This is a genomic window from Actinoplanes sp. NPDC051343 (assembly GCF_044455125.1).
In the GTDB taxonomy this organism is placed as follows: domain Bacteria; phylum Actinomycetota; class Actinomycetes; order Mycobacteriales; family Micromonosporaceae; genus Actinoplanes.
Genome location: NZ_JBITEL010000009.1, coordinates 353699 through 409356 on the forward strand (window position 1 = coordinate 353699; position 55658 = coordinate 409356).

At 71.4% G+C, this 55658-nt stretch carries 56 protein-coding genes, 4 pseudogenes and 1 riboswitch (2 of these 61 running past the window's edge); of the genes and pseudogenes, 30 read left to right on the forward strand and 30 right to left on the reverse strand.

Translation table 11 applies throughout. The features are described 5' to 3' along the window. The 7 genes in view from ACIA5C_RS29655 to ACIA5C_RS29685 are tightly spaced (at most 47 nt apart) and all read left to right on the forward strand, a layout consistent with a single transcriptional unit that may run on beyond the window. Positions 1-241, forward strand: partial view of a DUF6703 family protein gene (locus ACIA5C_RS29655; RefSeq protein WP_396060372.1) — the 3' portion only. It extends 14 nt beyond the left edge of the window; only the last 241 of its 255 coding nucleotides appear in the window; its start codon lies off the left edge, out of view; the stop codon is at positions 239-241. 47 nt (positions 242-288) lie between these two features. Continuing rightward, positions 289-1206 carry a metal ABC transporter substrate-binding protein gene (locus ACIA5C_RS29660; RefSeq protein WP_396060375.1) on the forward strand — a complete coding sequence of 306 codons (918 nt, stop codon included), beginning with the start codon at positions 289-291 and terminating at the stop codon, positions 1204-1206. After that, positions 1203-1985 carry a metal ABC transporter ATP-binding protein gene (locus ACIA5C_RS29665; protein ID WP_396060378.1) on the forward strand — a complete coding sequence of 261 codons (783 nt, stop codon included), beginning with the start codon at positions 1203-1205 and terminating at the stop codon, positions 1983-1985. Before ACIA5C_RS29660 ends, ACIA5C_RS29665 begins: the two co-directional genes overlap by 4 nt. Next, a complete protein-coding gene (locus ACIA5C_RS29670; protein ID WP_396060381.1) occupies positions 1985-2854 on the forward strand; it encodes a metal ABC transporter permease in 870 nt (289 codons plus the stop codon). Before ACIA5C_RS29665 ends, ACIA5C_RS29670 begins: the two co-directional genes overlap by 1 nt. 3 nt (positions 2855-2857) lie before the next feature. Next, a complete protein-coding gene (locus ACIA5C_RS29675) occupies positions 2858-3160 on the forward strand; it encodes an ArsR/SmtB family transcription factor (protein ID WP_396060384.1) in 303 nt (100 codons plus the stop codon). Beyond that, positions 3157-3549, forward strand: coding sequence for a Fur family transcriptional regulator (locus ACIA5C_RS29680; RefSeq protein ID WP_396060386.1), 393 nt, complete (start codon positions 3157-3159; stop codon positions 3547-3549). The genes ACIA5C_RS29675 and ACIA5C_RS29680 overlap by 4 nt, the downstream gene beginning before the upstream one ends. Positions 3550-3575: 26 nt before the next feature. Then, positions 3576-4190 (forward strand): hypothetical protein, encoded by a 615-nt coding sequence (locus ACIA5C_RS29685; RefSeq protein ID WP_396060388.1) that lies wholly within the window; start codon positions 3576-3578, stop codon positions 4188-4190. Here ACIA5C_RS29685 and ACIA5C_RS29690 read toward each other — a convergent pair. After that, on the reverse strand, positions 4165-5004 hold the full coding sequence (locus tag ACIA5C_RS29690; protein WP_396060391.1) for an alpha/beta fold hydrolase: 840 nt from the start codon (positions 5002-5004) through the stop codon (positions 4165-4167). The two genes, ACIA5C_RS29685 and ACIA5C_RS29690, sit on opposite strands and share 26 nt — an antisense overlap. Positions 5005-5060: 56 nt before the next feature. Then, a riboswitch (TPP riboswitch) is annotated at positions 5061-5170 on the forward strand. A gap of 36 nt (positions 5171-5206) precedes the next feature. Here ACIA5C_RS29690 and ACIA5C_RS29695 point away from each other — a divergent pair. The 4 genes from ACIA5C_RS29695 to ACIA5C_RS29710 all read left to right on the forward strand — a co-directional run bounded on the left by ACIA5C_RS29695 (position 5207) and on the right by ACIA5C_RS29710 (position 9460). Further along, the gene (locus ACIA5C_RS29695) at positions 5207-5779 is read left to right on the forward strand and encodes an ECF transporter S component (protein ID WP_396060394.1); all 573 of its coding nucleotides are present in this window, start codon (positions 5207-5209) and stop codon (positions 5777-5779) included. An 18-nt stretch (positions 5780-5797) separates the two neighbouring features. Next, on the forward strand, positions 5798-7237 hold the full coding sequence (locus tag ACIA5C_RS29700) for an ABC transporter ATP-binding protein (RefSeq protein ID WP_396060397.1): 1440 nt from the start codon (positions 5798-5800) through the stop codon (positions 7235-7237). A 316-nt stretch (positions 7238-7553) separates the two neighbouring features. Then, the gene (locus ACIA5C_RS29705; RefSeq protein ID WP_396060399.1) at positions 7554-8357 is read left to right on the forward strand and encodes an energy-coupling factor transporter transmembrane component T family protein; all 804 of its coding nucleotides are present in this window, start codon (positions 7554-7556) and stop codon (positions 8355-8357) included. A gap of 173 nt (positions 8358-8530) precedes the next feature. Then, entirely contained in the window at positions 8531-9460 is a 930-nt protein-coding gene (locus ACIA5C_RS29710) for a methylenetetrahydrofolate reductase (RefSeq protein ID WP_396060402.1), read from the forward strand. Here the strand turns inward: ACIA5C_RS29710 and ACIA5C_RS29715 are convergent. The 4 genes from ACIA5C_RS29715 to ACIA5C_RS29730 all read right to left on the reverse strand — a co-directional run bounded on the left by ACIA5C_RS29715 (position 9443) and on the right by ACIA5C_RS29730 (position 12179). Beyond that, positions 9443-10348 carry an aldo/keto reductase gene (locus tag ACIA5C_RS29715; protein ID WP_396060405.1) on the reverse strand — a complete coding sequence of 302 codons (906 nt, stop codon included), beginning with the start codon at positions 10346-10348 and terminating at the stop codon, positions 9443-9445. The genes ACIA5C_RS29710 and ACIA5C_RS29715 overlap by 18 nt on opposite strands. A 111-nt stretch (positions 10349-10459) precedes the next feature. Then, a complete protein-coding gene (locus ACIA5C_RS29720) occupies positions 10460-11215 on the reverse strand; it encodes a hypothetical protein (RefSeq protein ID WP_396060408.1) in 756 nt (251 codons plus the stop codon). Positions 11216-11224: 9 nt separating this feature from the next. Next, the gene (locus ACIA5C_RS29725; RefSeq protein ID WP_396060412.1) at positions 11225-11803 is read right to left on the reverse strand and encodes a hypothetical protein; all 579 of its coding nucleotides are present in this window, start codon (positions 11801-11803) and stop codon (positions 11225-11227) included. A 16-nt stretch (positions 11804-11819) separates the two neighbouring features. After that, positions 11820-12179, reverse strand: a complete 360-nt coding sequence (locus ACIA5C_RS29730; protein WP_396060414.1) for an RDD family protein — start codon at positions 12177-12179, stop codon at positions 11820-11822. A gap of 361 nt (positions 12180-12540) precedes the next feature. On the opposite strand from ACIA5C_RS29730, the gene ACIA5C_RS29735 reads away from it, so the two are divergent. Both ACIA5C_RS29735 and ACIA5C_RS29740 read left to right on the forward strand, forming a co-directional pair. Then, positions 12541-12834: an MTH1187 family thiamine-binding protein gene (locus tag ACIA5C_RS29735; protein WP_396060417.1), complete on the forward strand. Its 294-nt coding sequence runs from the start codon at positions 12541-12543 to the stop codon at positions 12832-12834. Then, the gene (locus tag ACIA5C_RS29740) at positions 12831-13505 is read left to right on the forward strand and encodes an HAD family hydrolase (RefSeq protein ID WP_396060420.1); all 675 of its coding nucleotides are present in this window, start codon (positions 12831-12833) and stop codon (positions 13503-13505) included. Before ACIA5C_RS29735 ends, ACIA5C_RS29740 begins: the two co-directional genes overlap by 4 nt. Here the strand turns inward: ACIA5C_RS29740 and ACIA5C_RS29745 are convergent. Both ACIA5C_RS29745 and recO read right to left on the reverse strand, forming a co-directional pair. Further along, a complete protein-coding gene (locus ACIA5C_RS29745) occupies positions 13495-14277 on the reverse strand; it encodes an isoprenyl transferase (protein WP_396060424.1) in 783 nt (260 codons plus the stop codon). The genes ACIA5C_RS29740 and ACIA5C_RS29745 overlap by 11 nt on opposite strands. Further along, entirely contained in the window at positions 14274-15053 is a 780-nt protein-coding gene (gene recO / locus ACIA5C_RS29750; RefSeq protein ID WP_396060427.1) for a DNA repair protein RecO, read from the reverse strand. Before recO ends, ACIA5C_RS29745 begins: the two co-directional genes overlap by 4 nt. 119 nt (positions 15054-15172) lie before the next feature. Here recO and ACIA5C_RS29755 point away from each other — a divergent pair, with 119 nt between their 5' ends. Beyond that, positions 15173-15961, forward strand: a complete 789-nt coding sequence (locus ACIA5C_RS29755; RefSeq protein ID WP_396060429.1) for a DUF4097 family beta strand repeat-containing protein — start codon at positions 15173-15175, stop codon at positions 15959-15961. A gap of 7 nt (positions 15962-15968) precedes the next feature. After that, entirely contained in the window at positions 15969-16724 is a 756-nt protein-coding gene (locus ACIA5C_RS29760; protein WP_396060432.1) for a thioesterase family protein, read from the forward strand. On the opposite strand, the gene era is transcribed toward ACIA5C_RS29760, so the two are convergent. The 9 genes and pseudogenes from era to ACIA5C_RS29805 all read right to left on the reverse strand — a co-directional run bounded on the left by era (position 16721) and on the right by ACIA5C_RS29805 (position 25339). Further along, complete coding sequence (gene era / locus ACIA5C_RS29765) at positions 16721-17617, reverse strand: GTPase Era (RefSeq protein ID WP_396060435.1); 897 nt, start codon at positions 17615-17617, stop codon at positions 16721-16723. The two genes, ACIA5C_RS29760 and era, sit on opposite strands and share 4 nt — an antisense overlap. 1486 nt (positions 17618-19103) lie before the next feature. Beyond that, the gene (locus tag ACIA5C_RS29770; protein WP_396060438.1) at positions 19104-19472 is read right to left on the reverse strand and encodes a cytidine deaminase; all 369 of its coding nucleotides are present in this window, start codon (positions 19470-19472) and stop codon (positions 19104-19106) included. Next, the gene (locus ACIA5C_RS29775) at positions 19465-20838 is read right to left on the reverse strand and encodes a hemolysin family protein (protein WP_396060440.1); all 1374 of its coding nucleotides are present in this window, start codon (positions 20836-20838) and stop codon (positions 19465-19467) included. The genes ACIA5C_RS29770 and ACIA5C_RS29775 overlap by 8 nt, the downstream gene beginning before the upstream one ends. A 5-nt stretch (positions 20839-20843) precedes the next feature. Further along, positions 20844-21314: an rRNA maturation RNase YbeY gene (gene ybeY / locus ACIA5C_RS29780; protein WP_396060443.1), complete on the reverse strand. Its 471-nt coding sequence runs from the start codon at positions 21312-21314 to the stop codon at positions 20844-20846. A 23-nt stretch (positions 21315-21337) separates the two neighbouring features. Beyond that, positions 21338-21700 (reverse strand): annotated as a pseudogene (locus ACIA5C_RS29785) (PhoH family protein); the annotation flags it as partial. A 279-nt stretch (positions 21701-21979) separates the two neighbouring features. Then, positions 21980-22789 (reverse strand): annotated as a pseudogene (locus ACIA5C_RS29790) (LAGLIDADG family homing endonuclease); the annotation flags it as partial. After that, positions 22778-23491: pseudogene (locus ACIA5C_RS29795) on the reverse strand (PhoH family protein); the annotation flags it as partial. The pseudogenes ACIA5C_RS29795 and ACIA5C_RS29790, both read right to left, overlap by 12 nt. Positions 23492-23600: 109 nt before the next feature. Further along, positions 23601-24977: a serine hydrolase domain-containing protein gene (locus ACIA5C_RS29800; RefSeq protein WP_396060446.1), complete on the reverse strand. Its 1377-nt coding sequence runs from the start codon at positions 24975-24977 to the stop codon at positions 23601-23603. 11 nt (positions 24978-24988) lie between these two features. After that, positions 24989-25339: a histidine triad nucleotide-binding protein gene (locus tag ACIA5C_RS29805; protein ID WP_396060449.1), complete on the reverse strand. Its 351-nt coding sequence runs from the start codon at positions 25337-25339 to the stop codon at positions 24989-24991. A gap of 23 nt (positions 25340-25362) precedes the next feature. Between ACIA5C_RS29805 and ACIA5C_RS29810 the strand changes: the two genes are divergently transcribed. From ACIA5C_RS29810 to ACIA5C_RS29830, 5 genes are read left to right on the forward strand one after another with little or no spacing between them, the layout of a single operon-like run. Then, complete coding sequence (locus ACIA5C_RS29810) at positions 25363-26124, forward strand: SDR family NAD(P)-dependent oxidoreductase (protein WP_396060452.1); 762 nt, start codon at positions 25363-25365, stop codon at positions 26122-26124. Positions 26125-26143: 19 nt separating this feature from the next. Further along, a complete protein-coding gene (locus tag ACIA5C_RS29815) occupies positions 26144-28519 on the forward strand; it encodes a glycoside hydrolase family 3 protein (protein ID WP_396060455.1) in 2376 nt (791 codons plus the stop codon). Positions 28520-28528: 9 nt separating this feature from the next. Further along, positions 28529-29305: a class I SAM-dependent methyltransferase gene (locus ACIA5C_RS29820; RefSeq protein ID WP_396060457.1), complete on the forward strand. Its 777-nt coding sequence runs from the start codon at positions 28529-28531 to the stop codon at positions 29303-29305. Next, entirely contained in the window at positions 29298-29513 is a 216-nt protein-coding gene (locus ACIA5C_RS29825; RefSeq protein ID WP_396060460.1) for a hypothetical protein, read from the forward strand. Before ACIA5C_RS29820 ends, ACIA5C_RS29825 begins: the two co-directional genes overlap by 8 nt. A gap of 44 nt (positions 29514-29557) precedes the next feature. Beyond that, positions 29558-30418 carry a hypothetical protein gene (locus tag ACIA5C_RS29830; RefSeq protein WP_396060463.1) on the forward strand — a complete coding sequence of 287 codons (861 nt, stop codon included), beginning with the start codon at positions 29558-29560 and terminating at the stop codon, positions 30416-30418. 6 nt (positions 30419-30424) lie between these two features. Here the strand turns inward: ACIA5C_RS29830 and ACIA5C_RS29835 are convergent, their stop codons facing one another. Together ACIA5C_RS29835 and ACIA5C_RS29840 are read right to left on the reverse strand one after the other, a co-directional pair. Beyond that, positions 30425-31159, reverse strand: coding sequence for a 16S rRNA (uracil(1498)-N(3))-methyltransferase (locus ACIA5C_RS29835; protein WP_396060465.1), 735 nt, complete (start codon positions 31157-31159; stop codon positions 30425-30427). Positions 31160-31207: 48 nt separating this feature from the next. Then, positions 31208-31870, reverse strand: coding sequence for a hypothetical protein (locus tag ACIA5C_RS29840; protein ID WP_396060468.1), 663 nt, complete (start codon positions 31868-31870; stop codon positions 31208-31210). 58 nt (positions 31871-31928) lie between these two features. Between ACIA5C_RS29840 and ACIA5C_RS29845 the strand changes: the two genes are divergently transcribed. Then, positions 31929-32852: a GlxA family transcriptional regulator gene (locus tag ACIA5C_RS29845; RefSeq protein WP_396060471.1), complete on the forward strand. Its 924-nt coding sequence runs from the start codon at positions 31929-31931 to the stop codon at positions 32850-32852. Positions 32853-32915: 63 nt separating this feature from the next. Continuing rightward, entirely contained in the window at positions 32916-33911 is a 996-nt protein-coding gene (gap, locus tag ACIA5C_RS29850; RefSeq protein ID WP_396060473.1) for a type I glyceraldehyde-3-phosphate dehydrogenase, read from the forward strand. A 56-nt stretch (positions 33912-33967) separates the two neighbouring features. On the opposite strand, the gene dnaJ is transcribed toward gap, so the two are convergent. Both dnaJ and hrcA read right to left on the reverse strand, forming a co-directional pair. After that, positions 33968-35110 carry a molecular chaperone DnaJ gene (gene dnaJ, locus ACIA5C_RS29855; protein WP_396060476.1) on the reverse strand — a complete coding sequence of 381 codons (1143 nt, stop codon included), beginning with the start codon at positions 35108-35110 and terminating at the stop codon, positions 33968-33970. A 50-nt stretch (positions 35111-35160) separates the two neighbouring features. Next, positions 35161-36183: a heat-inducible transcriptional repressor HrcA gene (gene hrcA / locus ACIA5C_RS29860; RefSeq protein WP_396060479.1), complete on the reverse strand. Its 1023-nt coding sequence runs from the start codon at positions 36181-36183 to the stop codon at positions 35161-35163. Positions 36184-36351: 168 nt separating this feature from the next. On the opposite strand from hrcA, the gene ACIA5C_RS29865 reads away from it, so the two are divergent. After that, a complete protein-coding gene (locus tag ACIA5C_RS29865; RefSeq protein ID WP_396060481.1) occupies positions 36352-36927 on the forward strand; it encodes a DUF4870 domain-containing protein in 576 nt (191 codons plus the stop codon). Positions 36928-36931: 4 nt separating this feature from the next. Here the strand turns inward: ACIA5C_RS29865 and hemW are convergent, their stop codons facing one another. Next, positions 36932-38134, reverse strand: coding sequence for a radical SAM family heme chaperone HemW (hemW, locus tag ACIA5C_RS29870; RefSeq protein ID WP_396060483.1), 1203 nt, complete (start codon positions 38132-38134; stop codon positions 36932-36934). A gap of 37 nt (positions 38135-38171) precedes the next feature. Here hemW and ACIA5C_RS29875 point away from each other — a divergent pair, with 37 nt between their 5' ends. The 3 genes from ACIA5C_RS29875 to ACIA5C_RS29885 all read left to right on the forward strand — a co-directional run bounded on the left by ACIA5C_RS29875 (position 38172) and on the right by ACIA5C_RS29885 (position 41643). Further along, the gene (locus ACIA5C_RS29875) at positions 38172-38954 is read left to right on the forward strand and encodes an enoyl-CoA hydratase-related protein (RefSeq protein WP_396060486.1); all 783 of its coding nucleotides are present in this window, start codon (positions 38172-38174) and stop codon (positions 38952-38954) included. A gap of 41 nt (positions 38955-38995) precedes the next feature. Beyond that, on the forward strand, positions 38996-39856 hold the full coding sequence (locus tag ACIA5C_RS29880; RefSeq protein ID WP_396060489.1) for a hypothetical protein: 861 nt from the start codon (positions 38996-38998) through the stop codon (positions 39854-39856). A gap of 140 nt (positions 39857-39996) precedes the next feature. After that, a complete protein-coding gene (locus tag ACIA5C_RS29885; protein WP_396060492.1) occupies positions 39997-41643 on the forward strand; it encodes a PAS domain-containing protein in 1647 nt (548 codons plus the stop codon). Positions 41644-41854: 211 nt separating this feature from the next. On the opposite strand, the gene ACIA5C_RS29890 is transcribed toward ACIA5C_RS29885, so the two are convergent. The 3 genes from ACIA5C_RS29890 to ACIA5C_RS29900 all read right to left on the reverse strand — a co-directional run bounded on the left by ACIA5C_RS29890 (position 41855) and on the right by ACIA5C_RS29900 (position 44913). Beyond that, a complete protein-coding gene (locus tag ACIA5C_RS29890) occupies positions 41855-42130 on the reverse strand; it encodes a GlsB/YeaQ/YmgE family stress response membrane protein (RefSeq protein ID WP_396060495.1) in 276 nt (91 codons plus the stop codon). A gap of 80 nt (positions 42131-42210) precedes the next feature. Continuing rightward, complete coding sequence (lepA, locus tag ACIA5C_RS29895) at positions 42211-44091, reverse strand: translation elongation factor 4 (RefSeq protein ID WP_396060498.1); 1881 nt, start codon at positions 44089-44091, stop codon at positions 42211-42213. A 288-nt stretch (positions 44092-44379) separates the two neighbouring features. Next, positions 44380-44913: a DUF4240 domain-containing protein gene (locus ACIA5C_RS29900; protein WP_396060501.1), complete on the reverse strand. Its 534-nt coding sequence runs from the start codon at positions 44911-44913 to the stop codon at positions 44380-44382. A 34-nt stretch (positions 44914-44947) separates the two neighbouring features. Between ACIA5C_RS29900 and ACIA5C_RS29905 the strand changes: the two genes are divergently transcribed. Beyond that, the gene (locus ACIA5C_RS29905) at positions 44948-46156 is read left to right on the forward strand and encodes an aminoglycoside phosphotransferase (RefSeq protein WP_396060504.1); all 1209 of its coding nucleotides are present in this window, start codon (positions 44948-44950) and stop codon (positions 46154-46156) included. Positions 46157-46301: 145 nt separating this feature from the next. Beyond that, a complete protein-coding gene (gene rpsT, locus ACIA5C_RS29910; protein WP_396060507.1) occupies positions 46302-46568 on the forward strand; it encodes a 30S ribosomal protein S20 in 267 nt (88 codons plus the stop codon). A gap of 819 nt (positions 46569-47387) precedes the next feature. Here rpsT and ACIA5C_RS29915 read toward each other — a convergent pair. The 5 genes and pseudogenes from ACIA5C_RS29915 to ACIA5C_RS29935 form a co-directional block, all read right to left on the reverse strand. Beyond that, positions 47388-47774, reverse strand: coding sequence for a hypothetical protein (locus ACIA5C_RS29915; protein WP_396060509.1), 387 nt, complete (start codon positions 47772-47774; stop codon positions 47388-47390). Beyond that, positions 47771-48754 (reverse strand): DNA polymerase III subunit delta, encoded by a 984-nt coding sequence (holA, locus tag ACIA5C_RS29920; RefSeq protein WP_396060512.1) that lies wholly within the window; start codon positions 48752-48754, stop codon positions 47771-47773. Before holA ends, ACIA5C_RS29915 begins: the two co-directional genes overlap by 4 nt. Before the next feature lie 526 nt (positions 48755-49280). Further along, positions 49281-49868 (reverse strand): GNAT family N-acetyltransferase, encoded by a 588-nt coding sequence (locus ACIA5C_RS29925; RefSeq protein ID WP_396060514.1) that lies wholly within the window; start codon positions 49866-49868, stop codon positions 49281-49283. Positions 49869-49890: 22 nt separating this feature from the next. Further along, a pseudogene (locus tag ACIA5C_RS29930) lies at positions 49891-52202 on the reverse strand (ComEC/Rec2 family competence protein). A 17-nt stretch (positions 52203-52219) separates the two neighbouring features. Further along, entirely contained in the window at positions 52220-53212 is a 993-nt protein-coding gene (locus ACIA5C_RS29935) for a helix-hairpin-helix domain-containing protein (protein WP_396060517.1), read from the reverse strand. Positions 53213-53794: 582 nt separating this feature from the next. Between ACIA5C_RS29935 and ACIA5C_RS29940 the strand changes: the two genes are divergently transcribed. Continuing rightward, positions 53795-54556 (forward strand): putative protein N(5)-glutamine methyltransferase, encoded by a 762-nt coding sequence (locus ACIA5C_RS29940; protein ID WP_396060519.1) that lies wholly within the window; start codon positions 53795-53797, stop codon positions 54554-54556. A gap of 9 nt (positions 54557-54565) precedes the next feature. Then, the gene (locus ACIA5C_RS29945) at positions 54566-55609 is read left to right on the forward strand and encodes a hypothetical protein (RefSeq protein WP_396060521.1); all 1044 of its coding nucleotides are present in this window, start codon (positions 54566-54568) and stop codon (positions 55607-55609) included. A 36-nt stretch (positions 55610-55645) separates the two neighbouring features. Here ACIA5C_RS29945 and ACIA5C_RS29950 read toward each other — a convergent pair whose 3' ends face one another. After that, on the reverse strand, positions 55646-55658 hold the end of the coding sequence (locus ACIA5C_RS29950; RefSeq protein WP_396060523.1) for a DegV family protein. Its footprint extends 836 nt past the window's final position; the window shows 13 of its 849 coding nt (coding positions 837-849); its start codon lies beyond the right edge, outside the window; the stop codon is at positions 55646-55648.

The following is a 55658-nucleotide window of genomic DNA, read 5'->3' on the forward strand; positions in this document are numbered from 1 at the left end:
CGACCTCCTGCACCGGCTGGCCCGGATGAACCCGGCCCGCGCGTTTCTGGCCACTCTCCTGCTCATGCTGGTCGGGCTGTTCCTGCCCGGCATCGTCGGCGCGGCCGTGCTCTGCGTGCTCGCGGTGGCGCTGGCCGCGCTGACCGTCACCACGTGGTCGGTTCAGCCGGCGCGTACGCGAGCGGTGCGGATGATCCTGCTCGCCGTGCTGATTCTGCTGATCCTCAGCAAGGTTCTGTGACCCATGCGGTTTTGACAATCATTGTCATTATCGGCAACAGTAGTGATATGCCGTTCCGTCTGCTCGCCGCCGCCCTGGCCGTCCTGGCCCTGGCCGGCTGCGGCGTGCGGGCCGAGGCATCGTCGACGTTCGACGTCGTCACCGCCTTCTACCCGCTCGAGTTCCTCAGCGAGCGCATCGGCGGCCCCGAGGTGCACGTCACCGACCTCACCAAACCGGGCGCCGAGCCGCACGACGTCGAGCTCAACCCGCGCCAGGTCGGCACCATCGCCGACGCCCGCGTGGTGGCCTACCTGCGCGGCTTCCAGCCCGCGGTCGACGACGCGGTCGCCCAGGAGGCGAAGGGCCGGGCGTTCGACGCCGCCCAGGTGGTGCCGTTGCTCCCGCTGGCCGACGGCACCGACGGCAAGCCCGAACCGGGCGCCGACCACCCCGAGACCGCCGGCGGCGGCATGGACCCGCACGTCTGGCTCGACCCGGTGCGGTTCGCGACCATCGCCGACCGGCTCGGCGCCCGCTTCGCCCGGGCCGACCCGGCCCACGCCGCCGGCTACACGGCCCGGGCCGCCCAGGTGCACGCCGAACTCGACGCGCTCAACACCGAGATGGCGAACGGCCTGCGCCAATGCACCCGGCACGAGATCGTCACCAGCCACAGCGCGTTCAACTACCTGGCCACCCGCTACGGCCTCACCCAGATCGGCATCACCGGCATCTCCCCCGAGGCCGAGCCGTCCCCGGGCCGGATGGGCCGGATCGCCGCACAGGCGAAGGCCACCGGCACCACCACGATCTTCTTCGAGACCCTGGTCAGCCCCAAGGTCGCCGAGACGGTCGCCCGCGAGGTGGGCGCCCGCACCGCCGTACTCGATCCGCTCGAAGGCCTCACGGACAAAAAAGCCGACTACTTCTCCGTCATGCGCAACAACCTGGCAACACTGCGTACCGCCCTGGGGTGTTCATGAGCGTCGTCAACGTCAGCCATCTCGCCGTCGGCTACGAGGGCCGGGAGGTTCTGCACGACGTCACCCTGCGGGTGGACGCCGGCGAGGTGGTCGCGATCCTCGGGGCCAACGGCTCCGGCAAGTCCACCCTGATCCGCACGGTGCTCGGTCTGGTGCCGATCGGCCGCGGCGACGTCGAGTTGTTCGGCACCGGCCTGCGGCGGTTCAAGCAGTGGGCCCGGGTTGGTTACGTGCCGCAACGCCTCGGCGCCGGCGGAGGCGTACCGGCCACCGTCGGCGAGGTCGTGGCCTCCGGCCGATTGGCCCGCAGGGGCATCTTCCGGCCGCCGGCGGCGGCGGACAAGGCAGCCGTACGCGACGCCCTGACCGATGTCGGCCTGCTCGATCGCATCAACGACCCCGTCTCCACACTCTCCGGCGGGCAGCAGCAGCGCACACTCATCGCGCGCGCCCTGGCCGGCCGGCCCGACCTGCTGGTGCTCGACGAGCCGACGGCCGGGGTCGACGCGTCCAGCCAGGAGGCGTTCGCGGCCGCGCTGGGCCGGTTCGGGGAGAGCGGCGGCACGATCCTGCTGGTCGCCCACGAGCTGGGCCCGCTCCAGCCGTTGATCGGCCGCGCGGTCGTGGTGCACGACGGGCGCATCGCATACGAGGGACCCGTCCCCGAGCCGGTCGGCCACCACGCCGCGCCCGGCCACGACCATGTGCACCCGCACGCCGACGCGGTCAAGGCCGGCATCTGCGAGTGGGCGCCCACCGACCGGATGCCGGCCAACTGATGGACCTGTTCGAGTACGACTTCATGCTGCGGGCCCTGACCGGTGCGCTGATCATCGGGCTGGCCGCGCCCTCGCTCGGCGTCTATCTGGTGCAGCGCCGGCTCTCGCTGATCGGCGACGGCATCGGCCACGTGGCGCTCACCGGCGTCGGCGTCGGCCTGCTGCTGCACCGCTCCCCGGTGATCGCGGCGGTGATCGTCTCGGTGATCGGGGCGGTCGGCGTCGAGCTGATCCGGCAGCGCGGCCGCACCTCGGGCGACCTCGCGCTGGCGCTGCTCTTCTACGGCGGCATCGCGGGCGGCGTCGTGCTGGTCGGGCTCTCCAACGACTCCAGCAACGCCAACCTGATGCAATATCTCTTCGGTTCGCTGGTCACCACGTCGCCGCAGGACATCGTGGTCATCGGCGTTCTCGGGGTGCTGGTGCTGGCCGCGATGCTGGCCTTCCGGCCGGCGCTGTTCGCGGTCTGCAACGACGAGGAGTACGCGAGAGTGAGCGGCCTCCCCGTGCGTACGCTCAATCTGCTGATGGCTGTGACCGCCGCGGTGACCGTGACCATCGCGATGCGGACCGTAGGTCTGCTGCTGGTCTCCGCCCTCATGGTGGTGCCGGTGGCCGCCGCGCAGCAGGTCACCCGCGGTTTCCGCACCACCATGGCGGCGGCGATGGTGATCGGCGTCGGGGCGGCTGGTTCCGGCGTGGTGGTGTCCGCCGAGATCGACACCGCGCCCGGGGCGACCACCGTGATCCTGGCCCTGGCCGTCTTCGTGGCGATCTCGGTCGGCACGGCGACCTGGCGGGTGCTGCGGCGGCGCGGCACCCCGGCGCACGAAGTGGAACCGCCCGATGTGGTCCTGCAGAAGGTCTGAGCGATGACGACGACGGGTTACGAGGCGTACGAGTCGGCCGGCGAGCTGCTGCGCGCCCTGTCGGCACCGATCCGGGTCGCGATCGTCGCCGAGCTGGGTCTCGGCGAACGCTGCGTACACGAGCTGGTCGAGAAGCTGGGCGCACCCCAGCCCCTGGTGTCGCAGCATCTGCGGGTGCTGCGCGGCGCCGGGGTGGTGCGGGGTGCACGCCGTGGACGGGAAATCGCATACTCGCTGGTGGACGACCACGTCGCCCACATCGTCGCCGACGCGGTCAGCCATGCCAGGGAGGTAGTACGCCAATGAGCGGGGAACGCAACACCAAACAGCGCAGTGCCGTGAGCGCCGCCCTGGCCGACGCCGAGGGGTTCAACAGCGCTCAGGAGCTGCACGCCAAGCTCCGCGAACGCGGCGAGCGGGTCGGATTGACCACCGTCTACCGCACCCTGCAGGGCCTGGCCGACGCGGGCGAGATCGACGTGATGCGCCCGCCCGGCGGCGAGCACCTCTACCGCCGCTGCAGCCAGGGCCACCATCACCACCTGGTGTGCCGGGCCTGCGGCAACGCGGTCGAGGTGGAGGGCCCGGCGGTCGAGTCATGGGCCGATCGGGTCGCCGCCCAGCACGGTTTCGCCGACGTCTCCCACACCATGGAGATCTTCGGAACCTGCCCGGACTGCGCCGGGAAGCGCTGACATCGTCCACGTGGGAATCTGATGCGGTGAAGCTCTACGCCGACCGAGTCCCCACCGCCACCCGTCAGCTGATCACCGACCTCGTGGTGGTGATCTGGGTCTACCTCTGGATCCGCGCCGGCCTCTGGGTCCACGACATGGTGCAGAAGCTCGGCGTGCCGGGCGAGAAGCTGCAGAGCGCCGGCACCGGCATGGCCGACAACCTCAACGACGCCGGCGGCAAGGTCGGCCGGGTGCCGCTGGTCGGCGACCAGCTGGTCAAGCCGTTCACCGGCGCGGCCGGCGCGGCCCGGTCACTGGCCGACGCCGGCCGCGAGCAGCAGGCCGTCGTCGGCAAGATGTCGGTCATCATGGCGCTTGCCGCGGTCGCGGTGCCGCTGGCCCTGGTGCTGTTCCTCTGGCTGCCGCGGCGCCTCCGCTGGATCCGCCGGGCCGGGGTGGCGAAGAGTGTGCGTGACGCCCCGGCCGGGCGTGACCTGCTCGCCCTGCGCGCGCTGGCCGGCCAGCCGCTCAACCAGCTGGCCAAGCTCGGCCCGGACATCGCGCAGAGCTGGCGCAACGGCGACCCGGAGGCGGTCGACGCGCTGGCCGCCCTGGAGCTGCGGCGGCTGGGGCTCAAGCCTGAGTTACGCGCCGGATGATCGCCTCGGCGGTCGCCTTCGGCGCCTCCTCGGGCACCCAGTGACCGATGTCGCGCATCGCGACGAGCTGATAGTCGGCCTGCACCCAGTCGGCGGTCCGGAGCGCGGCGGTGATCCGGAAGACCGGGTCGCGGTCGCTCCAGATGTACGTCGTCGGCACGGTGACCACGCCCATGCTCCGCAGGGCTTTGGGGCTGAGCGCGCGGTACCAGTTCAGGCCGCCGGTCAGCCGGCCCGGCTCACGCATCGCGTCGGCGTAGAGCGCCGCCCGCTCGCCGATCGCGCGCATCATGCTCTTGAGCAGGGCACCGTTGCCGGCCAGCAGCGCCCGCTCGGAGCCTGGCGAACGGAAAAAGGCCTGATAGACGAAGCGGGCGCGCTGGGTCGGGCGTACCCGGAGGGCGAGGCCGAGCGCACGCGGGTGCGGCACCGAGATCGCGGTCAGCGAGCGCACCCGCTCCGGGTGCTGACCGGCCACCAGCCACGCCACCTGCGCACCCCAGTCGTGGCCGACCACGTGGGCCGACTCGAGGCCGAGGGCCTCGATCACGGCGACCGCATCCGCGGTCGGCTCGGCCAGGCGGTAGTCGGCGACCGCCGCCGGGCGCGCGCCGGGCGAATAGCCGCGCTGATCGAGGGCGTACGTGCGCAGGCCGGCCGCGTGCAGCCGGGGCAGGATCAGGTCGAACTCGCGGTGGTCCTGCGGGAAGCCGTGCAGCAGCAGGATCGGCTGCCCGTCGGCGGGTCCACCCTCGAAGACGTCGAAGGTCAGCCCGCGCGCCTTGATCTCCCGGCGCGTCGTCGCCACCCGCATGTGATCACTCCCTCGCTGTCACAACCCGTCAACCGGTGTTAGCGTCATCGAAACTAGCAATCCGACAGGGGAGCGCACAGCGCTGAGAGTGCGAGCCGACCAGGCCCGCAGACCCTCGAACCTGATCTGGGTAATGCCAGCGCAGGAAGTTCGGTCTTGATCGAGCGTGCGTCTTCTCCCGGTACCCGCTGGGAGGCAAATTATGAACAACCGTTGGCGAACCATCGACATCGTGATCGCATCCATCATCGCGGTCGCGTTCGGCGTCATCTTCTGGGCCTGGAACTTTCTCTGGAACGGCCCGGCCGACGCCATCCCCCTGCCCGGACGGGCCGTCATCTACGGCATGTGGCTCGTCCCGGCCGTACTCGGCGCGCTGATCGTCCGCAAGCCGGGCGCGGCGTTCTACACCCTGACCCTGGCCGCGCTGGTGTCGGTCGCGATCGGCACCAGCTGGGGCTGGACCCTGGTCGTACAGGGCCCGCTGGAAGCGCTCGGCGGCGAACTGGCCTTCGCACTGTTCCTCTACAAGGTGTGGCGGCTCCCGGTGGCGCTGCTCTCGGGCGCACTGGCCGGGCTCGTCGCCTCGATCTACGACGTGTTCGTCTGGTACCCGGGCACTTCGTGGGCGAGCATGCGGATCCCGTACATCCTGATCACCGCGGCGTCCTCGCTGGTGATCGCCGGCCTGGGCAGTGCCCTCCTGGTCAAGGCGCTCGCACAGACCGGGGTCCTGGACCGCTTCGCCGCGGGCCGGGAACGGGCGCTGGTCTGAACCGGGCCTGTTCAAACCATGAGTGAGGTCGTGCTTCGCGGGTTCGGGTGGCGGCATGCCGGCCGCCGCGCCTGGGCGATCCGCGACGTCGACCTGCAGATCGCGCACGGCGAGCGGGTGCTGCTGCTCGGGCCCTCCGGGGCCGGCAAGAGCACCCTGCTCGCCGCGCTGGCCGGCCTGCTGCCCGACGACTCCGGCGAATCGGAGGGGACGGTCGAGGTCGACGGCCTCGACCCGCGCAAGGCCCGGGAACGCGTCGGCATCCTGTTCCAGGACCCGCAGACCCAGCTGGTGATGGCCCGCAGCGGCGACGACGTCGCGTTCGGACTGGAAAACCGGGGGGTGCGGGAGGCCGACATCTGGCCCCGGGTCAGCGACGCCCTCGACCGGGTCGGCTTCCCCTACCCGATCACCCGCCCGACCGCCGCGCTTTCCGGCGGCGAGGCGCAGCGCCTGGCGCTGGCCGGGGTCCTGGCGATGCGTCCCGGGCTGGTGCTGCTCGACGAGCCGACAGCCAACCTCGACCCGGCGGGCGCCTCGCTGGTGCGGGAGGCGATCGTCCGGTCCGGTGTCTCCGACGCCACCCTGATCATCGTCGAGCACCGGGTCGCCGAGGCCCTCCCGCTGGTCGACCGGGTGGTGGCGCTCGAGCCGGGCGGCGGGGTGCGCGCCGACGGCGCACCCGAGGTGGTCTTCGCCGCCTACGGCGACCAGTTGGCCGAGGCGGGCGTCTGGGTCCCGGGTTTCACTTTCCCGCCGGTCAAGGCCGCCGCGGCGGCGGGCGCTTCCCTCGTACGCGCGGAGCACCTCACAGTCGCACAACGGCTGACGCCGGTGTCGCTGTCGGCCTGCGCGGGAGAGGTCCTGGCGGTGACCGGCCCGAACGGCGCCGGCAAGTCGACGCTGGCCCTCGCCCTGGGCGGCCTGCTGGCCCCGTCCTCGGGCAGGGTCGTCGCTTTCGACGACCCGCGGCCCCCGCACCGGTGGCGGGCGACGATGCTGGCCGGCCGCATCGGCTCGGTCTTCCAGAACCCGGAACACCAGTTCGTCACGACACGCGTCTCCGACGAGCTGGCGCTGGGCCCGCGCCGGCTGGGCCGCTCGGACGCCGAGGTCAAAGCCGTCGTCGACGCGCTGCTCGACCGCCTGCGCCTGACCCGCCTGGCCGCCGCCAACCCGTACACCCTCTCGGGCGGCGAGGCCCGCCGCCTGAGCGTCGCGACGGCGCTGGCCACCGCCCCGCGCCTGCTGATTCTCGACGAGCCGACCTTCGGCCAGGACCGCCGCACCTGGACCGAGCTGGTCACCCTGCTGGCCGGCCTCCGCGACGAGGGCCACGCCGTGGTCGCGGTAACCCACGACGACGCCTTCGTCACCGCCCTCGCCGACCGCACCCACTCCCTGGCCCTCACACCCGAACCCGACCCCCTCCCACTCCCCCGCCGGCGACGCCCATGACAGCGCCGTCCGCGCCCCGGATCGCGCCATCCACACCGCGCAGGCCGACGAGCGCGTCGAGGCCGCGTCGAGGACCGGGCCCACAAGCGTCCGGGCCATGTCGCGCGGCGTCCGCGCGTAGGTCCGAGCCGCATCGGGCGGCCTCCGCGCGTACGTCCGAGCCGCATCAGGCGCCGTCCGCGCGTACGTCCGAGCCGCATCGGGCGGCCTCCGCGCGTACGTCCGAGCCGCATCAGGCGGCCTCCGCGCGTACGTCCGAGCCGCGTCGGGCGCCGTCCGCGCGTACGTCTGTGGCCGGCGCCGGAAAGGCGCGGCCGTGAGTTTCGTCGTGCAGCAGATCGCCGACCCGGCGGCGCCGCTGGCGCGCCGCAACCCGGTCGCCAAGCTGGGCGCCGCGCTGCTCTTCTCGCTGCCGCTGATCGCCACGCTCGACCCGCTGACGCCCACGCTCGGCCTGCTGGTCGAACTGGCAATCCTGCCGTTCTTCGGCCTGCGCTACGGCGCCCTGCTGCGCCGGGCCTGGCCGTTGACCCTGGCCGCGGCGGGCATTCTGGTGACGATGGTGCTGTTCTCGGCCGACCGCAGCGGCCGCCTGCTGCTCGGCCTCGGCCCCTTCGACGTCACCACCGGCGTGCTGGTCGACACCCTCGGCCTGATTCTGCGCATCTTTGCCGTCGCCCTGCCCGGCGTGATCGTCTTCGCGACCACCGACCCGACCGACCTGGCCGACGCCCTGGTGCAGAACGCCAGGGCCCCGGCCCGCTTCGCCATCGGCGCGCTGGCCGCCTTCCGCCTGCTCCCCCTGCTGGGCGACGAGTGGCAGATGCTCACGCTGGCCCGCCGGGCCCGCGGCGTCGACGCCGGACGCAACCCGCTCGCCCGGCTGAGACTCTTCGTCTCGACCGCCTTCGCCCTGCTGGTCGGCGCGCTGCGCCGCGGCACCCGCCTCGCCGTCGCGATGGACGCCCGCGGCTTCGACTCGGGCGCCCCGCGCACGTTCGCCCGGCGCCAGCGCTTCACCGCCGCCGACAGCGCCCTGCTGATCGGCGCGGTGATCCTGGCCGCGGCCGCCCTCACGACCACGGTCGTCCTCGGCCTGTTCCGCCCGATCATCGGCTGACCACCATGCCGGAGATTCAACCTTCCGGGTATGACAGGAACCGTTGATCTGAGCTCTGCTGATCTTGTGCACCGCCCTGACCTCGCCTTTTATCCTTGACCGGGCGGCTCCTTCGTTCCCGGCAAAGGAGAACTCGACCTGAGATCTCCGCCCCCTCACCGTAGGGTGTGGCCGTGGAACGCCCCCCGCTGCAAAAGATGCTCGCCGATGCCCAGGGCGGGATGCTGCTGTTCGGCATCACGCCACCGCGCCGCAGTGCGACCCCCGACCGGGTCAAGGAGATCGCCGAGGTGACTCTCGGCCGGTTGGCCCCGCTCGACCTCGACGGCCTGATCCTGTACGACATCGACGACGAGTCCGACCGCAACCCGGAGGAACGCCCGTTCCCCTACCTGCCGACCATGGATCCGGCCGCGTTCCACACCGACTACCTCGGCGGGTGGGACCGCCCGGTGGTGCTCTACCGCTGCGTCGGCAAGTACGCCGAGGATGACCTGCGGGCCTGGCTCGACGAGACCGACACCTCCCGCGTGCTCAGCGTCTTCGTCGGCGCCTCCTCGGGCGGCAAGCCGGTCCGCACCGATCTGCGCCGGGCCCAGGCCCTGCGCGACGAGGTGCGGCCCGACCTGCCCCTCGGCGCCGTCGTGATCGGCGAGCGGCACGCCCGCAGCGGCGACGAGCACCTGCGCATGCTGGCCAAGCAGGAGCGCGGCTGCTCGTTCTTCATCTCCCAGGTCATCTACGACCTCAACGAGACGAAGAACCTGGCCTCCGACTACTTCTACGCCTGCCAGGAGCGCGGCGTGGCCCCCCGGCCGATCGTCTTCACGTTGTCGCTGTGCGGGTCACCCAGGACGCTCGAGTTCCTCCAGTGGCTCGGCGTCGACGTGCCGGGCTGGCTGGAGAACGAGTTGCGCCACTCCGCCGACCCGCTGGCCGACTCCTACCGGGAGTGCCTGCGCATCGCCCGCGACCTGCAGTCGTTCTGCGAGAGGCTGGAGCTTCCGCACGGCTTCCACGTGGAGAGCGTCTCGATCCGCAAGGCCGAGATCGAGGCGGCGACCCGGCTGGCCGGCGAGCTCGCCTCACTGCTGCGGGGATAGGCGGGCCAGGTCGGCCCGGCCGAGCCGGAGCGCTCCGGCGGCGATGTTGTCCTGAAGGTGCTCCACGCTGCCCGTGCCCGGGATCGCGAGGACGTTGCGTCCCTGGTGGAGCGTCCAGGCCAGGCGTACCTGATGGGGGGTGACCCCATGATCGGCCGCCACCTTCCGCACCGCCTCGTCGTGGTTTTCGCCCGCACCGTCCTCCCGGCCGGGGCCGGCGATCGCGAAGAACGGCACGAACGCGATGCCGCGGTCGGCGCACGCCTGCACCAGGTCGTCGTCGCGGCGGATGTCGATCGCGTAGCTGTTCTGCACGCAGACGACCGGCGCGATCGCGGTGGCCTCGAGCACGTGGTCGAGCCGCACGTTGGACAGTCCGAGATGCCGGATCAGCCCTTCGTCGCGCATGGCGGCGAGCGCGGCGAACCGCTCGGCGACCGAGTCGTGTCCCGGCCTTTTCACGATGCGCAGATTGACCAGGTCGAGCCGGTCGACCTGGAGCCGGCGCAGATTTTCCTCCACCTGCCGGCGCAGCTGCGCCGGCGTCACCGCCGATTCCCATTCGCCGGTCGGGCTCACTCCCGGTCCGACTTTGGTCGCGATCAGCAAACCCTTCGGGTACGGCCAGAGCGCCGCACGGATCAGCTCGGTCGCATAGCGTGCCTGATCACCGGCGTGACCGGCCAGGATGCCGCCCGGCGAACGGTAGAAGGCGGCGGTGTCGATGTGATCGACTCCGAGCTCGACGGCCCGCCGCAGGACCCGGACGGCGACGGCCGGGTCGGGGTTGACGGTGAGCCGCATCGAGCCGAAGCCCATGCGATGGATGGTCTGGCCGCCGAGCTTCCAGGTCCCGGCGGCCGCGGCAGTGATCCCCTCGTTAATCACCCGCGCCAAGCTAGTAGCGGGCCGCGCCCGGCGCACTCCCCCAGGCACCCGATTCCGATTTGGCCGGATCGCTGTTAAGTTATGTAGCGTCGGGATGATTTCGAAAGCCCTCTAGTTCGGGACCGTCCAGGCCTTCGCCGTCACGTTGAGCACTCCGATCCTGTTGTCGACCGTAACGGAGTCGACCGTGACGAAGACCAACTTCTGGCTGATGCCCTGATCCGCGGCCGCTTCCTGCGAGGTCAGGAAGCAGAGCGTCATCTTCGCGGCCGGGGCGATCGGGGAGCGCCCCGGGTCGGTGCGGATCGTCTCCAGGCAATCGGCCGGCGTCGCGGTCGGTCCCGAGACTTGAGCGAACGGCAAAGCCGACTCCACCTGACCCGGATCACAGTTGTTGTAGCCGAACTCCGCTCCCTTGTCCTGGGTGCCGAGGATGCGCGGCTCGTCCAGATCCACATTGGTGGAGTTGGAGTATCCGCAGCCCACCGAGCGGATCCGCAGGTGTTGCCCCTGATAGGCGACCGAGAACTGCGCGCTCGGATCGATCTCGGTCGGTGTCGCGGACGGATCGGCCCCGCCGGTGCTACCGGTCGTCGGTTTGCTCGGGGCGGCGCTGGTCGGGGCCGGGCCGGTCGGGTCCAAACCGGTCGGAGCCGGGGGCGGCGGCGCGCTGTGCACCGATCCGGCCAGGCTCACCGCGCGGTCGCTGCGCCCGAGGGCCATCGACGCGAGCGCCACTCCGGCAACCCCGACGACCAGCCCGAGAACCGCGACGACCAGGGTCACGCCCAGCAGAAGACCACTGTTCTTCCGTGACTTGGGTACGCCCGGCGCGCCGGGCGGGAGGGGATTCTGCTGATGGGTCACCGCAACCACCTAGGCATGTGTCAGTAACGGGTCGCCGAACCGGACCTCGCCGTCCGGGAATTGGCAGGTCAGTTGAATACGCAGGCGGCCGACGCCGGCCAGGGGCACGTCGAGCCGGCGCGTGGTGCCGTCCTTCTTCAAGGTGTACGTGCCGACGCCGCGGTCGTCGGCGAAGACCGCGACCTGCAGAGCGGTGTCACCGTCGCGGGCCTTCGAGACGGTCAGGTCCGCACCGAGGGCCGCGTAGTGGCCGAGCAGGTCGTACTCGACCGAGCGCTGCCGGTCGATGGACTGCCCGCTCGCGCACGCCATGTCGAGGCCGGATCCGTCGGGCCGGAAGTTGCCGCCGCCGGTGGAGGCCGTCAGGCTCGCGAGCGCCACCCGTTGGGAAGCGGGCGGCCCGGTTGTGCGGGCGGCCGTGGTACCGGCCGGCCCCGGCGGGGGATTGTCGTCATTCGACGAGTGCGGCTGCACCCACGCGAAATAGGCGATGACCGCACCGACGATGGCCACGCTGAGGCCGAGGCCGCCGAATACCACCTGCATCCAGGTGGACGCCGTCCCGGCCACCGCCGAATCCTTGGCCATCGCTTTCGACGAACCGTCAGACGAAGCGGACAACGGAATTGGCCATCCGGTCGTGAAGCGTGCGCTGCCCCTCGCCGAAAATCATGAGCGAATCGACCCAGAAATAGATGCCGAGCGTGAGCGGGCTGAGCAGTCCGCCGAGCAGACCCTGGATGACGAACTGGCGCAGCGCCATCCGTCCCCAGTCGAACGGCACGCCGGTGGTCGCGTCGACAACCACGTGCCCGAGCAGCCGTTTGGCCGGGGTCTGCCCGTCCGCCCAGGTGATCAGGGCCCAGACCAGGTAACCGATGCCGAGCGTGACCATGCACAGCAGAAGGTCAAGCAGGAATGCCCCGAACCGGCCCCCGGCCGACACCGTCCGGCCGGTTGGCACCGGGGCCGGCGGAGAATACGCCGGCGCCGGAAATGGCTGGCCGGAATACGGTTGGACAGCGCCGTACTGCGCACCCCACTGCGCTTGCGGCGCCGAATATGTTTCGCCTTGCCGATCGGCCGAGGGCTGACCCATTTCGCACTCCTCGTTCAATGTGGATTCGACGCGAAATCAGCCTGATCGAAATCTTGGTAATCGACAATCAGGCACGCGGGCGCCCACTCGAGCCGGTCCGGAGGCGGCCGCCGTCGAACGACCCGGCCATTCCGGGTTTCCGCCTTTTACCAAGGTGCAGACCGGCGGGCGACTGGCATGATGCTGTGAGAGCGCTCTCACGGCAATCTGATGGGACGATGGATCGATGCTGGTTGCATTCTCGGTGACGCCGCTCGGCGTCGGTGATTCAGTGGGTGACCTGGTGGCCGAGGCGGTCCGGGTGGTGCGGGCGTCCGGCCTGCCGAACCGGACCGACGCGATGTTCACCACGATCGAGGGCGAGTGGGATGAGGTGATGGCGGTCGTCAAGCAGGCGGTCGACGCGGTCGCCCCGCACGCCCCCCGGGTCAGCGTGAGCCTCAAGGCCGACGTCCGGCCCGGCGTCACCGGCGCCCTGACCTCCAAGGTGGAGCACATCGAACGGGCGTTGCAGGAGTGAGACGCCTGGTCATGTGGGACATCGACTACACACTGCTGCGCGGCGGCGGGGTCGCCGCTCGGGCCTGGCAGGCGGCGTTCACCGAGCTCACCGGCGTCGCCTGGCGGGGCAACCCGATCTTCGGCGGGCGCACCGACATGGACATCTGCATCGAGGTCTTCGCCACCCACGGCGTCACCGACTGCACGCCGGAACGGTTCTTCGTCCGCTACGTCGAGAAGGTCCGGGCCTGCCGGCACGAATTCGGCGAGCAAGGCTCACTCATGCCGGGCGTACGGGATGTGCTGGCGCGCCTGCGCGCCGACCCCGACGTCGTCCAGACCCTGGTCACCGGCAACGTGCCCGAGGTCGCCGAGGCCAAGGTGGCCGCCTTCGACCTGGCCGCCGCCTTCGACACCGAGATCGGCGGCTACGGCACCGACGACAGCGTGCGCGCCACCCTGGTCCGCCGCAGCCTCGAGCGGGCCGAGGCCAAGTACGGCGAAGCATTCCACCCGGTCGTCATCGGCGACACCGTGCACGACATCACCGCCGCCCTCGCCAACGACGCCCTGGCGGTCGGCGTCGCCACCGGCAGCACGAGCATGGCGCAACTAGTGCTGGCCGGGGCGCACGCCGTCCTGCCCGACCTCGCCGACGTCGACGCGGCGGTGCGCATTCTCAGGGATTGACCGACACCGGGTTGGGCACGGCGCCCCCGAAACGGCGGTCACGGCTCGCGTAAAGCTCACACGCGTACCACAGGTGGCGGCGGTCGAAGTCGGGCCAGAGCGTGTCGAGGAAGACCATCTCGGCGTACGCCGACTGCCAGAGCATGAAGTTGGAGGTGCGCTGCTCGCCCGACGGCCGCAGGAAGAGATCGACCTCAGGCACCTCGGGGTGGTAGAGGTAGCGCTGGATCGTCTTCTCGTTGACCTTGTCGGCCTTGAGCTTGCCGGCCGCCACATCCTGGGCGATGCGCGCCGCCGCGTCGGCGATCTCGGCCTGCCCGCCGTAGTTGACGCAGAACTGCAGGGTCAGCTTGGAGTTTTTCTTCGACATCTCCTCGGCCGTCTGCAGCTCGGAGATCACGCTCTTCCACAGCCGCCCGGCCCGGCCCGACCAGACCACGCGTACGCCGAGGTCGACCAGCTGGTCACGGCGCCGCCGGATGACGTCGCGGTTGAAGCCCATCAGGAAGCGCACCTCATCGGGCGAGCGCCGCCAGTTCTCGGTCGAGAACGCGTACGCCGAGAGATAGGGCACGCCGAGCTCGATGGCGCCCTCAATGGTGTCGAACAGCGAGTGTTCGCCCTGCTCATGCCCCTTGGTGCGTGACAGCCCGCGCTCCTTGGCCCAGCGCCCGTTGCCGTCCATCACGATCGCGATGTGCTTGGGCAGCAGTTCCTTGGGCAGCTCGGGCGGCGTCGCGCCGGAGATGTGCGGGGTAGGTGGCCTGGTCAAGAAGACTCCCGTCGATCAACGAGGGGCAGCGAACGCAACGCGCGCTCCATGTGCCATTGCAGGTGGGCGGCGACCAGGCCGCTGCACTCGCGGCGCACCGGCTGGTCGGCCGAGTCGGCGACCGTCCAGTCGCCGACGGTCAGTGCGGTCATCAGGCCCAGCGTGGCCGGGCTGGGGTGGGCGGCGCCGGGCGGCCGGCAGTCGGGGCAGACCGCGCCGCCGGCCGGCACCGAGAAGGCGGCGTGCTGCCCCCCGGTGCCGCAGACCGCGCACTCGCTGAGCGCGGGCGCCCAGCCGGCCACCGACATGCCGCGCAGCAGGTAGGCGTCGAGCACCAGGCTGCCCGCGTGCTCGCGGGCGGCGAGCGCCTTGAGCGCGCCCAGGGTGAGCTGGAACAGCCGCAGCGACGGCTCGCGCTCGATCGGGGTGAGCCGCTCGGCGGTCTCGGCGATCGCGCAGGCCGCCGTGTAGCGCGGGTAGTCGTCGAGGACCTGCTTGCCGTAGAGCGCGACCGCCTCGACCTGGCTCACCGAGTGCAGCGCGCTGCCCACCCCCTCGGGCGAGCCGGCCAGTTGCAGGTCGATGTGGCCGAACGGCTCCAGCCGGGCGCCGAACCGGGACGTCGTGCGCCGCACCCCCCGGGCCACCGCGCGCAGCCGGCCGTTCCGCCGGGTGAGCAGCGTGATGATGCGGTCGCTCTCGCCGAGCTTCTGCACGCGCAGCACCACCGCGTCATCGCGGTAGAGCTGGCGGCGGTATCCGCTTCCGGTCGGCACCCACCCATTCTGCCTGGCGGATACGACAAACCCTTACTCGGATCTCAGGGTCATCTCCGGGGTCCCTCAGTGACAGGACCGATGGTGCTCTCCCCGTACGGGCAAATAGCGTCGACACCATGACCACGCCACTCGCCCGTCGCGCCGGAGTCCTCGTCCTGATCGCCGCCACGGCGGCCACCCTGTCCGGGTGTGCCGGGGTGCTCGGGGCGAAGATGACCTACGACGACTCCGAGAAGGCCAAGATCACCGACATCGTCCTCTCCGGGGGCTCCGGCGACGTGAAGATCACCACGGGGACGGTCGACCAGACCACGATCCGCCGGATCATCCGCCGGACGACCAACCCGGGCGAGTCCTACCAGCTGTCCGGTTCGACCCTGAGCATCGACACCTCGTGCGGGCTCAACTGCTCGGTGTCGTACGAGATTCAGACGCCCCCCGGCGTCAAGGTGCGCGGCAACATCGACTCCGGCGACATCCAGCTGGCCGGGGTGGCCGACACCGACGTCCAGGTCAGCTCCGGCGACGTGATGGTCACCGACGCGGCCGGCCCGGTCAAGGTGCGGGCGACCTCGGGCGACATCGATGTGCTGCGGTCGCACGGCACGGTAACCGCGGTCGCCACGTCGGGCGACATCCGGGCGATCGACCCGCAGGGCGCGGTCACCGTGCGGGCCACCTCGGGCGACGTCCAGGTGCACCTGGCCACCCCGAACTCGATCACCGCCGACGTGACGAGCGGCGACGTCGACATCTCGGTGCCGCAGGGCAGCTACAACGTCGTCAACCGCGGCCACGCCGGCGGCGACACCTCGATCACCGGCCTGACCAGCGACCCGACGTCCAAGAATGTGCTCGACGTCAAGGCCTCCAGCGGGGACATAAACATCGGCACCACGGCATGATCGGGGCATGAGCTTCTATCTACCGCGAGGCGACGACCGGTTCCAGCCGACCAAGGCGACCGAGAGCCCGTGGGACTCGGCGATGCAGCACGGCGGCCCGCCCGCCGCGCTGCTCGGCCACCAGCTGCACGTCCAGGGCCTGCGGCTGGCCCGGATCTCGGTCGACTTCCTCGGCCCGATCCCCCGCCGCGAGCTGCGGGTCGAGGTCTCGCAGGTCAAGCCGGGCCGGCTCACCTTCCTCAACGAGGCCCGCATGGTGATCGACGGCCGGGTCGCGGTGGTCGCCCGGGCCTGGCACATCGCGCCCGGCCCCCGCCCGCCGGCCGAGACACCGGTGTCCGAAGCCGACCCGCTGCCCGAACAGGAGCAGGAGTTCGCCCCCGAGTTCGGCGACTGGGGTTACGGCCACGCCATCGAGTGGCGGTCGAGCCGCGACGACCTCAACAAGCCCGGCGACGCGCACGTCTGGACCCGGGTGCGGATGCCGCTGATCGACGGCGTCGAGATCAACTGCCAGGACCGGGCGCTGATCGTGGCCGACTCGGCGAACGGCCTGTCCGCGGTGCTGCCGATGGACAAGTGGCTGTCCATCCCGCCGACCATGACGACCACGCTGATGCGCCCGGCCGACGGCGAGTGGGTGCACCTGGCCGCCGCCACCGAGCTCACCGACGACGGCCTGGGCATGGCGAGCGGCCGCCTGTACGACCAGGCCGGCAAGATCGGCGAGGTCGCGCAGCCACTGCTCGTGCGAGCCCGCTAAAAGCCGAGTTTCCGCAGCTGCCGCGGGTCGCGCTGCCACTCCTTGGCGACCCGCACATGCAGATCGAGATAGACCTTGGTGCCGATCAGCTGCTCGATCTCGGCCCGGGCCTTCGACCCGACCTCCTTGAGCCGCGCCCCGCGAGAACCGATCACGATCGACTTCTGGCTGTCCCGCTCGACGTAGACGTCCGCGTAGATCTTGGTCAGGTTGCCCTCGACCTGCATCTCCTCGACCAGCACGGCGATCGAGTGGGGCAGCTCGTCCCGCACGCCCTCGAGCGCCGCCTCCCGGATCAGCTCGGCGATCAGCACCTGCTCCGGTTCGTCGGTCAGCACGTCGTCCGGATAAAGCTGCGGCGACTCCGGCAGATGCTTGATGATCACGTCGACCAGGTTCTGCACCTGATGCCCGGAGACCGCGCTGACCGGCACGATGTCGGCGAAGTCGTAGAGCTCGCTGACCGCCAGCAGATGCTTGGCCAGCTTCTCCGGACCAACCAGATCGACCTTGGTCACCACCGCGACGATGGTCGCCTTGAGCTCCTGCAACTCGGCCGAGATGAACCGGTCGCCGGCGCCGACCGGCTCGTCGGCCGGGAAGCACACGCCGATCACGTCGACCTCGCTCCAGGCCTCCCGCACCAGATCATTGAGCCGCTCCCCGAGCAGCGTCCGCGGCCGGTGCAGCCCCGGCGTGTCAACGAGCACGAGCTGCGCGTTGTCCCGGTGCAGAACGCCCCGGATGACATGCCGTGTCGTCTGCGGCTTGCTCGACGTGATGGCGATCTTCTGCCCGATGATCGCGTTGGTCAGCGTCGATTTCCCGGCGTTCGGCCGCCCGACAAAGCACACAAATCCGGCACGATAAACCCCATCGTCGGTCGCCGCCACGGCGGCTTCCTTATGCCGGTGCACCCTCCGCCCCTGAGATGTACGCGCGTCCGCCGCCCCACCGGACCCAGACCGTTCCCGGCCCTCCACCGACCCAGGCCGCTCCGGATCCTGATCAGCCCCGAGCCCCCGACCGTCAGCCTCCACAGCCCCGACCTGCACAGCCGCGGGCTCGCTGTCCTGCCGACCCGTCCCGCGCTCGCTGTCGTGGCGGCCGACCTCGCGCCCGCCGTCGTGGCGACTCGACCCGCGCTCGCTGTCCTGCCGACCCGTCACACGCTCGCTGTCCTGCCGACCCGTCACACGCTCGCCGTCTTGACGACCCGTCACACGCTCGCCGTCTTGACGACCCGTCACACGCTCGCCGTCTTGACGACCCGTCACTCGCTCACCGTCTTGACGACCCGTCACTCGCTCACCGTCTTGGCGACCCGTTACGCGCTCGCTGTCGTTGCGACCGGTACCGCGGTTGTCAGCCTGCCGACCGGGCGCGCGCTCGCCGTCTTGGCGACCCGTTACGCGCTCGCTGTCGTTGCGACCGGTACCGCGGTTGTCAGCCTGCCGACCGGGCGCGCGCTCGCCGTCGTAGCGGCCAGTCCTGCGCTCGTACTCGAGCCGGCCGCTCCCCGGGACGCCACCGCCCCGCGTTGCCCCACGCCCGCCCTCACGCTGCCCAGCCCCGCGCTCACGCCCCGAGCCACCCGGAGCCGGAGCCGCACCCCGGCGCCCACGGCCGCCGCCCGCACCACGGGCACTGCCCTTGGGCCACCAGTCGATCCCGCCTGTGGACGAGTCCGAAAACTTGTCGTACTTGGCTGTTTGACTGGCCCCACCCAGTTCCGGGGTGGGGGTGGCCCGGGAGGGCCCGGCGCCACGAGATCCACTCGCGGCACGAGATCCACCTACGCCGCGAGCACCGCCGGCTGCACGCTGCCCCGCCCCACGGGATCCGTCTGCGGTCCGATATCCGTCGCCTCCACGAGCCGCGCCCCGCGAACCACCAGCGTCACCGGTCGCGCCGCGATATCCGTCGCGGGAGCCGGCCACGCCTCGCGCCCCGCCCGCGCCGCGAGCACCGCCGCCCCGCAGGTCACCGGAGCCGCCGCTCTCGGCTCGACGGGCGGCCCGGCGCTCCTGCCGGCGCAGTTCGTTGCGCTCACCCGCAGTCAGCCGGCGCTCATCAGGAGCCCCAGCCGGACGACGATCACCCGCAGTCAGCCGGCGCTCATCAGGAGCCCCAGCCGGCCGACGATCACCCGCGGCCGGCCGGCGCTCGTCGGCGCCCTGCTTGCCCCCGCCCGCGGTCTGCCGACGGTCATCGGCACCGCGCCTGCCCGCGCCTCCCCCGGTCGGCCGGCGCTCGCCCGCGGCCGATCTACTCTCGCCCGGGGTGCGCCGGCGCTCGTCGGCGGCCGGCTTGCGGTCGTTCATGTGGTTTCCGTCCGAGTTCTGGGGCCCCGTCACGCCGGCCCACCGGGGAAGCTCGTCATGCGATCACCGTGCCGCGCGGCGTGCCGTCGGGGCCGGCCACGTGGATCGGAGCGTCGGCGGCCAGGTCGCGGACCGCGGCGTGGCCGGCGCCGTCCAGCTCGGCCGCCTCGGTCACGATCGCGGCGGCCTCCAGCTTGGTGGCGCCGGCGGCCGCGGCCGAGGCGACGGCCAGCTGCAGGGCGGTAAGGGCGAGGTGGGGCAGCACGACGGTGGCGGCCGCGTACGTGCGTCCGTCCTGGTCGCGTACGGCCGCTCCTTCGAGCGCGCCCACCCGGGCGCGTGAGCTTCGGGCCAGGGTGACCAGCTTGGTGTCCTCGGCGCTCAAAGCTTCGCCGGCGGACCCGGCGAAGGTCTGGTCAGGCATCTGCGGTTTGTCTTTCCTCGGTGTCGGACTCGTTGGAGGGCGCGTCGGGCTCTTCTTCCGGTTCGGTGCGGCGCACCAGGACCGAGTCGATCCGGTTGCGACGGCCGGTTGTGCCCTCGGCGATCAGGTGCAGGCCGCCGACGTCGACGGTCGCGCCGGGGATCGGCACGCGGCCCAAGGTCTGGGCGAGCAGACCGCCGACCGTCTCGACCTCGTCGGCCGGCAGTTCGACGCCGTAGAGCTCGCCCAGGTCTTCGATCGGAAGGCGAGCGGTGACCCGGACCGCGCCGTCGCCGAGTTGTTCGACCGGCGGGCGTTCCACGTCGTATTCGTCGGTGATCTCGCCGACGATCTCCTCGAGGATGTCCTCGATGGTGACCAGGCCGGCCGTACCACCGTACTCGTCGACGACGATCACCAGGTGGGTGCGGGCGGCCTGCATCTCGGAGAGCAGGTCGTCGACCGCCTTGGACTCGGGGACGAAGGTCGCCGAGCGCATCAGCTCGGCCACCGCGCCGGCGGTCGCGCCCGGGTCGCCGGACTGGGTGCGGCGGATGACGTCTTTCAGGTAGAGCACGCCGAGCACGTCGTCGACGCTGTCGCCGATCACCGGGATGCGCGAGAAGCCGGAACGCAGGAACAGGTAGAGCGCCTGCTGAAGAGTCTTCGGCGCCTCTATCCACACCATCTCGGTGCGCGGAACCATCACCTCGCGTGCGATCGTGTCACCGAGCGCGAACACCGAGTGGATCATCTCGCGTTCGCCGTGTTCGACGACGCCGCGCTGCTCGGCCAGGTCGACGAGTTCGCGCAGTTCGACCTGGCTGCCGAACGGCCCCTCCGGGAAACCCCGGCCCGGGGTGACCGCGTTGCCGATGAGGATGAGCAGCGAGGCGAGCGGGTTGAGAACCTTGCCGAGCCAGCGGATCAGGGGGGCCGCGGCGCGGCCCACGGCGTACGCGTGCTGGCGCCCCACCGTGCGCGGGGCCACCCCGACCACGACGAAGCTGACCAGTGTCATCGCACCCGCGGTGACCAGCGCGGCCCGCCATCCGACGCCCCAGTTGTCGACCGCGACCAGCGCCACCAGCGTGGTCGCGGTCAGCTCGCACAGCAGGCGCAACAGCAGCAGCAGGTTGAGGTGCCGGACGACGTCGGAGGCGACCGCTTCGAGCGCCGACGCCCCGCGCTTGCCCTCGCGGGCCATCTCGGCGGCGCGGGCCGGCGACACGGCACCGAGCGCCGCGTCGGTCATCGAGGCGAGCCCGGCCAGGAACACCAGCACGATCGCCAGCGTGATCAGCTGTGCGTCGGGCAGGCCGGCCGAGGAGGCCGCGCCTGCCGCGAGTAGAGGTGCGGAATCCACCGGGATCAGCCGGCCTGCCGCGCAGCCCGCCAGCTCTGGAGCAGGCGGTTCTGCAGCGCGAACATCTCGCGCTCCTCCTCCGGCTCGGCGTGGTCGTAGCCGAGGAGGTGCAGCGCGCCGTGCACGGTCAGCAGGTGCAGTTCGTCGGCGGCCGAGTGGCCGGCCGCGGCGGCCTGCTTGGACGCCACCTCGGGTGCGAGCACGATGTCGCCGAGCAGGGCCGGCTCACCGGTGCCGGCCTCGCCGGGACCGTGGTCGACGCTGCCCTCGTCCATCGGGAAGGCGAGGACGTCGGTCGGGCCGTCGCCGTCCATCCAGCGATGGTTGAGTTCGGCCATGTAGTCGATGTCGACGAGGAGGATGGACAGTTCGGCGAGCGGGTTGACCCCCATCTCGTCGAGGGCGTGCCGGGCCACCGCGAGGATCGCGTCGGTGTCGACCTCGACTCCCGACTCGTTGGCGATCTCGATGGACATAGTTGTGGGGTTACCCCTTGACTTCAGCGCCGGCGACCGGCGCGGCCGCCGCTGGCGGCGCGTCCCGGCACGGCGTGTACGGACTGGGTGGCTAGTTGCTCCTGCTCGACGTCGTACCGCGCGTACGCGTCGACGATCTCCGCGACCAGCCGGTGCCGGACGACGTCGGCACTGGACAACTCGGCGAAGTGCACATCTTCGACATTCTGCAGGATCTCGCGCACGATCTTGAGACCGCTGGTCGTGCCGCCCGGCAGGTCGACCTGCGTCACGTCACCGGTGACCACGATCTTGGCGCCGAACCCGAGCCGGGTCAGGAACATCTTCATCTGCTCGGGCGTCGTGTTCTGCGCCTCGTCGAGGATGATGAACGCGTCGTTGAGCGTGTTGTGCGTGACGATCAGATCGTCGGTGACGTAGAGCGAGTCCTCGGCCGCCACCTGGATGCAGACCGTCTCGGTCTCGCCGGCCGGCTCGATCGACTCGATGAACCGCATCGGGCGGCCGCCGCCGCTCTCGTCATAGAGGGCCCGCTTGCGCTCGAGGCGGAACGGGTTGAAGCCCTCAGGCAGCCGGATGTCGAGCACGTAGGCGTCGTTGCGGTATTCCACCGGGCGCCCGTGGGCACGGCCCGGAATCCGGCCCTCCGCCGGACGGCGACGCCAGGACGCCACCCCGCCCAGCGATCGGACGAGGAAGAGGACGTCGTCCCGGAGGCGCTCCGAGCACGTCGTGTATTGAACGAGATAGGTGCGCCCACGCTGGGTGACCGGACCGCCATCGGTGTCCAGCAGGCCTTGCAACACCGCAATACGCACCCGGGCGCTGTTCCACAGGTAGCTCTCGGGAACGAACTTCGTGTGCGAGTGGGTGCCGGCCAGACCCAGTTCACGCAGCACGGCGGTCACCGGGTTGGCGGTGATCACGCCGCCGCGGCCGCCGCCACCGGGACGACGCAGCACATAGTCGTATCCGCCATTGTGGACGACCTCGGCGCCGGGCAGCGCCGCATCCAGCCTCTCGGCGAGTTCCGGGTCGGCCGTGCTGAACGCGGGTGTCGTCGCCCCGGTCAGGCAACCGTCGCCGAGAAGCAACCCCAGCGCGTACGGATCGAGCGGCACCTCCTGCGGGACGAACTCGACCGCCTCGACCAGCGGCAACTCGTACCGATGGACCCGGCCCCTCCGCAGGTTGCCGATCATGTCATGGGTCTGCAGGACTCGCCACGGACGACCGTGACTGCGGTCGTCCACCGTCTGCACGGTCCACAGGTGCTCGCCGCAGGCGAGCGTCGAAGCGCCGTCCTGCGTCGTGACCCGGTAGACCGGCTTACGGCCTTGTGGGTAGACCCCGAGCACAGGCGTCGGCAGGCCGCCCGAACCGACGACCAGGTCGCCGACCCGGAGGTCACCGATCGGACGCCAGCCGTCGGGCGTGAGCACTTTCGCCGTGAGCGGCTGAGCGCGTCCCCGCATGTAGGCCAGCGGGGCGACCTCGATCGTGCCCGCCGCCATCAGGCGGGGGATCGACTCGGGGTCGAGCATGTCGTGCAGGGCGTCGTAGAGCGGCCGCAGGTAGGGGTCGATCTTCTCGTTGAGCGTGCCGGGCAGGAAGCCCAGCCGCTCGCCCGCCTCGACCGCGGGCCGGGTCAGGATGATGCGGCTGACCTGCTTGGCGGTGAGCGCCTGCACGGCCTTGGCCATCGCGAGGTAGGTCTTGCCGGTGCCGGCGGGGCCGATGCCGAAGACGATCGTGTTTTCGTCGATGGCGTCGACGTAGTGCTTCTGGCCGAGCGTCTTGGGGCGGATGGTGCGCCCGCGGCGGGACAGGATGTTGAGGGTGAGCACCTCGGCCGGGCGCTCCGAGGTGTTTTCCTCGAGCATCCGGACCGTGCGCCGCACGGAGTCGACGGAGAGCGTCTCACCCTTCTCGATCAGCTCGATGAGCTCCGAGAAGAGACGCTCGGCGGTCGCGTTCTCCGCCGGGTCGCCGGTGATGGTGATCTCGTTACCGCGAACGTGCACGTCGCTGGTAAGAGTTCGCTCGATGAGCCGCAGGATCTCATCCTTGGCGCCCAGCAGGTTCACCATGATCTTCGGGTCGGAGACCGAGATCTTGGTCTGCACCCGAGCCGGGCCGGTGGGCTCCGCGCTGGAAGGGTTCGGCGTACCGGTCATAGGGCGGCCCCCGTGGGCCTCGCCACCTGCTCTCTATCTCATGCCTGGGTCGGCGATCGTGCCATCTTATCCGCTTCGGCGCCGACCCGCCGATGTCATTATCGCCAGGTCACTTGACGGCCCCCGCCGAGGCCGGGCCGCCGTCGAAGCCTTCCTGCACGCGGGTGCAGCGGTAGGTCGCCCAGTGCATGCGCACCACGGTCCCGTCGGCGTCGCGGGTGAGCCGCAGCAACTCGCCGGCCTCCCGCCCGGACACCGTGCGCAGCACGTCGGGACGGTCCGGAAGCGGCCGGAAGACGGCCGGCGGCGCGTCGCTCGCGCCGTCCGCGAACCGAGCCTGGAGCGTGCCGTCGTGCCAGGAGAAGACGAACTGCGAGCCCTCGCTCCACCACGGTCCGAGCACCGACCGGTACGCCGCGGGCGCGGGCGGCCCCGCCCGCCACGGCGTGATGTCGGCCGGGTCGGTCTCGACGGCCATCCGCAGCAACTCGTCGACGAGTTGGTTGGTCTCGTCCGCCGTGCCGGAGGAGCCGAGCACGGCGCAGCCGAGCGCGTCCGGGGTGTCCTCGCCGCCCCGGCGGCCGTAGACGCCGGCCAGGAAACCGGGCATGGCGCCGTTGTGCCCCACGTGCATCACCCGGCCGCCCTGCGGGAACAGCATCAGCCCCAGCCCGAAGCCGCCCGCCCAGAGCGTCTCGTCCTGGGTCGTCAGCGGCCAGCGCATCTCGTCGAGGGTAGCCGCGGCCAGCACTTCGCCGCGCGGGTCGACGGTGGCCGGGGAGACCAGGAAGGACGCCCATCGGGCCATGTCGGTCGCGGTGCTCCAGAGCTGGGCGGCCGGGCCGACACCACCGGTCGGGAACTGCGGCTCGGGACGAGCCGCATCCGAGTACGCGTCGACCATGTAACCGACCGCAGCGTTCGCCGGGGCGTCGACCGTCGTCGAGTGCAGCCCGAGCGGCGTCAGGATCCGCGCGACGACCAGTTCCTCCCAGGTCGTGCCGCGCAGCTTGGCGGCCAGGTGCCCGAGCACCGCGAACGCCAGGTTGGAGTAGTGGTAGCGGCGCGCGTTGGGCAGCACCCGCTCGGCCCGGTCCAGTTCGGCGAGCAGGCCGGTCGCGTCGGGGGTGAGCAGCGTGTCCCAGACGTCGCCGTGCGGCTCGCGCTGGAACCCGGCGGTGTGCGAGAGCAGCCGCCGGATCGTCGCGTCGCCGTGCGCCGGCACGTCGAGGTGGGTGGAGATCGGCTGGTCGAGGTCGAGCAGCCCCTCGTCGCGGGCCTGCATGACCAGCACCGCGGTGAAGGTCTTGGTGACCGAGCCGATGCGGAACCGGGTGTCGGGGCCGAGCGGGTGTTCGGGGTTGCCGGAGTCGCCGACGGTGCAGATCCATGGGTCGCGGTCGGCGCGGACCAGGGCGACCGAGAGGGCCGGGATGCGGCCGCGGGCCTGAGCGCGCCGAGCGGCCCTCTGATAAGCGGTGCTCATCACTGGGCCGATCATCGTAGGGCCAGCATCGGCCCGAGCGGTTCGCCGCCGAGCACGTGGGCGTGCACGTGGAAGACCTCCTGGCCGGCGAAGCGGCCGGTGTTGAACAGCACCCGGAAGCCGTCGCCGGTCAGCCCCTCCCCTTCGGCGACCGAGGAGGCGGCGGCGAGCAGGTCGGCGCTGGCCGCCGGGTCGCCGGCGAGCGCCACCACGTCGGCGTAGTGCTCCTTCGGGATGACCAGCACATGCACCGCGGCTTTGGGGTCGATGTCGCGGAAGGCGAGGGTGGTCTCGGTCTCGTGCACGATCGTCGCGGGGATCTCTCCGGCGACGATGCGGCAGAACAGGCAGTCGTGGTCCACCCGATGGATCTTAGGGTGGGTCCATGACTTCGCGAGCAATCCTGGTGACCGGTTCGTCACGCGGGCTGGGTCGGGCGATCGCGACGCGCTTCGCGGCGTCGGGCGATCGGGTGGCGGTCCACCATCGCGACTCGGCGTCGCACGCCGAGTCGCTCGTCGCCTCGCTTCCCGGCGAGGGCCACGTGGTGGTGCAGGCCGACATGGCGGACGCGACGGGGGTACGCCGGATGGTCGACGAGGCCGCAGCCGGGCTCGGTGGCCTGGACGTTCTCGTGAACAACGCCGGCATCTACGGCCCGGTGGACCGGCCGCACCCGGTGTTCGGTCTCGACTACGAGCAGTGGCAGGAGATGTGGCGGCAGACCCTCGACGTCAACCTGTTCGGTTCGGCCAACGCGACCTGGGCGGCCGCGCAGCACATGCGCGAGCGCGGTGGCCGGATCATCAACGTGACATCGCGGGGCGCCTTCCGGGGCGAGCCGGATCAGCCGGCGTACGGCGCGAGCAAGGCGGCGATGAACTCGATGGGCCAGTCGCTGGCGGTGGCTCTCGCGCCGTACGGCATCGCGGTGGCCGCGGTCGCACCCGGCTACATCGAGACCGACATGACCAACGAGCATCTGAAGTCGGAGCGGGGCGACGCGATCCGCGCGCAGAGCCCGTACAACCGGGTCGCTCAGCCGGACGAGATCGCCGCGGCGGTGCACTGGCTCGCCTCCCCGGAGGCCCAGTGGGCCAGCGGAACGATCATCGACTTGAATGGTGCCTCGTACCTCCGCACATGACCATGGGAGCGCTTCCACAATGACGGCTGATGTCGACGACCTGCTCAAACAGCTCACGCTCGAGGAAAAGGCCTCGGTGCTGACGGGCCAGGACTTCTGGTCCCTCCCGGCGATCGAGAAGATCGGGTTGCGCTCGCTGGTGATGTCGGACGGCCCGATCGGGGTACGCGGCACCGGCTGGGCCCCCGACGACCCGTCGATCGCCCTGCCCAGCCCGACCGCCCTGGCCGCGGCCTGGGACCGCGAACTGGCCGAGACCGCCGGCCGCCTGCTCGGCCAGGAGGCCCGGCGCAAGGGCGCGCACGTGCTGCTCGGCCCCACGGTCAACCTCCAGCGCACCCCGCTCGGCGGTCGCCACTTCGAGTGCTACTCGGAAGATCCGCTGCTCAGCGGCGAGATCGCGGTCGGCTTCGTACGCGGCGTGCAGGACCACGGCGTCGGCACCACGGTCAAGCACCTGGTCGGGAACGACTTCGAGACCGACCGCATGGAGGTCGACGTCCGGATCGGCGACCGGGCGCTGCGCGAGCTCTACCTGGCACCGTTCGAGCGGGTCGTCGAGGCCGGCGGCTGGGGCCTGATGAGCGCGTACAACTCGGTCAACGGCACGTCGATGGCCTCGAACGGGACGTTCCAGGACGACATCCTCAAGGGCGAGTGGGGCTACGACGGGGTGGTGGTCTCCGACTGGCGGGCCGCCCGCTCGACGGTCGGCGCCGCACTGGGCGGCCTCGACATCGCGATGCCGAAGCTGGAGAACCCGTGGGGGCCGGCGCTGGTTCAGGCCGTACGGGAAGGGACCGTGCCGGAATCGGCGATCGATGAAAAAGTCCGGCGGGTTCTGCTCTTCGCCCAGCGGGTCGGGGCCCTGGACGGTGGCCCGGCGGTGACGCCGCCGGCCGACCTCGACGGCGACGCGGTCGCGCACGAGGTGGCGGCCCGTTCGTTCGTGCTGGTCCGCAACGAGGGCTTCACCCTCCCGCTGGAACCGGCCGCGCTGACCAGGGTCGCGGTGATCGGCGCCCTGGCCATCGACGCCCGGGTGCTCGGCGGCGGCAGCGCCCAGGTCTCCCCGCCGCACACCATCTCGCCGCTCGAGGGCATCGGCCGGGCGCTCTCCGGCGTCGACGTCGAGTACGCGATCGGCGCCGACCCGCGCCCGTTCCTGCCCGCCGCCCGTGGGCCGCAATGGTCTTCCGCCAGCCTCGAGATCAACTCCCGCGATTTCCCGCTCGACGCGACCGCGGTGCGCTGGATCGGCTCGCTACCCGGTGGCATCGACCCGGAGGAGGTCGACAGGCTGGTTCTGAAGGCGACCTTCACCCCGGACGAAACCGGCGAACACACCTTCGCGGTGTCCGGCTTCGGGAACTTCCGGTTCACGGTCGGTGACGAGGTGATCTTCGAGGGTTCGCTGCACCGCCCGGGTGCCACGCGGGGTGAGCTTCTGCTCAACCCGCGCGAGCACCGGGCCGGCGTGCTTCTGAGCGCCGGCGTCGCGGTCCCGGTCGTGCTCGAGCAGACACTCCAGCGCGGCATGGCTCACACGGTCGCCACCACGCTCGGTCACCGCGGCCCGGCGCCCGACGCCGACGGCATGATCGAGGAGGCGGCGCGGCTGGCGGCCGAGTCGGACGTCGCCGTGGTCGTCGTCGGCACCACCGAGCAGGTCGAGTCGGAAGGCTTCGACCGGACGTCGCTGGCCCTGCCTGGCCGCCAGGACGAGCTGGTCGCCCGCGTCGCGGCCGCCAATTCCCGTACGGTCGTGGTGGTCAACGCCGGCTCGCCGGTGCTGATGCCGTGGGCCGACGACGTGGCGGCCATCCTGCTGACCTGGTTCCCGGGCCAGGAGGCGGGCGCCGCGCTGGCCGACGTGCTGCTCGGCGTCACCGAGCCGGGCGGCCGGCTGCCCACGACCTGGCCGCGCCGCGAGGAAGACTGCCCGGTCCTGGCGATTTCGCCGCGCGACGGCGTCGTCTCCTACGACGAGGGCATCTTCATCGGCTACCGCGGCTGGCTGCGTTCCGGCAACACCCCGCTGTACGCCTTCGGCCACGGCATGGGTTACACCAGCTGGGACTACGACGACATCGCGGTCGACGACACCGAAGCCGTGGTGACGCTGACCAACTCCGGCGCCCGGGCCGGTCGCGAGGTGGTCCAGGTCTACCTGGCCCCGCTTTCGCCGGACGCGGACCGGCCCGAGCGCTGGCTGGCCGGTTTCGCCAACGTCTTCGCCCGGCCCGGCGAGACGGTCACCGTACGCGTCCCGCTGCCCCCACGCTCGTTCCAGATCTGGGCCGACGGCGGCTGGCAGACGGTGCCCGGCGACTACCGGGTCATCGCGGCCCACGCCATCGACGCCGACCGCCTGGAGGCCCGCCTCACGGTCTAGTTTTCCGGTATGGCCACACGCGAACAACGAGGAGTCTTCGGCGAAGTTGCCGACGACTACGACCGGATCCGGCCCGGCTACCCCGGCAGCCTCGTCGACGACGTGCTGGCGGCGGCCGGGCCGGGACCGGTGCTCGAGGTCGGGGCGGGCACCGGCAAGGCGACGGTGGCGTTCGCGGCCCGCGGCGTTTCGCTCACCTGCATCGAGCCCGGCCCGCGGATGGCGGAGCTGCTGCGGCGCAAGCTGCCCGGAGTGCCGATCGTGGTGAGCACGTTCGAGGACTGGACACCGGATCGCGCGTACGGCCTCCTGATCAGCGGCCAGGCCTGGCACTGGGTCGACGCCTCGCGGGACCCCGGTCTGGCGTTCCGGGCGCTCGCGCCGGGCGGGTTGTTCGCCCCGTTCTGGAACTCGTTCCTGCTGGTCGACCCGGCCCTGCACGCCGCTCTGGCCGAGGTCGACGCCCGGCACGGCTTGGCGCCGGAGACGACGCACAGCTATCTGGCCGCCGGCTTCGCCGAGCCGGCCGCGTTCGAAGAGGAGTGGGCCCAGCTGGGTCTGCGGGCCGAGGAGTTCCCCGAACGCCGCCACGTCCGTTATCACTCAGCGCGCTCCTACTCGTCGGCCGATTACCGTACGCATTTGCTCTCGACCTCGATGTACCGCATTCTGCCCCCGGCCGTCCGAGATGCCGCGGTAGCCGACACGGCCGCCGTGATCGACGCGCACGGCGGCACCATCGACTTCGAGGTCCTCGCCGACGTCGTCCTGGCCCGCCGTGTCTGATCCCCGCCGGCTGCAGGCCAGCGCGGTGCTCGCGGCGCGGTGGGATTGGGCAGGCGGCGAGGGCGGCGGCCAGCGCAGCGGCCAGGGCGAGCAGGCCGCGGACCGCGGCGGTGAGGGTCGCCGGGACATCGCCCGGGCGGTCGACGATGTACGGCTCGGCGAGCCACGCTGTGGGATAACTCTCCGTAATAATACCCGTCTTGACTGACGGTAATTATCGGCTAAAGTCGGGAGGGTCCGAATGACCCGGATATGCCGGAGATGAAGGGGATCGCCGAGATGCCGATCTACGACCTGTCGGAGTCCGAGTGCCGCGCCCGCGGCCTGGCCGCCCTCTACGCGTACCCCTCCGACGGCCCGTTCGTCGCTCTGGCCGTTCGCCCCGACGATCTGCTCGCCGACGTGGCCCGCACCGTCGAGCGCCGGGTCTTCGAGGAGACCTTCGCGATGGACGCCTCCACGATGACCGACGAGTACGCGGCCTACGAGCAGGACAGCATCTTCTTCCTGGTGATCGAGCGACGCACCGGAGCGCCGGCCGGCGCGGCCCGCGCGATCGACGGCGGAGGCAAGACCCTCGACGACGCCCCCGACGCGATCGGCGTCGACCTGGGCATCATCGCCGAGAAGCACGACCTGCTCGGCGGCAGGATCTGGGACTTCGCCACGCTCGCGGTGCTGCCGGAATACCGCGGCGGCAAGTCGACCATGGTCAGCTCGCTGCTCTACCGCGCGTTCCTCAACGCCGGCCGGCGTGCCGGGGTGCAGCACGTCGTCGCCATGCTCGACAGCCGGGCGCACCGGGGCATCTCGCTGATCGGCGCGCCGTTCGAGCCGATGGCCGGCTCGGAGCCGTTCGAATATCTGGGTTCGCCGTCGACCAGCGCGCTCTACGCCCGGTTCGCCGACATCGAACCGGCGATCGCCGCCGAGGGCGAGCGCCTGTCGAGCATCACCCCGGTCGAGGGCGAGAGCCGGGCCCGCGGCCTGCGCCGGGTGCTCACCGGCCGGGTCGTCTCGAAGGTCGCACACCAGGTCGCCACCGGTGAGGGCCTCGACCAGCACGTCGACCTGCCGGCCCTCGAACGCCGCCGGATGCGCCGCCTCCGCTGACCGGGGCTACCAGCGGCCCAGCTTCGCCGACAGAACGGACAGGGCGGCCACGCCGGCGGTCGAGGTGCGGAGCACCTCATTGCCCAGCCGTACGGCCTGGGCGCCGGCCGCCGTGAAGGCGTCCCGTTCGGCGTCGCTGATTCCGCCCTCCGGGCCGACCACCAGCACGATCTCGCCCGAGGGCCGCAGCTCGGCGGTGGTCAGGCGATCGGCGGCCTCCTCGTGCAGGACGAACGCGGCCGCCGCCGAGCCGAGCCGCGCCGCGACCTCCCGGCTCGAGCAGTCCGGCTGGCCGCCGACCGCGGGCAGCCAGGCGCGCCGGGCCTGCTTGGCCGCCTCGCGGGCGGTCGCCGCCCACTTGTCGCGGGCCTTCAGGCCGCGGTCGCCGCGCCACTGGGCGACCGACCGGGAGGCCGCCCACGGCACGATCTCGTCGACGCCGATCTCGGTCATCGCCTGCACGGCGAGTTCGCCGCGGTCGCCCTTGGCGATGCCCTGCACGACGACCAGGCGCGGGTCGTGGGCGGGCACGAACAGCCGGTCACAGACCCGGAACTCGACACTTCCCCGGCCGACGGCCAGCACCTCCGCGTACGCCGTACCCCCGGCCCCGTCGCCAAGAACGAGCCGCTCGCCCACCTTGAGCCGTTGCACGGTGGCCGCGTGATGGCCCTCCGGGCCATCGAGCGTGCCGGTGTCGCCGGCCGGGAGTTCGTCGACCAGGAAAAGCGGAGCGGACATGCCCGCACGCTATCGGTCAGCCCAGCAGTCCGATCCCGAGGGTGACGATCAGTCCGGCTCGATGAGCAGGAGCGGGGACTCGCGTCGCATCCAGGTCAGCAGGCCTTCGAAGACCTCCTCGGCTCCGCGCCGGCCGGCCGCCCGGTGCTGATCGCGGGCCCGCTGGAAGCGTGCCGTCAGCGCCGCCACGACGTCGTACGGGGTGACACCGCCGTAGACCTCGCACATCAGCCACATCTTGCGGGCCTGCTCCGCCACCGCGACGCCGGGCTCGGTCAGGTCGGCGAAGCCCCAGACGGCCTGGGCGAAGTCGTCGAGCCGGAGACCGGGCGCGACGTCGTCGTCGAAGTCGATGATGGCGACCGCCTCCTCGCCCCGGAAGACCGTGTTGTGCGGGCCGAGGTCGCTGTGGCACACGGCGTCCCCGCCGTCCCGGAGCGGGAACGAGACCGTCGCCTCGTGGAAGGCCCGCATCAAGCGGGTCGCGCCGGCGATCCGGGCGTCCGACAGCAGCCACGGCCCCCCACCCGCCGGCACATAGCCCTCGATGTAGGTCAGGATCTGCCGCCCGCGCTCGTCGTAGCCCAGCGGCCGGGGCGCCCCGCCGAACCCGGCCGCGGGCAGGTGCCGCAGGAGCGCATCCACATAGGCCGACCTGGCGTGCGCCGGCCGGCGGATCGTGTCACCGACCCGCACGACGGGGCTGTTCATGCCACCAGGGTGCCGTACCTTTCCCAGTGTGCCGCCGCCCCGACCGCATCGTGTTGCCGTGCTCGTGCTCGAAGGGGCCAAGCCTCTCGATGTGGGCATTCCGGCGCAGGTGTTCACGACCCGGCAGAGCATGCCCTACGAGGTGCGGGTCTGCGGGCCGGCGCCGGGGCTCGTGACCGGCGGGGACGGGCTGTCCTATCACGTCGCGGACGGGCTCGAGGCTATCGAGTGGGCCGACATCGTGTTCATCCCCGGGTTCCGGTTTCCCGACCGGGAGGACCCGCCGCCCGCCGTCGTCGCCGCGTTGCAGGCGGCCCACGCGCGTGGCACCCGGCTGGCGGCGATCTCGACCGGGGCGTTCGCGCTGGCCGCGACCGGGCTGCTGGACGGGAAGCGGGCGACGACGCACTGGCATTACACGCGGCAGCTGGCGGCCCGGCATCCGCTGGTGCGGGTCGACGAGAACGTGCTGTTCGTCGACGAGGGCAGCGTGCTCACCTCGGCCGGTGCGGCGTCCGGCATCGACCTGTGCCTGCACATTCTGCGCGGCGACCTCGGCGTGGCCGCGTCCAATCATGCGGCCCGGCGGCTGGTCGCCGCGCCCTACCGCAGCGGTGGTCAGGCGCAGTACGTGCCGCGCAGCGTGTCCGAGCCGCTCGGTGAACGGTTCGCGGCGACGCGGGAGTGGGCGCTGCACCGGCTCGGCGAGCATCTGACGCTGGAGGTGCTGGCCAGGCATGCGGCGGTGTCGCCGCGCACGTTCTCGCGGCGTTTCCTTGAGGACACCGGCTACACGCCGATGCAGTGGGTGATGCGGGCCCGCATCGACGTGGCCCGGGAGCTGCTCGAACGGTCGTCGCGCAGCGTCGAGCAGATCGCCGCCGAGGCGGGGCTGGGCACCGCCGCCAACCTGCGGCTGCACTTCCAGCGGCTGCTCGGGACGACGCCGAGCCAGTACCGGCGTACCTTCCGGGTGGCTTGATTCTTTCGAACCGTGGCGCTCGCGCCGCTCCCGGGCGCCCGGAAATTGGACAAGCCTTGAGACATGACTCGCATCGCCATCAACGGATTCGGCCGCATCGGCCGCAACGTGCTGCGCGCCTTGCTCGAGCGGGACAGCAAGCTCGAGGTCGTCGCGGTCAACGATCTCACCGAGCCGGCCGCCCTGGCCCGGCTGCTCGCCTTCGACAGTACGGCCGGTCGTCTGGGCCGCCCGGTGACGGTCGACGGGGACACCATCGTCGTCGACGGCCGCCGGATCAAGGTGACCGCCGAGCGGGAACCGGCCAGGCTGCCCTGGGCCGAGCTCGGGGTCGACGTGGTGCTCGAGGCGACCGGCAAGTTCACGGCCGCCGACAAGGCCCGGGCCCACCTCGACGCGGGTGCCTCCAAGGTGCTCGTCGGTGCGCCCTCCGACGGCGCGGACGTGACCATCGCGTACGGCGTGAACACCGACGCCTACCAGCCCGGCGTGCACACGATCGTCTCCAACGCCTCGTGCACGACGAACGCGCTCGCGCCGCTGGCCAAGGTGCTCGACGACCTGGCCGGCATCGAGTACGCGTTCATGACGACCGTGCACGCGTACACCCAGGAGCAGAACCTGCAGGACGGCCCGCACCGCGACCCGCGCCGGGCCCGCGCCGCCGGCGTCAACATCGTGCCGACCACGACCGGGGCAGCCAAGGCGATCGGGCTGGTGCTGCCGAACCTGGCGGGCCGGCTGTCCGGCGACTCGATCCGGGTGCCGGTGCCGGTCGGCTCGATCGTCGAGCTGAACACGACCGTCGCCCGTGACGTCACCCGCGACGAGGTGCTGGCCGCCTACCGCGCGGCGGCCGACGGCCCGCTGGCCGGCATCCTGGAGTACTCGGACGACCCGCTGGTCTCGTCGGACATCGTCGGCAACCCGGCGTCGTCCATCTTCGACTCGCTGCTCACCCGGGCCGACGGCCGGCACGTCAAGGTCGTCGCCTGGTACGACAACGAGTGGGGCTTCTCCAACCGGGTGGTCGACTCCCTGGAGCTGTTGGCCCGCTGACCAGCAAAAAACCGCCGGCCTCCACGGGGAGGCCGGCGGTTTTTGCTACCCAGAAATCAGTGCCCGTTGAAAGCGTCCCGCATCCGCGAGAAGAAGCCGCCCTGCTTGCTCAGTTCGGCGACGTCCTCGCCGCGGGTCTTGGCGAAGTCGCGCAGCATGCGTTCCTGCTCGGCCGTCAGCTTGGTCGGGGTCTTGACGTCGAGGTGCACGAAGAGATCGCCGCGGCCCTGGCCCCGCAGGTGGGGCACGCCCTTGCCGCGGATGCGCAGCGTGCTGGCCGGCTGGGTGCCCTGCTTGACCTCGATCGCCTCTTCGCTGTCGAGCGTCTTGATCGTGAGGCGGGTGCCGAGCGCGGCCGCGGTCATCGGGAGCGTGACCCGGCAGTGGAGGTCGTCGCCCTTGCGGGAGTAGACGTCGTGCGGACGCTCGTGGATCTCGACGTAGAGGTCGCCGGCGGTGCCTCCACCGGGGCCGACCTCGCCCTGCTGGGCCAGCCGGATGCGCATGCCGTCCTCGACGCCCGCCGGGATCTTGACGGTGAGCGAGCGGCGGGTGCGGACGCGGCCGTCGCCGGCGCAGGTCGGGCACGGGTGCGGGATGACCGTGCCGTGGCCCTGGCAGGTCTGGCAGGGGCGGGACGAGACCACCTGGCCGAGGAAGGTGCGCTGTACGCTCTGCACCTCACCGCGGCCGGCGCAGGTCTCGCAGGTCGCGAGGTGGGTGCCGGGCGCGGTGCCGGCGCCCGAGCACTGGGTGCAGAGGACCGCGGTGTCGACAGTGATCGGCGCCTCGACGCCGAAGGCGGTCTCGACCAGGTCGAGTTCGAGGCGGAGGATCGCGTCGGCGCCGGGCCGGGTGCGCGGGCGCGGGCCGCGTGAGCCGCCGCCGGCCGCGCTGCCGAAGAACGCGTCCATGATGTCCTGGAAGCCGACGAACGGGCCGCCGGCGCCGCCCGGGCCGCCGGGGCCGACGCCGCCGCCGGGCGCCAGCGGGTCGCCGCCGAGGTCGACGACCTGCCGCTTCTGGTCGTCGGACAGCACCTCGTACGCGGCGTTGATGTCCTTGAACTTCTCGTGCGCTTCCGGATCAGGGTTGACGTCCGGGTGGTACTGCCGAGCCAGTTTGCGGTAGGCGCGCTTGATCTCGTCGTCGGTGGCTTCCCGGCTCACGCCGAGAATTCCGTAATAGTCCTTGGCCACGGGGTTTCGAGTCCTCAGTTCGCCAGTCCGGTGTCGGAGGTTCCAGTGAATCAGTTCTGTGCGAGCAGATCGCCGACATAGCGTGCCACCGCACGGACGGTGGCGATCGTGCCCGGGTAGTCCATGCGGGTGGGCCCGACCACACCGAGGCCCCCGACGATCGTGACACCCGGGCCGTAACCCGTGCTGACGACCGAGGTGGACCGCAGGTTGTCGATCTCGTTCTCGTCGCCGATGCGGACCCGCGTGGTGCTGGGCTCGACCTCGCCGATGAGCTTGAGCAGGATGACCTCTTCCTCGAGGGCCTCGAGGACGGGGCGCAACGTGCCCTGGAAGTCGAGCACACTACCGCGCGTCAGGTTGGCCGTGCCGGCCAGCATGAGGCGCTCCTCACTGCGCTCGACGAGCGTCTCGAGGAGCACCGAGGCCAGGCACGCCATCGTGCCGCGGCTCTCCGGCGAGCACTCGTCGACCAGGCCTGCCACGAGCGGCGGGGTGTCGGCGAGTTTCTGCCCGGCGAGCTTCTCGTTGACCCGGCGGCGCAGGTCGGTCACGTCGGCGGCGGCGACCGGGGCCGGCAGCTCGACCAGGCGCTGCTCGACCCGGCCGGTGTCGGCGATCATCACCAGCATCAGGCGGGTGGTCGAGATCGGCACGAGTTCGAGATGGCGGACGCTGGAACGCGCCAGCGACGGATATTGCACGACCGCGACCTGGCGGGTCAGTTGGGCGAGCAGCCGGACCGTGCGGTGCACGACGTCGTCGAGGTCGACCGCGCCGATCAGGAAGCGCTCGATCGCCCGGCGCTCGGCCGGGCTGAGCGGCTTGACCCGGGACAGCCGGTCGACGAACAGGCGGTAGCCCGCGTCGGTGGGCACCCGGCCGGCACTGGTGTGGGGCTGGCGGATGTAGCCCTCTTCCTCCAGCGCGGCCATGTCGTTGCGCACGGTGGCCGGGGAGACGCCCAGGTGGTGGCGCTCGACGAGGGCCTTGCTGCCGACTGGCTCCTGCGTCTCGACGTAGTCCTCGACGATGGCGCGCAGGACCTCGAGCTTGCGGTCATCGAGACTCACTAATGACCCCTCCCTCGGGCTGCGAAGATCCCTGGCACTCCTGCGGTAAGAGTGCCAGTCTACGTCGCGATCCCCGGCAGCGCGATGATCGGAAGGGCCATCCGTCGTCGCGGATCGGACCGCATGTCACCCTCGACCCCGTTGAGCTGCGGCCCTACCGTGTCAGCCATGAGTGAACCACCCCGTCCGCCCGGCAACGGCATGCCTGACGAACCTACTTCGCCGTACAATCCGCCGCCCGCCGGCGGTTATCCCCCGCCGCCACCCCCACCGCCGTACGGAAGCCCGCCGCCCTACGGCAACCAGCCCCCACCGTACGGCAGCCAGTCCCCGCCCTACGGTGGCCAGCAACCGCCCTACGGTGGCCAGCCCCAATACGGCGGCTACCCCGGTAACAACGCGGCCGGTGAGGACCGGACGTGGCTTCTGGTCGCCCACTTCGGCGGCGCGGCCGGCGCGCTGATCTCCGGCGGCACCCTCGGCTGGATCGCGCCGCTGATCGCGATGCTGTCGCGCGGCCCCCAGTCGCCGCACGTGCGCGCCGAGGCGGTCAAGGCCCTCAACTTCCAGCTGGTCATCGCGATCGTCGCGGTCGTCTGCTGGCTCCTCAGCTTCCTGATCATCACCATCCTGGTCGGGGTGGCCGCCACGATCCTCGGCATCGTCTTCGGGGTCATCGCGGGCGCCAAGGCGGCCAACGGCGAGGGGTACAACTACCCGCTCAACGTGACAATCGTGAAATAGCCGCTCAGACCACGTCGCGAATGACCGCGTCGGCCAGCAACCGGCCCTTCAAGGTCAGGACCAACCGGCCCGCGGCGTGCGCCTCCGGCTCGATCAACCCGTTGGCCAGCACCTGCGCCACCCCGTCCGGGTCGAGACCGGCCAGCGGCAGCCCGTCGCGCAGCCGGACCCGCAACATCACGTCCTCGACCCGGCGGTCCGCCGGGTCGAGGACCTCCCGGGCATGGCCCGGCGAGGTGCCATCGGCCAGCCTTTTCCCGTACGCGGCGGGATGCTTGACGTTCCACCAGCGCACCCCGCCCACGTGGCTGTGCGCGCCCGGCCCCAGCCCCCACCAGTCGGCGCCGGTCCAGTAGAGCAGGTTGTGCCGGCACCGCCCGGCCTCGGACGCCGCCCAGTTCGACACCTCGTACCACTCGAGGCCGGCCGCGCCGAGCGCCTCCTCGGCCGCCAGGTAGCGGTCGGCCGCGACGTCGTCCGACGGGTACGGCATCTCGCCCCGCCGCATCCGGGCCGCCATCCGGGTGCCGTCCTCGACGATCAGGGCGTACGCGCTGACGTGGTCCACGCCGGCCTCGATCACCGCTCGGAGCGAGGCGGCGAAGTCGTCGGCCGTCTCCCCCGGCGTCCCGTAGATCAGGTCGAGGTTGACGTGCTCGAACCCGGCCTCGCGCGCCTCGATCGCGGCCCGCGGCGCCCGATCCGGGGTGTGCCTCCGATCGAGAATGCGCAGCACGGCCGGGGAGGACGACTGCATGCCGAGGGAGATCCGGTTGAACCCGTGGGACTCAAGACGGCGCAGGTAGGCCGGGTCGACGGACTCCGGATTGGCCTCGGTGCTGATCTCGGCGCCGGGGGCCAGGCCCCACGTGCGGTCGATGCCGTCGAGCACCCGGCCGAGGTCGTCGGCGCTGAGCAGGGTCGGGGTGCCGCCGCCGACGAAGACGGTGTCGACCGGCCCCGGCTCGATCACCTTCCGCGCGAGGTCGAGCTCGGAGAGGACCAGGTCGGCGTACCCCTCGCGGCTGACGCCCCCGCCCAGCTCGCTCGCCGTATAGGTGTTGAAGTCGCAGTAACCGCAGCGGCTGGCGCAGAACGGCACGTGGACGTACACCCCGAAGCCGTTCCTCCCCGCCGACTCGGCGACGTGGGGCGGCAACGACCCGTCGGAGGGTACGGGTTCACCGTCGGGAAGCACACCAGCCATCCGTCAAGTGTGCACGGGCCCCGTTAGGGTTCCGGCCATGGATCTGGTCCGTACCGCCACCGCTGCCGGGGTGACCACGCTGACCCTGGACAGCCCGGCCAACCGCAACGCCCTTTCCACGCCGCTGATGACTCAGCTGCTGGACCGTCTCGGCGAGGCTCTCGTCGACCCCGAGGTCCGGACGGTGGTGATATCGCACACCGGCCCGGTGTTCTGCTCGGGAGCCGACCTGAAGGAGACCGCCGCGGCCCGGGAGGCCGGCCGGGTGCCGGCCGAGATGCTGGCCGACGTGCTGGCCGCGCTCTGGGAGTTCGGAAAGCCGGTGGTGGCCCGGGTGGCCGGTCCGGCGCGGGCCGGCGGGCTCGGCCTGATCGCCGCGGCCGACCTGGCGGTCTGCACGCGGGAGGCGACGTTCGCCTTCACCGAGGTGCGCCTCGGGGTGATCCCGGCGGTGATCAGCGCTACCGTGCTGCCGCGGCTGGCGCCGCGGGCGGCGGCCGAGCTCTATCTGACCGGCGAGGTCTTCGACGGGGTCCGGGCCGCGGAGATCGGCCTGGTCACGGCCGCGGTCTCGGCCGAGGGCCTCGACGGCGCGGTCGCCGGCTACTGCGACGCCCTGGTGCGCGGCGGGCCGCTTGCGCTTGCCGGGACCAAACAGCTCCTCCGGCGTACGGCGAAGGAATCGATCCGTGAGGATCTCGCCGACCTCTCCGCCCGCTCGGCCGGCTATTTCCGGTCGCCGGAGGGCGTCGAGGGTGTGACCGCGTTCCGCGAGAAGCGCCAGGCGTCCTGGGTTCCGGACGGCTCGCCCGCTCAGTGACGATCGTTTACTACTCTTGTCGTCTACTCGAGGAGGTGTGAGTGCGCCGGACGCCACTGGTGGTGGTCGCGCTGCTCGCGCTGGTGGGCACGCTCGGCTTCGTCGCCGTGCTGCGCTCGTTCTCGCACGACATCAAGCTTCCGTCGCTGGTCAGCGCTCGATGCCTGGTCAGCGCCAACGGTGAGGTCGAGCTCGACCCGGTGCAGATGGCCAACGCGGCCACCATCGCCGCGGTCGGGGTGCGCCGGGGCATGCCCCAGCAGGCGGTGGCGATCGCGCTCGCCACCGCCCTGCAGGAGAGCAAGCTGGAAAACCGCGAGGACGGCGACCGCGACTCGATCGGCCTCTTCCAACAGCGCCCCAGCCAGGGCTGGGGCGACCCCGACAAGATCAAAGACCCTCGTTATTCCGCCGACAGGTTCTATTCGGCGCTCAAGCGGGTCAAGGGCTACCAGAAGATGCGGATCACCGACGCGGCCCAGCGGGTGCAGCGTTCGGCCTACCCGAACGCCTATCAGAAGTGGGCCGATGAGGCGCAGGTGTTGGCGCGGGCGCTGACCGGGCAGGCGGCGAGCGCGGTCGCCTGCACGGTGACCGGCGCGCCGGCCCTGCGCGGGGCGGCCGCGGCGACCGCCCTGATGAGCGGGCTGCGGCTCGACTGGGGCCGGGGACTGCCCACGTCGGCGGCCGCCGAGCAGGCGGCCGGCCTGACGGTGGCGGTCACGAGCGTGACGTCGGGCTGGCGTTACGCACACTGGCTCGTTTCGCATGCATCGGACACCGGCCTCGAACGGGTACGTTTCGCCGACCTTCAGTGGGATGCGGGTGCCGGAAAGTGGCAGCCCGTAACCAACGACGGCGGCATCGACGACCGCAAGGTCATCGCCGAAGTCTTCCGCTGACGTAGCATTCCGGCCGCCGAGCAGGACATTCATCCCCATCGAACAGTCGCGCTGCGTAATGTCCGACGCTCCGGAACACCCATTGCGCTGCGTATACATCGACGTGGACAGACAGCTATTGCACTGGTACTAAGAAGAGCGTGCTGAGGGCGATCGAATGGATCCTGCTAGGTAGCGCGAGCACCACCGCGATCATTGCCGGTGCGTGGTGGCGCCGACCAGCCCGGTTCTTGCCGTGGATACTGCTGGCCAGTGCGATCGCGTGCATGGGCATCGGCGACGTGTTCTATGCATGCGACCTGGGCGACGCCGCCGAATACTTCTATCTGGCGATGTTCGTCATGGTCGCCGCGGCGCTGGTCCAGTTCACCCGGGGCGGCTCGCTCCTGGTCGACCGGGCCCGCCTGATCGACCTCCTGGCCTGGGCCTGCTCGACGCTGCTGGTGATCTGGGTCTTCATCATCGGGGCCACTCACGAGGGCGGCAAGATCTCGGCGGCCGACGTGATCGGCGACCTGCTCCTGAGCACGGTGGCGATGCGCCTGGTGATGGCGGCCGGCCGTAACCCGTCGGCGAAGCTGCTGCTCAGCGGCGCGGTCGGCATGCTGATCAGCGACATCGTCTATCCGCTGGCTCCGGGCCCGTTCACCGAGATCGGCTACATAGTCCTCTACGTCGCCTGGGGCGTGGCCGCGCTGCACCCGTCGATGACCGGGCTGACCCAGCCGATGCCGCCGCGTCCGCAACCGTGGCGCGGCCGGTGGGCGGCGTTGCTCGGCGCCTCGGTCGCCACCCCGCCGCTCGTGCTGCTCTACGAGGCGATCCGGGGCGACGTCCGGGACGGCGTGGTCATCGCGGTGGCCGGCGCGATCACGCTCACCCTCGCCATCACCCGCCTGGCCGACTCGGTGACGCTGAGCACCCAGGCCCTCAACCGCGAGCGCGGGCTGCGCACCGCGAGCGCCGCCCTGGTCGCCGCGGTCGACCCGCCCGCGGTCGACGAGGCCGTACGCTCCGCGGTCACCGAACTGCTCCCGGCCGCCGCGGTCCGCAACATCGTCTTCGCGGCCGACGACCGCCAGCTGCTCGCCGAGGCGCTGCCCGGGGCCGGCGGGCCGTCCGACCGGTCCGGCCATCGCAGCTGGTGGCTGCAGGACCCGCAAGCTGACGAGGCCACCCTGGTCTGCCCGCTGTGGCTGGAACCGCTGGCCGTCGCCCGCCCTGGCGGCGGCGCCCTGGTGCTGACCGGCCGGCGTGACGACCTCGTGATGGCCCGCGACGCCCTCGAGGTGCTGGCCGGCCAGGCCGCGCTGGCCCTCGACCGCATCAGCCTGGTCGAGGCGGTCGGCCGCCGCGACAGCGACCTCTACCTGCGAGCAGTGATCCGCAACACGGCCGACATGATGCTGGTGATCGACGAGGACCTGCGCATCCGCTACGCCAGCCCGGCCCTGCGCTCGCTGCTCGACCAGGACGAGCTGTCCCCGCTGGCCACCCTCGGCGACCTGGTCCACCCGGACGACCGCGGCCTGGTCCGCCGGGCCCTCCTGGCGTCCGGCGACGGCACGGTGTTCTGCGCCCTCCGCCGGGCCGACCACACCCAGGTCTACGTCGAGATGACCTACCGCGACCTGCGGGCCGACCGCCTGGTGCAGGGTTTCGTGCTCACCCTGCGGGACGTGTCGAAGGCCCATCACCCGGTCGAGCAGATGCCCCACCTCGACCACGTCGACGAACTCCCGGCCTGGGTCAACCGGCGCAGCGCCCAGCACAAGTTCCGCTACTGACATCCGCACACGGCAAAGGCGCCGGCCCCCTCAGGGGTCCGGCGCCTTTGGTGACTTGCTCTACTGGCTTTCGGGCCAGCTTCCGGCCGCTGGTCAGCTGGTGGCTGGCTTCCGGCCGTTGGTCAGCGGGTGGCTGGCTTCCGGCCGTTGGTCAGCTGGTGGCCGGTCTTCCGGCCGCTGGTCAGCTGGTGGCCGGTCTTCCGGCCGCTGGTCAGCGGGTCACGCGACGACGGCTGCCGATGCCGGCGACCAGGGCGACACCGATGGCCGCGAGGACGACCTGGAACAGCAGCTCGATCCAGTCGACACCCTTGGTGTCGGAAACGCCGACCGCGCGGGCGATCACGGTGCCCAGCAGGGCGGCCACGACGCCGATGACCATGGTCAGCCAGATCGGGATGTTCTGCTTGCCGGGTACGACCAGGCGGCCGAGCGCGCCGATGATCAGGCCGACGATGAGCGCCATGACGATGCCGGTAAAAGACATTGGTGGTTCCTCCTCGGGGGATGGTGCTTGTTGCGTCCGTCGAGAACCGGATTTCCCGACCCCTGGAGAAACCAAACCGATTATTTCTTCGCGGCACCCTTCGCGTCGGGTGAATCGGAGGTCGACAGGGCGGCGATGAAGGCCTCCTGCGGCACCTCGACGCGGCCCACCATCTTCATCCGCTTCTTGCCCTCTTTCTGCTTCTCGAGCAGCTTCCGCTTCCGCGTGATGTCACCGCCGTAGCACTTGGCCAGCACGTCCTTGCGGATCGCGCGGATCGTCTCGCGGGCGATGATCCGGCTGCCGATGGCGGCCTGGATGGGCACCTCGAACTGCTGCCGCGGGATGAGTTTCTGCAGCTTGGAGGCGATGTTGACGCCGTACGCGTACGCCTTGTCCTTGTGCACGATCGCGCTGAACGCGTCGACCGGCTCGCCGTGCAGCAGGATGTCCACCTTGACCAGTTCGGCGACCTGCTCGCCGGACGGCTCGTAGTCGAGCGACGCATAGCCCTTGGTCTTGCTCTTGAGCTGATCGAAGAAGTCGAAGATGATCTCGGCCAGCGGCAGGGTGTAGCGCAACTCGACCCGTTCGGAGGACAGATATTCCATCCCGAGGAGGCTGCCGCGCCGGCTCTGGCACAACTCCATGACCGCGCCGACGTAGTCGTTGGGCACCAGCACGGTGGCCCGCACGACCGGCTCGTGGATCTCGGCGATCTTGCCGGTCGGGAACTCGCTCGGGTTGGTGACGACCCTCTCCTCGGCGTCCTCGGTGAACACCCGATAGACCACGTTCGGCGCGGTCGAGATCAGGTCGAGGTTGAACTCGCGTTCCAGCCGCTCGCCGATGATCTCCAGGTGGAGCAGGCCGAGGTAGCCGACGCGGAAGCCGAAGCCGAGCGCGGCCGACGTCTCCGGCTCATAGACGAGGGCGGCGTCGTTGAGTTTGAGCTTGTCGAGCGCGTCCCGCAGGGCCGGGTAGTCCGAGCCGTCGATCGGGTAGAGACCCGAATACACCATCGGCTTGGGTTCCTTGTAGCCGCCCAGCGGCTCAGTGGCCGACCGGACGTTGCCGGTGACGGTGTCGCCGACCTTGGACTGGCGGACGTCCTTCACCCCGGTGATCAGGTAGCCGACCTCGCCGACACCCAGCGCACCCGCCTTCTCCATCTCGGGCGAGACGACGCCGATCTCGAGCAGCTCGTGCACGGCACCGGTGGACATCATCTTGATGCGGTCACGGGCCTCGATCCGCCCGTCGATCACCCGGACGTACGTGACCACACCGCGATAGACGTCGTAGACCGAGTCGAAGATCATCGCGCGGGCGGGCCCGCTCGCGTCGCCGACCGGCGGGTCGAACTGCCGCACGATCTCGTCGAGCAGGTGCTCCACCCCGACGCCGGTCTTGCCCGACACGCGAAGCACCGCGGACGGGTCGACGCCGATCAGCTGGGCCAGCTCCTCGGCATACTTCTCGGGCTGGGCCGCCGGCAGGTCGATCTTGTTGAGGACCGGGATGATGTGGAGGTCGTTCTCCATCGCCAGGTAAAGGTTGGCGAGCGTCTGCGCCTCGATGCCCTGCGCGGCGTCGACCAGAAGAACCGCGCCCTCACAGGCGGCCAGGCTCCGCGACACCTCGTACGTGAAGTCGACGTGCCCCGGCGTGTCGATCATATTGAGGACGGCCGAATCGCCCTTCTTGTCGCCCTGGCGAACGACCCACGGCATCCGCACGGCCTGCGACTTGATCGTGATGCCGCGCTCGCGCTCGATGTCCATCCGGTCGAGATATTGCGCGCGCATCTGGCGCGGGTCGACCACCCCGGTGATCTGCAGCATGCGGTCGGCCAGCGTCGACTTGCCGTGGTCGATATGAGCGATGATGCAGAAGTTGCGGATGCGAGCGGGATCGGTCGCTCCGATCACGTTGTCGCCGGGGTCGAGCGGTCCAGGCACGATCTTCCGTTTCTCAAGCTTCGGGGTACGCCGGCGGACGGCCGGCGTCCTCTATCGTCCCACGTCGTCTTCTCCGGTCGCCTGGGCGCTCTCATTCCGAGCCGGCCCCGCTCTCGGCCCCCGCTCCGTTCCCGGCTCGGCCCGCGCAGTATTTCCGGCCTCGGCCACGCTCTCGCCCCCCGCTTCGTCCCCGGCTCGGCCCGCGCAGTGTTTCCGGCCTCGGCCGCACTCTCGCCCCCCGCTTCGTCCCCGGCTCGGCCCGCGCAGTGTTTCCGGCCTCGGCCACGCTCACTCCGGTTCGGCGAGGAACAGCGCCGACAGTTTGGGCAAGCGGCGCTGCATCTCCTCCTCGTCGTCGAAATCCCACAGATCGGCGACGTCGGGCCTGGTCTTCGGACGATCCTCGTCGGGCAGCTCCTCACCCGTGGCCTGCCGATATGCCTCGGCCGCGATCGTCAGCACCTCGGGCGCCTCGAAAACCGCGCCGGTCTCCGCGGCCGCCTTGATGACCGCCACGTTGGCCAACGAGTCAGGTGACTTGACCGAGCGGGCCACCGCATCACGCCCGTGCGCGATCAGCCAGCCCCGGAAGGCGTCGAACCCCTCCTCGCTGCACCCGCCGTGGATCACATTGGCCGCGGCCCACAGATCTTCGGTGCCCGAGGCGACCATCACCTTGTCGAGATGCCGACCCCAAGCGACGATCTCTTCCGGATCGTGCTCGGCCAGCTCAGCCACCGCACGCTTGGCCACCTCGGCGGGCGTCGCGGGCCGGTCGGCGGTGGCCCGGGCGATGACGGCCCAGAAGTCGTCGGTTCTCATAGGCTGAATCCTGCCAGGGAGGTACGACAAAACCATGTTGCCGGAGGTCCCCTACGGCGCCACCGCCGTACGCCCCAGCTGGCCCGACCTGCCGGAAAGCCTGCGGGAAGCGATCAGCGAGCGCCTCGGAGGCCCGATCGTCACGGCCCGCACCGCCGGCGGCGGCTTCACCCGCGCCTTCGCCGCGGCTCTGACGACGAAGGACGGATTCCGGGCCTTCATCAAGGCGGCTCCCCTACGGGAGCCGACCGCCGAGTGGTACGCGCGGGAGTCGTCGATCACCGCAGCACTGCCCGAGGCGGTGGCCGCCCCGCGTCCTCGATGGACCATGGTGCATTCCGACTATTTCGTCCTCTGCCTGGACTTCGTGGACGGCCACGTCCCCGCGCTGCCCTGGGATGCTGCCGAACTGGAGGCGGCCGTGACCGCCTGGACCACCGCCGCGTCAACACTGGCCACGCCGCCGCTCCTGGGCCTCCCACGGTTGTCCGACATCACCCGCCACGAAATGTCCGTCTGGTCGAGCGGAGCCCTGCCCTCCGAACGGCTCTCCCAGTTGGTCGCCTTCCCCGAACGGACGCCTTCCGAGCCAGCCCCCCTTTCGGGCCCGACCGCTCCCAGCCCGACCGCTTCCGAGCCGACCGCACTCCCCCAACCAGCAGCACTCCCCCAACCAGCAGCACTCCGCCAACCAGCAGCACTCCCCCAACCAGCAGCACTCCCCCAACCAGCAGCACTCCCCCAACCGGTCGCACTCCCTCCGCCAGCAGCGCTCCCTCCGCCAGCAACGCCCCCCGAGCCGCCGGCGTTCGCCAATCCGGTGGTGCTCGCCGAACCAGCGGTGCTCGCCGAGTTGGTGGCGCTTGAGCGGCTGCTTCCCGACGCCGTCGCCGGGAGCGGGATGCTGCACGGTGACCTGCGAATCGACAACGTGCTGATCGACCGGGCGGGCAAGGCCTGGCTCTGCGACTGGACCTGGCCGTGCCTGGGGGCCCCCTGGTTCGACACGGTGACGCTTCTGGTCACGGCGTTCGGGGCGTACGCCTGGCAAGCGGAAGTGAACCGCTTCCTGACCGATGCCCCGCCCGAAGGCGTGGACGCCGCCCTGGCCGGCCTGGCCGGATATTGGCTGGCCCGGGCGGCCGGACCGGCAAGCAGCGCCTCGCCGCACAGCCGGCAGCATCAGGCGTACAGCGGCCGGGCCGCCCTGTCCTGGCTCTCCGCCCGCCGGGGGTGGGCGTGACCGCCGTTTTGGCGGGTCGAGAGCGTGCTGGTAGTCTGTTCCTTCGCGTGTGGTGACGCGCCGCTGTTCGCTGCTTCGGCCGCGATTGGGGGCAACCCACCGCTCGAGACCAGTTTCCGCAACCTAGTCAGGACAAGGCTGTCGCGTGGCGAACATCAAGTCCCAGATCAAGCGCAACCGGCAGAACGAGAAGGCCCGTCTGCGCAACAAGTCGGTCAAGTCGTCGCTGAAGACCGTGATTCGCAAGCTCAACGAGGCGAGCACGGCCGGCAACGCCGAGACCGCGACTGCTCTGCTGCGTGACGCGTCGCGTCAGCTCGACAAGGCCGTCAGCAAGGGCGTCATCCACAAGAACCAGGCGGCGAACCGCAAGTCGGCCATCGCCAAGCGGGTCGCCGCGCTGGCGGCCTGATCCCTGCTGTTTGATCCCTGCCGGGGATCACGCGGTCGCGTCGCCGCGACCGTCAACGTCCGCCCTCACCGGCGGGCAACTGCGACCGTCGAAGCCCGCCCTAACCGGCGGGCTGGTCGCCGACCACCCTCCGGGCACCGCCGGACCGCTTCAGGTCCAGCCGGTGCCCGCGGTCGTTCCCGGCCCACCAGTAGACGCGGCCGTTCCTGGGCCGCCGGTGCCCGCAATCGTTCCCGGCCGGCCGGCGCCCGCGACCCGTTACCGGCCCGCCGGTACCCGCAATCGTTCCCCGCCCGCCGCTCAGGCGCTGACCGGAAGCGCGGCGAGATCCGTGTTCCGGGGGTCGAGTCACCAGACCGTGACACTCGCCCCGGGTCATCGTGCCGTGGGCGGTGCACCCCGCCGAGCGCTGAGCCCCTACAGCCCCCACCGGATGGGCACCTCGGAAGCGCCCCGCCCCCGTCATTGGTGAAGATCGCGGTCCGTTGCCGTACCGATTCGCGCTGATCAGGCCGAACGCGATGTCCTACGACGGACGACGTTCCGAACGGCCCAGAGGATCTCGTCGCGATAGGTCGACATGCCGCACGTGACCCGGTCGAACCGCGTCGGCCCCAGCCAAAACCCGCCCTCGGCCGGACCGCCCGCCGTCGACCACATGGTCGACCGAGGCCTGGCACGGCCGCCTCGACGTAACCGCACAAGTGCCTCGGCCGAGGTAGCCGCCGACCCGCTCAAGGCGCGGCCGGGCGACCAGAGGGCCCCGTGTCGACCTCCCCGGTGGTCAGCGGATCATGCCTCCCAAGGCCTTCCACGGACCTACTCGTAGCGACGGGTCGCCGACTGCCGCGCCAACTGCTGCTGCAGCTCGACCCGCTCGACCCACGGCCGCTTGACCCCACCCTGCCCCGGTGGCAGCCGCGTGGTCGACTCCCCCGCGATCGACCGCCGCACGGCCGCCCGGGCCGCCACCGGTTCCCCGGTCGCCGCCGACATCGGCAGCATCCCGGCGATCACGTCGTTGAGCTTGACCATCAGCGCCACGGTCAGCGGCAGCACGATGACGCCCCACCAGCTGACCAGCTCGGCCAGCGCGAGCAGGGCGCCCAGCGCCAGGGCGCCCTCGAGGAAGACGAAGCACAGCACCCCGCCGGGCGTGATGTGTTTGAGCCGGAGCATGCGTGCATAGAGCGGACGGGAACTCATCGGCGTCCCCCCGCCTGGCGTGCCGCGGCGACCGCGAAGACGGCCTGTTCAAGGGCATAGCCACGGTCTTCGCCGCCGCCCTTGACCGCGGCGTTGCACGCCGCTGCCGCCTGCATCGCGTCGACCAGGCCTTCGGGCGTCCAGCCGCGGCTGCGCTCCTGGGCCCGCTGGATCTTCCAGGCCGGCATTCCCAGCGAGCTGGCAAGCTGATAGGGATTGCCCCGCCCGGCCGACGCCACGCGCGCCACCGTGCGCACGCCGTCGGCGATCGCGTCGGCGATCGGTACCGGATCGACCCCGACGTGCAGAGCCCACCGCAACGCCTCGAGCGCCCCCGGCACGTCACCGATCATCGCCGCGTCGGCCACCGTGAACCCGCTCACCTCGGCCCGGCCCTTGTAGTAGCGCGCAACAACCGCCTCGGTCACCCGCCCGTCGGTGTCGGCGAGCAGCTGCGAACAGGCCGCCGCGATCTCCCGCAGGTCGTTGCCGACGGACGCGAGCAGCGCCGACGCGGCCGCTTCGTCACAGCGCCCGCCGTGGCGGCGGAACTCGTCGCGCACGAAAGCGATGCGCTCCCGGTCGCCCTTGAGCTTGGCGGCCGGCACGACGGTCGCGCCGGCGGCGCGAAGACCGTCGGCGAGGGCTTTGCCCTTCGCCCCGCCCAGGTGGGAGACGATCAGGCTGACCTCGGGGTCCGGGTTCTTGGCGTACGCCACGAGCGCCGTGATCAAATCCTTGCGGGCGTCCTGCCCGCTGCGCACCACGAGCACGCGCCGCCCACCGAACAGCGAGGGACTGAGCATCTCGGCCACTTCACCGGCCGAGAGGGCGCCCGCCTCGTATTCGCGGACGTCGGCCGTGGGGTCGCCGTCCCGAGCCGAGTCGACCGCCGCCTGAATCGCACGGGCGGCCAGCAACTCCTCGTCACCCTGGACGAGCACCAATGCGTCGGGAGGGGTGCTGTTCACGTCCGACATCGTCGCACGACCGGCTGACAATTCTGTGTGCCTCACTCCTTCGCGCACACCGGTCGATCACCGAACGCGAAACCCGACATATCGGCGTTGTCCCATGTCACAGGCACCGTAGAGTCCCTCGATCAGGCCGACTCTCCCCTCCACCAAATGGCCACCCCGCCCCACCCATCGACCCCGATCATCCGACCTCACCATCCTCCGGACCACCGACCCCGGGCGTGTCGATCACCCGCCATCAACCCCCCATCACTCACCTTCCCGACCACCGTCCCCTGACTCGTTGCAGCCGACGCTCATGCCGCACCGCCGACCCGAGGTGCAACCGGAGCGGCAGACCGATCTGCCGATCGCCCCGCCCTGCGAGCCCCCGCGGCAGCTTCTCGAAACCCGCAGCGACGCCCGAGGGCCGAACTCCCTCGTGCGCTGCCCGCAGCTCCCAAGGCAGCCGCTTCACCCCAACATCCGCACGAGCTACTCGCCCGACTCCTCCGGCAGCGGCTCGCCGAACTCCTCACGAGCTACTCGCCTAAAACCCCGGGGACCGTTCGAACTCCTCCAGCAGCTGCTCACCCACTCCTCCAGGAGCTAACTCCTCGGGCAGGATCGAGCCGATCCAGGCGTCGACCCGCTCACCCCGGTGCACGAGCCGCCGCCGCAGCACTGCCTCGACCGTGAAGCCTGCCTTCTCCGCGACCCGCCGGGACGCCACGTTGCCCACCTCGGCCCGCCACTCGATCAGCCCGAGCCGGAGCTCCGCGAACCCCCACCGGCACAGCTCCTGCAGCGCCCGGGTGGCCAGTCCCCGCCGCCGGGCCGCCGGGTCCATCCAGTACCCGACCTGCGCCGCCCCGTTCCCGTCCAGCCCCAGCGCGACCCGACCGAGCCGCTCCCCAGCGCCGCCGACGACCACGAACTCGGCCCGCTCCCGCCGCTCCCAGGCCCCGATGCACATGTCCCGCACGAAGAAGTCGGCGTCCTCCATCCGGTACGGCAGGGGAATCTGGACATACTTCTGCACCGCCGGGTCGAGCGACACCGCGTAGACCCAGGGAATGTCCGCGGGCGTGAACGGCCGCAGCGCGAACCCGCCGGCCGTGATCGTGGGCTGCGTCATGACGGCCAGGCTAGATCCGCCGCTACGGCCCCCGCGCGACGACGCCCAGCCCGGCCGGTGTGACGACCGCGGCCAGGTCGCCGGACTGGTCGGTCCGCAGCACGCGTGCCCCGCCGCGCGCCAGGCGGGCCAGCAGGTTGGCGTTCGGGTGGCCGTAGTCGTTGTCCTTTCCGACCGACACCAGCGCCACCGCGGGGTCGACCGCGTCGAGGAACTGTGGCTCCTGGTAGGCCGACCCGTGGTGGGCGACCTTCAAGACGTCGGCCCGCATCACGCCGGCGCCCAGATGGTTGAGCAGTTCGTCCTGTTCCTCGGTCTCCGCGTCGCCCGGCAGCAGCACCGTCTCGCCGCGCACCCGGGCCTTCAGCACCAGCGAGTTGTTGTTGGGGTCCGAGTTCGTACCGTGCAGCACCTCGAACGGTCCGAGCGCCGTCAACTCCAGCCCGCCCACCGCATAGGACCAGCCCGGCCCGATCACGTGCAACGGCTGACGCCCGGCCGCGGCCAGCACCTGGGACCGCCCGCCGACCGGTTCCGGCCAGTCCGGTCCCGCCACCGCGAGCACCGCCCGCGGAACACCCCGGCGGCCCCGCCCACGTGATCGGCGTGGAAGTGGCTCGCCACGAACAGCACGACCTGCCGGACCCCGAGTCGCCGCAGGCAATGGTCGACCGGGTCCGGCTCCGGCCCGGCGTCGATCACGACAGCTCGTCCGCTCCCGGCCGGCAGGACGACCGCATCGCCCTGCCCCACGTCGCAGACAACCACGATCCACTCTCGCGGCGGCCAGCCCGAGGCCAGTATGCGTACGGGAAGGGCGCCCAGCATGCCGCCCAGCGCAACCACCGCGACCAGCCGCCGCACCACCGGCCGCCGCGCCGCGACCAGCAGCGCCACCGTGATCACCGCAAGCAGCAGAGCCCCGAACACCCCGGCCGGCCACGGCAGCGCCCCCGCCGGGACCCGCGCACCGTACGTCGCCACCAGCACCAGCCACTTCGCCGGCCAGTAGCCGAGCCAGGCCACGAACCCGGCCCCGGCCGCCCAGACCGGCGAGAGCACGGCCGCCGCGATCCCGAGCAGCGTCGCGGGCGCGATCGCCGGCACCACGATCAGGTTGGCCGGCACCGCGACCAGGCTCACCGTCCCCGAGATGCCGGCGATTACCGGGCCGCAGGCCACTTGGGCCGCCGCCGGTACGGCCAGCGCCTCGGCCGCCCACCCGGGCCACCCCTTGCGCTGCAGGGCATCACGCCACGCCGGCGCGAGCAGCAGCAGCCCGGCCGTGGCCAGCACCGACAGCGTGAACCCCGGGTCGGCCGCAAGCTCTGGGTCGTATCCGATCAGCAGCGCCACCCCACCGGCGAGCGCCGGCAGCGCCGCCCGCGGTCGCCCGGACGCCAGCCCGATGAGCCCGATCGCACCCATCATCGCCGCCCGGATCACGCTCGGCGACGGCCGCGCCAGGATCACGAACCCGACCAGCGCCACCGCGCACACCACGGCCTTGACCACCGGCCCGGCACGCACCCACCGCACCGCGAACAGCACGACACCCAGCACAATGGCGACGTTCGCCCCCGATACGGCGTTGAGATGCGTCATCCCGGTCGTCCGGAAGTCGTCCGACAGCGCCGGATCCAGCCGGCTGGTGTCCCCCACGACCAGCCCCGGCAGCAACCCGCCGGCATCGTCCGGCAGCGGCTCGCAGGCCCGCTGCAGCCCGGCCCTGAGCACCCCCGCGGCCCTCTGCACCCAAGGCGGCCGCCCGACCGGTTGGGGCGCCCCTCGGACCGACACCGCCACTGCCCGCAGATCACCCCGGCGCGGCGGCAACAACTTCCCGGTAGCCCGCACCCGCTGCCCCGGCAGCAGCCCCCGCCACCCCGGATCGCGCCCCAGCACCAGAGCCCGGACCGACATCCGCAGCCCCGGTCCCTCCTCCGGCCAGACCCCCAAGAGATCAACCCCCACCAGGTAGGTGGGCGGCTCACCCGGCGACCCGATCAAGGCCCGCGGGTCATCCCGCACAACAAGATCGACCCGTGCGGGTTCCCCGGCCGCCACCACCGCCCCCAACGGCGCCGCCTCCACGACCCCCATGCGGACCCCGGTCGAGAAGCCACCACACCCCACTCCGAGCAGCACCGCCAGCCCGACCCACCGCGCCCCGCCGGGTCGACTCCGGCGCCCCCGCTGGGTGACAGCGAGCGCGCCCGCCGCCGCGACGCCGGCCGCGCCGAGCAGCAGGCCGCCGCAGGAAGACAGGTAGAGCGCGGCCAGCGACGAGAGCCAGATGGCGATCGCGAAGCCGGCCAGCCGGAGGTCGGGCAGCTTCGACCGGTCGGCGCTCACACCGTCACCAGGTCTTTGAGCTGCTCGTACCGGGCGTCACCGATGCCGTCGACCTTGCGGAGGTCGCTGACCGCCTGAAAGCCGCCCTGGGCCGTCCGGGCGTCGAGGATCCGCTGGGCCAGCACCGGCCCGACGCCGGGCAGGGTGTCGAGGTCGGCAAGGGTGGCCGTATTGAGATTGACCAGACCGCCGGCCGTGGCCGCCCCACCGGGCGCGGCGGGCATGCTCATCCCCGGAGAGGGGGCGACTCCCACCAGGATCAGTTCGCCGTCGACCACTTTGCGGGCCAGGTTGAGCATCGCCACGTCCACGCCCGGCCGGACCCCACCGGCCGCCTCCAAGGCGTCGGCCACCCGGGCTCCGGCCGGCAGGTGCACCACGCCGGGCTTCTCGACCTTGCCCTCCACCGCCACGATCACGTCGGCCGAGGCTCGCGGAGGCGGCGCCGCCGGCCCATCCGTGGCTGTGCCGGCCTCCGGGCCGAACGACGGCGTGGCCACCGGATCGACCCGCGGCCGGGCCCGCCAGGCCAGGAACGCCGCCACGACGATGACCAGGACCGCGATCGCCACCAGCGCCCGCACACCCCGGCGCCCCGGATCGAACGCCCGCAGCCCCATTCCCCGCTCCTTTCGCCCGTCATGACCGCCGAACGCCCCGGCCGCGCTGAGATCGTTGTCGTCCGGTGCAGCGTCAGGTGCCGCCCAGGACTCCGACACCCCGAGGCCGGCCAGCGGGTCCTCGACCCGCTTCGGGGGCTGCTCCGGCAGCACCCAGGCCGGCGGCGCCAGCGACGCCCGCGAACCAGCCGAAACCTCCGTGACACCGGACGAGACGATCTCCCAGGAGGCCCCGTCGAAGTCGTCCGACGTGAGAATCCGTTCGGCCGCCCGCCGACCGCCGACCGACGCCGAAATCGGCAGATCCCGCAAACCGGCGAACGGGTCGGCTCCCGGCACCGCACCCAGCCGGCCGCCTGACGACGACATTGCAAAGCCCTGCGGCATCGCCTCAACGCCCGGAGACGAAGCTGCCGAACCCGGCAACGACGCGTCAGGGGCTGACGACATCCGACCCGGCAACCGGGCCCCAGGCGCCGACGGCACCGAATTCGCGACGACCACCGGCTCCGGATCGGACGCAACAGACGGACGCGAGGCGGCCCCCGGCACCGAAGCCCAAGCCGACCCGTCCGGAAACCCCGCCGCCGGCCATCGCGCGGCCTCCACCTCACCGGAAGAAGCCGACGCAGGCGCCCGGCCCGCATCGACGTCGGCATCCTCGAGCCAGCCCGGAATGATGTCGGACCACCGCAGCGGCTCCCCCACCCGGGCAAGGTCGGCCAGCGGCTCGCGCCGAGGAGGAAGCGGAGCCGGCCCGGAACCTGAGGCAGGCACCTTCGCCAGCACAGCCTTCAACCGCTCCGCCACCACGTCGTCCGCATCCTTCGGGTCTCGCACGCTTGCCGACCGTACGGATTCACCCTCGTGATCGTTCCGACCCTGTGGATAACCGAGTAACTGTGGATACAGCGGGCCGCCCCCGGCCGATCTGTGCTAAAAGACGACCCCGTGACCCGTACTCAAGCCATCGCCCGCCTCCGCGAGGCCGGCTGCGTCTTCGCCGAGGAGGAGGCGACCGTCCTGTCCGAGGCCGCCGCCGGCAACGACGAGACCCTGGCCGCCCTCGTGGAACGCCGCGCCACCGGCGAACCCCTGGAGCAGGTCGCCGGTTACGCCGATTTCTGCGGCGTCCGCGTCCGGCTTCGCCCAGGCGTCTTCGTCCCCCGGGTCCGCAGCGAACTGCTGGTGCGGGTCGCCGCCGAGGAGGACCGCGCCAAGATCGTCGTGGACCTGTGCTGCGGCTCCGGCGCCCTGGGCCTTGCCCTGCAACGCCGGCGCCCGCAGATCGCCCTGCACAGCGCCGACCTGGACCCCGTCGCCGTCGCCGTCGCCCGCGACAACCTCACCACTCCGGTCTACGAGGGTGACCTTTTCGCGGCCCTCCCCGACGCTCTGCGGGGCCGCATCGACGTCCTCATCGCCAACGTCCCCTACGTCGCGACCGAGCACATTCCCCTACTCCCCGCCGAAGCCCGTGACCACGAGCCCCTGATCGCCCTGGACGGCGGCCCCGACGGCCTCGGCATCTTCCGCCGCATCACCGGTGAAGCACCCCTTTGGCTGGCCCCCGGCGGCGTCCTGCTTTCGGAAATAACCGACGCCCAGCTGCGCCCGGCGACCGAAGCGGTGCACCGCGCGGGTCTGGACGCCGACTCGATCTACGACGATGATCTCGAAGCCCGAGTCATCCGTGGACGCCGTACCCGATAGGAGGCCGGGGTGGGCCTGCTCCGAAGGCTTCGCCGAGCCCGGCTGGCCGGACGTGTCCTCAAACGTCTCCGCCGCGCCGGCCTGACCGACGCGCGCTACGACACCCGCGCCTTCCAGGTCGGCTTCACCGCCCCGGGTGACAACGTGCCCACCATCATCGAGCTGGGACCCCTGCTGGTCACTTCCGGACGCCGGAAGGTCGCCGAGTACGTGGCCGGCCTCCTCCTGAACCCCGGACTCCCCCAATCCTGGTCGGACGTCAAACCCCTGCTCCGTCCCGTGCTCCGGGGCGCAACCCCCGGCGACCCCCTGCGCCGTCCGGTCCTGCCGTTCCTCGCCGAGTTCGTGGTGGTCGACCAGCCCGACACGATGACGTACGTTTCGGCCGCCCAGCTGGCGGCCTGGAACGTCACCGCCGACCGGGCGTTCGAGGCCGCGCGGGCCAACCTCACGGGCGCCGTCCTGCAGGGCCGGGCCACCGAGCCGACGATCGTCCAGTTCGTCGACGACGGGGACGCCTACTGGACGTCCCACCTGCTTCTCCCGCACTGGCTCGAACGCCTGGCCGACCAGGTCGGCGGCGTCCCGGTCGCCTTCGCCCCCGAACGCGGCATCCTGCTGGTCACCGCCGACGGCAGCGACCACCTGCCCGGCCTCTTCGCCCGCGCCGAACAGATCTTCACCGCGTCGTCGCGTCCCATCACCCCGATGGCCTACGTCAGCGACGAGAACGGCTGCCCACAGCCCTACCGGGCCCCTTCGGGCCCACTTCACCAGACGGTACGGCGCGCCGAGAGAGTGCTCGCGCTTCACGAGTACGCGCGTCAGACCGCCCACCTACCCGGCGCCGCCACCCTGCAGTTGACCGGCGACGACACGGCCGGCTGGCGCGCTCAGGCCGTCTGGCCCCGAAACGAACCCACCCTGCTCCCGGCCGCCGACGAGGTCCTGACCGGCACGGTCACCCACCCGTGGCAGTCGATAGCCCGGCACCTGACCCAGGCCCCCGACGTCGATCCCCCGCGCTGGCAAGCCACCCACTGGCCCGCGTAGGCATCGCCGCCGGAAGGGCGAGGAAGGCCCCACAAATCAGGGACGCCGG

Excerpts from the sequence above, each read along its gene's own strand:
- ACIA5C_RS29840 (WP_396060468.1), bottom strand. The coding sequence starts at position 31,870 with ATGAACAGCCCCGTCGTGCGGGTCGGTGACACGATCCGCCGGCCGGCG.
- ACIA5C_RS29800 (WP_396060446.1), bottom strand. The coding sequence starts at position 24,977 with ATGAGCACCGCTTATCAGAGGGCCGCTCGGCGCGCTCAGGCCCGCGGC.
- ACIA5C_RS29865 (WP_396060481.1), top strand. The coding sequence starts at position 36,352 with ATGAGTGAACCACCCCGTCCGCCCGGCAACGGCATGCCTGACGAACCT.
- ACIA5C_RS29660 (WP_396060375.1), top strand. The coding sequence starts at position 289 with ATGCCGTTCCGTCTGCTCGCCGCCGCCCTGGCCGTCCTGGCCCTGGCC.
- ACIA5C_RS29670 (WP_396060381.1), top strand. The coding sequence starts at position 1,985 with ATGGACCTGTTCGAGTACGACTTCATGCTGCGGGCCCTGACCGGTGCG.
- ACIA5C_RS29690 (WP_396060391.1), bottom strand. The coding sequence starts at position 5,004 with ATGCGGGTGGCGACGACGCGCCGGGAGATCAAGGCGCGCGGGCTGACC.
- ACIA5C_RS29725 (WP_396060412.1), bottom strand. The coding sequence starts at position 11,803 with ATGGCCAAGGATTCGGCGGTGGCCGGGACGGCGTCCACCTGGATGCAG.
- ACIA5C_RS29890 (WP_396060495.1), bottom strand. The coding sequence starts at position 42,130 with ATGTCTTTTACCGGCATCGTCATGGCGCTCATCGTCGGCCTGATCATC.
- ACIA5C_RS29810 (WP_396060452.1), top strand. The coding sequence starts at position 25,363 with ATGACTTCGCGAGCAATCCTGGTGACCGGTTCGTCACGCGGGCTGGGT.
- ACIA5C_RS29925 (WP_396060514.1), bottom strand. The coding sequence starts at position 49,868 with ATGACGCAGCCCACGATCACGGCCGGCGGGTTCGCGCTGCGGCCGTTC.
- hemW (WP_396060483.1), bottom strand. The coding sequence starts at position 38,134 with ATGGCTGGTGTGCTTCCCGACGGTGAACCCGTACCCTCCGACGGGTCG.
- ACIA5C_RS29835 (WP_396060465.1), bottom strand. The coding sequence starts at position 31,159 with ATGTCCGCTCCGCTTTTCCTGGTCGACGAACTCCCGGCCGGCGACACC.
- ybeY (WP_396060443.1), bottom strand. The coding sequence starts at position 21,314 with ATGTCCATCGAGATCGCCAACGAGTCGGGAGTCGAGGTCGACACCGAC.
- ACIA5C_RS29820 (WP_396060457.1), top strand. The coding sequence starts at position 28,529 with ATGGCCACACGCGAACAACGAGGAGTCTTCGGCGAAGTTGCCGACGAC.
- ACIA5C_RS29695 (WP_396060394.1), top strand. The coding sequence starts at position 5,207 with ATGAACAACCGTTGGCGAACCATCGACATCGTGATCGCATCCATCATC.
- ACIA5C_RS29680 (WP_396060386.1), top strand. The coding sequence starts at position 3,157 with ATGAGCGGGGAACGCAACACCAAACAGCGCAGTGCCGTGAGCGCCGCC.
- ACIA5C_RS29755 (WP_396060429.1), top strand. The coding sequence starts at position 15,173 with ATGACCACGCCACTCGCCCGTCGCGCCGGAGTCCTCGTCCTGATCGCC.
- ACIA5C_RS29815 (WP_396060455.1), top strand. The coding sequence starts at position 26,144 with ATGACGGCTGATGTCGACGACCTGCTCAAACAGCTCACGCTCGAGGAA.
- ACIA5C_RS29760 (WP_396060432.1), top strand. The coding sequence starts at position 15,969 with ATGAGCTTCTATCTACCGCGAGGCGACGACCGGTTCCAGCCGACCAAG.
- ACIA5C_RS29830 (WP_396060463.1), top strand. The coding sequence starts at position 29,558 with ATGCCGGAGATGAAGGGGATCGCCGAGATGCCGATCTACGACCTGTCG.
- ACIA5C_RS29875 (WP_396060486.1), top strand. The coding sequence starts at position 38,172 with ATGGATCTGGTCCGTACCGCCACCGCTGCCGGGGTGACCACGCTGACC.
- ACIA5C_RS29700 (WP_396060397.1), top strand. The coding sequence starts at position 5,798 with ATGAGTGAGGTCGTGCTTCGCGGGTTCGGGTGGCGGCATGCCGGCCGC.
- ACIA5C_RS29915 (WP_396060509.1), bottom strand. The coding sequence starts at position 47,774 with ATGAGTTCCCGTCCGCTCTATGCACGCATGCTCCGGCTCAAACACATC.
- ACIA5C_RS29905 (WP_396060504.1), top strand. The coding sequence starts at position 44,948 with ATGTTGCCGGAGGTCCCCTACGGCGCCACCGCCGTACGCCCCAGCTGG.
- gap (WP_396060473.1), top strand. The coding sequence starts at position 32,916 with ATGACTCGCATCGCCATCAACGGATTCGGCCGCATCGGCCGCAACGTG.
- ACIA5C_RS29665 (WP_396060378.1), top strand. The coding sequence starts at position 1,203 with ATGAGCGTCGTCAACGTCAGCCATCTCGCCGTCGGCTACGAGGGCCGG.
- ACIA5C_RS29900 (WP_396060501.1), bottom strand. The coding sequence starts at position 44,913 with ATGAGAACCGACGACTTCTGGGCCGTCATCGCCCGGGCCACCGCCGAC.
- ACIA5C_RS29770 (WP_396060438.1), bottom strand. The coding sequence starts at position 19,472 with ATGCCTGACCAGACCTTCGCCGGGTCCGCCGGCGAAGCTTTGAGCGCC.
- ACIA5C_RS29935 (WP_396060517.1), bottom strand. The coding sequence starts at position 53,212 with ATGTCGTCGTCAGGCGGCCGGCTGGGTGCGGTGCCGGGAGCCGACCCG.
- ACIA5C_RS29735 (WP_396060417.1), top strand. The coding sequence starts at position 12,541 with ATGCTGGTTGCATTCTCGGTGACGCCGCTCGGCGTCGGTGATTCAGTG.
- holA (WP_396060512.1), bottom strand. The coding sequence starts at position 48,754 with ATGTCGGACGTGAACAGCACCCCTCCCGACGCATTGGTGCTCGTCCAG.
- ACIA5C_RS29675 (WP_396060384.1), top strand. The coding sequence starts at position 2,858 with ATGACGACGACGGGTTACGAGGCGTACGAGTCGGCCGGCGAGCTGCTG.